The 57,671-nt window shown below is 44.2% G+C and carries 55 protein-coding genes and 3 pseudogenes (2 of these 58 cut by a window edge); 18 read left to right on the forward strand and 40 right to left on the reverse strand.

The window, feature by feature from the left end; translation table 11 throughout:
* The 3 genes in view from IR173_RS08905 to IR173_RS08915 are tightly spaced (at most 20 nt apart) and all read right to left on the reverse strand, a layout consistent with a single transcriptional unit that may run on beyond the window.
* On the reverse strand, positions 1–541 hold the 5' portion of the coding sequence (locus IR173_RS08905) for an MBL fold metallo-hydrolase (protein WP_237039300.1). It extends 98 nt beyond the left edge of the window; 541 of the gene's 639 nt are visible here — the first part of the coding sequence; the start codon lies at positions 539–541; the stop codon falls past the left edge of the window.
* Between the two features lie 20 nt (positions 542–561).
* Positions 562–1,188: a 16S rRNA (guanine(527)-N(7))-methyltransferase RsmG gene (gene rsmG / locus IR173_RS08910; RefSeq protein WP_237039301.1), complete on the reverse strand. Its 627-nt coding sequence runs from the start codon at positions 1,186–1,188 to the stop codon at positions 562–564.
* 8 nt (positions 1,189–1,196) lie between these two features.
* Positions 1,197–2,057: an RsiV family protein gene (locus tag IR173_RS08915; protein ID WP_237039302.1), complete on the reverse strand. Its 861-nt coding sequence runs from the start codon at positions 2,055–2,057 to the stop codon at positions 1,197–1,199.
* Positions 2,058–2,235: 178 nt separating this feature from the next.
* On the opposite strand from IR173_RS08915, the gene IR173_RS08920 reads away from it, so the two are divergent.
* Positions 2,236–4,449, forward strand: a complete 2,214-nt coding sequence (locus IR173_RS08920; RefSeq protein WP_237039303.1) for a heavy metal translocating P-type ATPase — start codon at positions 2,236–2,238, stop codon at positions 4,447–4,449.
* Between the two features lie 58 nt (positions 4,450–4,507).
* Here the strand turns inward: IR173_RS08920 and IR173_RS08925 are convergent, their stop codons facing one another.
* From IR173_RS08925 to IR173_RS08945, 5 genes and pseudogenes are all read right to left on the reverse strand, one after another.
* Positions 4,508–5,065, reverse strand: a complete 558-nt coding sequence (locus IR173_RS08925; RefSeq protein WP_237039304.1) for a hypothetical protein — start codon at positions 5,063–5,065, stop codon at positions 4,508–4,510.
* A gap of 90 nt (positions 5,066–5,155) precedes the next feature.
* On the reverse strand, positions 5,156–5,806 hold the full coding sequence (locus IR173_RS08930; protein ID WP_237039305.1) for an HD domain-containing protein: 651 nt from the start codon (positions 5,804–5,806) through the stop codon (positions 5,156–5,158).
* 46 nt (positions 5,807–5,852) lie between these two features.
* Entirely contained in the window at positions 5,853–6,041 is a 189-nt protein-coding gene (locus IR173_RS08935; protein ID WP_237039306.1) for a hypothetical protein, read from the reverse strand.
* Between the two features lie 173 nt (positions 6,042–6,214).
* Complete coding sequence (locus IR173_RS08940) at positions 6,215–6,760, reverse strand: flavodoxin (protein WP_237039307.1); 546 nt, start codon at positions 6,758–6,760, stop codon at positions 6,215–6,217.
* Positions 6,761–6,868: 108 nt separating this feature from the next.
* Positions 6,869–7,698, reverse strand: a pseudogene (locus IR173_RS08945) (SDR family oxidoreductase).
* 176 nt (positions 7,699–7,874) lie between these two features.
* Here IR173_RS08945 and IR173_RS08950 point away from each other — a divergent pair.
* Both IR173_RS08950 and IR173_RS08955 read left to right on the forward strand, forming a co-directional pair.
* Entirely contained in the window at positions 7,875–8,783 is a 909-nt protein-coding gene (locus IR173_RS08950; protein WP_237039308.1) for a helix-turn-helix domain-containing protein, read from the forward strand.
* 8 nt (positions 8,784–8,791) lie between these two features.
* On the forward strand, positions 8,792–9,316 hold the full coding sequence (locus tag IR173_RS08955) for an acyltransferase (RefSeq protein WP_237039309.1): 525 nt from the start codon (positions 8,792–8,794) through the stop codon (positions 9,314–9,316).
* Between the two features lie 101 nt (positions 9,317–9,417).
* On the opposite strand, the gene IR173_RS08960 is transcribed toward IR173_RS08955, so the two are convergent.
* The 5 genes from IR173_RS08960 to IR173_RS08980 are packed head-to-tail and all read right to left on the reverse strand — an operon-like array spanning position 9,418 to position 12,713.
* The gene (locus tag IR173_RS08960) at positions 9,418–9,993 is read right to left on the reverse strand and encodes an NAD(P)H-dependent oxidoreductase (protein WP_237039396.1); all 576 of its coding nucleotides are present in this window, start codon (positions 9,991–9,993) and stop codon (positions 9,418–9,420) included.
* Between the two features lie 21 nt (positions 9,994–10,014).
* Positions 10,015–10,662 carry an NADPH-dependent F420 reductase gene (locus IR173_RS08965; protein WP_237039310.1) on the reverse strand — a complete coding sequence of 216 codons (648 nt, stop codon included), beginning with the start codon at positions 10,660–10,662 and terminating at the stop codon, positions 10,015–10,017.
* Between the two features lie 4 nt (positions 10,663–10,666).
* On the reverse strand, positions 10,667–11,533 hold the full coding sequence (locus tag IR173_RS08970) for an aldo/keto reductase (protein ID WP_237039311.1): 867 nt from the start codon (positions 11,531–11,533) through the stop codon (positions 10,667–10,669).
* An 18-nt stretch (positions 11,534–11,551) separates the two neighbouring features.
* Positions 11,552–11,848, reverse strand: coding sequence for a hypothetical protein (locus tag IR173_RS08975; protein WP_237039312.1), 297 nt, complete (start codon positions 11,846–11,848; stop codon positions 11,552–11,554).
* A 16-nt stretch (positions 11,849–11,864) separates the two neighbouring features.
* Positions 11,865–12,713: an aldo/keto reductase gene (locus tag IR173_RS08980; RefSeq protein ID WP_237039313.1), complete on the reverse strand. Its 849-nt coding sequence runs from the start codon at positions 12,711–12,713 to the stop codon at positions 11,865–11,867.
* Between the two features lie 126 nt (positions 12,714–12,839).
* Here IR173_RS08980 and IR173_RS08985 point away from each other — a divergent pair, with 126 nt between their 5' ends.
* Positions 12,840–13,169: a hypothetical protein gene (locus IR173_RS08985; RefSeq protein WP_237039314.1), complete on the forward strand. Its 330-nt coding sequence runs from the start codon at positions 12,840–12,842 to the stop codon at positions 13,167–13,169.
* A 25-nt stretch (positions 13,170–13,194) separates the two neighbouring features.
* A complete protein-coding gene (locus tag IR173_RS08990) occupies positions 13,195–13,608 on the forward strand; it encodes a helix-turn-helix domain-containing protein (protein ID WP_237039315.1) in 414 nt (137 codons plus the stop codon).
* 61 nt (positions 13,609–13,669) lie between these two features.
* Here IR173_RS08990 and IR173_RS08995 read toward each other — a convergent pair whose 3' ends face one another.
* The 6 genes and pseudogenes from IR173_RS08995 to IR173_RS09015 all read right to left on the reverse strand — a co-directional run bounded on the left by IR173_RS08995 (position 13,670) and on the right by IR173_RS09015 (position 17,348).
* Complete coding sequence (locus tag IR173_RS08995; protein WP_237039316.1) at positions 13,670–13,873, reverse strand: hypothetical protein; 204 nt, start codon at positions 13,871–13,873, stop codon at positions 13,670–13,672.
* A 225-nt stretch (positions 13,874–14,098) separates the two neighbouring features.
* Positions 14,099–14,327: pseudogene (locus tag IR173_RS18220) on the reverse strand (aldo/keto reductase); the annotation flags it as partial.
* Positions 14,328–14,351: 24 nt separating this feature from the next.
* Positions 14,352–15,092, reverse strand: a complete 741-nt coding sequence (locus IR173_RS09000; RefSeq protein ID WP_237039317.1) for a sulfite exporter TauE/SafE family protein — start codon at positions 15,090–15,092, stop codon at positions 14,352–14,354.
* 30 nt (positions 15,093–15,122) lie between these two features.
* Positions 15,123–16,133 carry a 3,4-dihydroxy-2-butanone-4-phosphate synthase gene (locus IR173_RS09005; protein ID WP_237039318.1) on the reverse strand — a complete coding sequence of 337 codons (1,011 nt, stop codon included), beginning with the start codon at positions 16,131–16,133 and terminating at the stop codon, positions 15,123–15,125.
* A 6-nt stretch (positions 16,134–16,139) separates the two neighbouring features.
* A complete protein-coding gene (locus IR173_RS09010) occupies positions 16,140–16,538 on the reverse strand; it encodes a VOC family protein (protein WP_237039319.1) in 399 nt (132 codons plus the stop codon).
* Between the two features lie 3 nt (positions 16,539–16,541).
* Complete coding sequence (locus tag IR173_RS09015; protein ID WP_237039320.1) at positions 16,542–17,348, reverse strand: Cof-type HAD-IIB family hydrolase; 807 nt, start codon at positions 17,346–17,348, stop codon at positions 16,542–16,544.
* Between the two features lie 115 nt (positions 17,349–17,463).
* Between IR173_RS09015 and IR173_RS09020 the strand changes: the two genes are divergently transcribed.
* The 3 genes and pseudogenes from IR173_RS09020 to lipB all read left to right on the forward strand — a co-directional run bounded on the left by IR173_RS09020 (position 17,464) and on the right by lipB (position 19,770).
* A complete protein-coding gene (locus tag IR173_RS09020) occupies positions 17,464–18,333 on the forward strand; it encodes an AraC family transcriptional regulator (protein ID WP_237039321.1) in 870 nt (289 codons plus the stop codon).
* A 492-nt stretch (positions 18,334–18,825) separates the two neighbouring features.
* Positions 18,826–19,047 (forward strand): annotated as a pseudogene (locus IR173_RS18140) (GNAT family N-acetyltransferase); the annotation flags it as partial.
* A gap of 69 nt (positions 19,048–19,116) precedes the next feature.
* The gene (gene lipB / locus IR173_RS18145) at positions 19,117–19,770 is read left to right on the forward strand and encodes a lipoyl(octanoyl) transferase LipB (RefSeq protein WP_317207937.1); all 654 of its coding nucleotides are present in this window, start codon (positions 19,117–19,119) and stop codon (positions 19,768–19,770) included.
* A gap of 23 nt (positions 19,771–19,793) precedes the next feature.
* Here the strand turns inward: lipB and IR173_RS09030 are convergent, their stop codons facing one another.
* The 3 genes from IR173_RS09030 to IR173_RS09040 form a co-directional block, all read right to left on the reverse strand.
* Positions 19,794–21,098 carry a Na+/H+ antiporter NhaC family protein gene (locus IR173_RS09030; RefSeq protein WP_237039323.1) on the reverse strand — a complete coding sequence of 435 codons (1,305 nt, stop codon included), beginning with the start codon at positions 21,096–21,098 and terminating at the stop codon, positions 19,794–19,796.
* 249 nt (positions 21,099–21,347) lie between these two features.
* Positions 21,348–22,838 (reverse strand): UxaA family hydrolase, encoded by a 1,491-nt coding sequence (locus IR173_RS09035; protein ID WP_237039324.1) that lies wholly within the window; start codon positions 22,836–22,838, stop codon positions 21,348–21,350.
* 12 nt (positions 22,839–22,850) lie between these two features.
* Positions 22,851–23,930, reverse strand: a complete 1,080-nt coding sequence (locus IR173_RS09040) for a LacI family DNA-binding transcriptional regulator (protein WP_237039325.1) — start codon at positions 23,928–23,930, stop codon at positions 22,851–22,853.
* Positions 23,931–24,174: 244 nt separating this feature from the next.
* Between IR173_RS09040 and IR173_RS09045 the strand changes: the two genes are divergently transcribed.
* From IR173_RS09045 to IR173_RS09055, 3 genes are all read left to right on the forward strand, one after another.
* Positions 24,175–25,197 (forward strand): sugar kinase, encoded by a 1,023-nt coding sequence (locus tag IR173_RS09045; RefSeq protein ID WP_237039326.1) that lies wholly within the window; start codon positions 24,175–24,177, stop codon positions 25,195–25,197.
* A gap of 31 nt (positions 25,198–25,228) precedes the next feature.
* The gene (locus IR173_RS09050; protein ID WP_237039327.1) at positions 25,229–25,903 is read left to right on the forward strand and encodes a bifunctional 4-hydroxy-2-oxoglutarate aldolase/2-dehydro-3-deoxy-phosphogluconate aldolase; all 675 of its coding nucleotides are present in this window, start codon (positions 25,229–25,231) and stop codon (positions 25,901–25,903) included.
* Between the two features lie 219 nt (positions 25,904–26,122).
* Positions 26,123–26,941 carry a M48 family metallopeptidase gene (locus IR173_RS09055; RefSeq protein ID WP_237039328.1) on the forward strand — a complete coding sequence of 273 codons (819 nt, stop codon included), beginning with the start codon at positions 26,123–26,125 and terminating at the stop codon, positions 26,939–26,941.
* 160 nt (positions 26,942–27,101) lie between these two features.
* Here IR173_RS09055 and IR173_RS09060 read toward each other — a convergent pair whose 3' ends face one another.
* The 4 genes from IR173_RS09060 to IR173_RS09075 form a co-directional block, all read right to left on the reverse strand.
* Positions 27,102–29,282 carry a S9 family peptidase gene (locus IR173_RS09060; RefSeq protein WP_237039329.1) on the reverse strand — a complete coding sequence of 727 codons (2,181 nt, stop codon included), beginning with the start codon at positions 29,280–29,282 and terminating at the stop codon, positions 27,102–27,104.
* 140 nt (positions 29,283–29,422) lie between these two features.
* Positions 29,423–30,055, reverse strand: a complete 633-nt coding sequence (locus IR173_RS09065; RefSeq protein ID WP_237039330.1) for an HU family DNA-binding protein — start codon at positions 30,053–30,055, stop codon at positions 29,423–29,425.
* Between the two features lie 392 nt (positions 30,056–30,447).
* On the reverse strand, positions 30,448–32,313 hold the full coding sequence (yidC, locus tag IR173_RS09070) for a membrane protein insertase YidC (protein ID WP_237039331.1): 1,866 nt from the start codon (positions 32,311–32,313) through the stop codon (positions 30,448–30,450).
* 38 nt (positions 32,314–32,351) lie between these two features.
* Positions 32,352–33,953: a CTP synthase gene (locus IR173_RS09075; RefSeq protein ID WP_237039332.1), complete on the reverse strand. Its 1,602-nt coding sequence runs from the start codon at positions 33,951–33,953 to the stop codon at positions 32,352–32,354.
* 261 nt (positions 33,954–34,214) lie between these two features.
* Between IR173_RS09075 and IR173_RS09080 the strand changes: the two genes are divergently transcribed.
* The gene (locus IR173_RS09080; protein ID WP_237039333.1) at positions 34,215–35,603 is read left to right on the forward strand and encodes a DUF3078 domain-containing protein; all 1,389 of its coding nucleotides are present in this window, start codon (positions 34,215–34,217) and stop codon (positions 35,601–35,603) included.
* Positions 35,604–35,740: 137 nt separating this feature from the next.
* On the opposite strand, the gene IR173_RS09085 is transcribed toward IR173_RS09080, so the two are convergent.
* A complete protein-coding gene (locus tag IR173_RS09085) occupies positions 35,741–36,829 on the reverse strand; it encodes a UDP-N-acetyl glucosamine 2-epimerase (RefSeq protein ID WP_237039334.1) in 1,089 nt (362 codons plus the stop codon).
* A gap of 82 nt (positions 36,830–36,911) precedes the next feature.
* Between IR173_RS09085 and IR173_RS09090 the strand changes: the two genes are divergently transcribed.
* The 4 genes from IR173_RS09090 to IR173_RS09105 all read left to right on the forward strand — a co-directional run bounded on the left by IR173_RS09090 (position 36,912) and on the right by IR173_RS09105 (position 41,093).
* Complete coding sequence (locus tag IR173_RS09090; protein WP_237039335.1) at positions 36,912–37,520, forward strand: trimeric intracellular cation channel family protein; 609 nt, start codon at positions 36,912–36,914, stop codon at positions 37,518–37,520.
* A gap of 164 nt (positions 37,521–37,684) precedes the next feature.
* The gene (locus tag IR173_RS09095; protein ID WP_005938855.1) at positions 37,685–38,188 is read left to right on the forward strand and encodes an RNA polymerase sigma factor; all 504 of its coding nucleotides are present in this window, start codon (positions 37,685–37,687) and stop codon (positions 38,186–38,188) included.
* Between the two features lie 189 nt (positions 38,189–38,377).
* Complete coding sequence (locus IR173_RS09100) at positions 38,378–40,153, forward strand: biotin/lipoyl-binding protein (RefSeq protein WP_237039336.1); 1,776 nt, start codon at positions 38,378–38,380, stop codon at positions 40,151–40,153.
* Positions 40,154–40,262: 109 nt separating this feature from the next.
* Positions 40,263–41,093 (forward strand): N-acetylmuramoyl-L-alanine amidase-like domain-containing protein, encoded by an 831-nt coding sequence (locus IR173_RS09105; protein WP_237039337.1) that lies wholly within the window; start codon positions 40,263–40,265, stop codon positions 41,091–41,093.
* 8 nt (positions 41,094–41,101) lie between these two features.
* Here IR173_RS09105 and mtgA read toward each other — a convergent pair whose 3' ends face one another.
* From mtgA to pyrB, 8 genes are all read right to left on the reverse strand, one after another.
* Positions 41,102–41,812 carry a monofunctional biosynthetic peptidoglycan transglycosylase gene (gene mtgA, locus IR173_RS09110; RefSeq protein WP_237039338.1) on the reverse strand — a complete coding sequence of 237 codons (711 nt, stop codon included), beginning with the start codon at positions 41,810–41,812 and terminating at the stop codon, positions 41,102–41,104.
* A gap of 80 nt (positions 41,813–41,892) precedes the next feature.
* Entirely contained in the window at positions 41,893–42,612 is a 720-nt protein-coding gene (locus IR173_RS09115) for an OmpA family protein (protein WP_237039339.1), read from the reverse strand.
* A 49-nt stretch (positions 42,613–42,661) separates the two neighbouring features.
* A complete protein-coding gene (locus IR173_RS09120) occupies positions 42,662–44,005 on the reverse strand; it encodes an MATE family efflux transporter (RefSeq protein ID WP_237039340.1) in 1,344 nt (447 codons plus the stop codon).
* A 366-nt stretch (positions 44,006–44,371) separates the two neighbouring features.
* Complete coding sequence (gene glyA, locus IR173_RS09125) at positions 44,372–45,652, reverse strand: serine hydroxymethyltransferase (protein ID WP_237039341.1); 1,281 nt, start codon at positions 45,650–45,652, stop codon at positions 44,372–44,374.
* Between the two features lie 110 nt (positions 45,653–45,762).
* Positions 45,763–46,485: a porin family protein gene (locus IR173_RS09130; RefSeq protein WP_237039342.1), complete on the reverse strand. Its 723-nt coding sequence runs from the start codon at positions 46,483–46,485 to the stop codon at positions 45,763–45,765.
* On the reverse strand, positions 46,482–47,051 hold the full coding sequence (locus tag IR173_RS09135; protein ID WP_237039343.1) for a flavin reductase family protein: 570 nt from the start codon (positions 47,049–47,051) through the stop codon (positions 46,482–46,484). Before IR173_RS09135 ends, IR173_RS09130 begins: the two co-directional genes overlap by 4 nt.
* A complete protein-coding gene (pyrI, locus tag IR173_RS09140; protein WP_005938833.1) occupies positions 47,048–47,512 on the reverse strand; it encodes an aspartate carbamoyltransferase regulatory subunit in 465 nt (154 codons plus the stop codon). Before pyrI ends, IR173_RS09135 begins: the two co-directional genes overlap by 4 nt.
* A gap of 13 nt (positions 47,513–47,525) precedes the next feature.
* Positions 47,526–48,467, reverse strand: coding sequence for an aspartate carbamoyltransferase (gene pyrB, locus IR173_RS09145; protein ID WP_237039344.1), 942 nt, complete (start codon positions 48,465–48,467; stop codon positions 47,526–47,528).
* Between the two features lie 158 nt (positions 48,468–48,625).
* Here pyrB and IR173_RS09150 point away from each other — a divergent pair, with 158 nt between their 5' ends.
* Both IR173_RS09150 and IR173_RS09155 read left to right on the forward strand, forming a co-directional pair.
* Positions 48,626–50,956: a transglycosylase domain-containing protein gene (locus IR173_RS09150; protein ID WP_237039345.1), complete on the forward strand. Its 2,331-nt coding sequence runs from the start codon at positions 48,626–48,628 to the stop codon at positions 50,954–50,956.
* A 197-nt stretch (positions 50,957–51,153) separates the two neighbouring features.
* Complete coding sequence (locus IR173_RS09155; protein WP_237039346.1) at positions 51,154–51,981, forward strand: exodeoxyribonuclease X C-terminal domain-containing protein; 828 nt, start codon at positions 51,154–51,156, stop codon at positions 51,979–51,981.
* 50 nt (positions 51,982–52,031) lie between these two features.
* On the opposite strand, the gene IR173_RS09160 is transcribed toward IR173_RS09155, so the two are convergent.
* The 5 genes in view from IR173_RS09160 to IR173_RS09180 are tightly spaced (at most 41 nt apart) and all read right to left on the reverse strand, a layout consistent with a single transcriptional unit that may run on beyond the window.
* A complete protein-coding gene (locus IR173_RS09160) occupies positions 52,032–53,135 on the reverse strand; it encodes an ABC transporter permease (protein WP_237039347.1) in 1,104 nt (367 codons plus the stop codon).
* Positions 53,136–53,156: 21 nt separating this feature from the next.
* Positions 53,157–54,260: an ABC transporter permease gene (locus IR173_RS09165; RefSeq protein ID WP_237039348.1), complete on the reverse strand. Its 1,104-nt coding sequence runs from the start codon at positions 54,258–54,260 to the stop codon at positions 53,157–53,159.
* Between the two features lie 41 nt (positions 54,261–54,301).
* Positions 54,302–55,756 (reverse strand): ATP-binding cassette domain-containing protein, encoded by a 1,455-nt coding sequence (locus IR173_RS09170; protein ID WP_237039349.1) that lies wholly within the window; start codon positions 55,754–55,756, stop codon positions 54,302–54,304.
* 1 nt (position 55,757) lies between these two features.
* Entirely contained in the window at positions 55,758–56,660 is a 903-nt protein-coding gene (locus IR173_RS09175; protein ID WP_117462819.1) for an HlyD family secretion protein, read from the reverse strand.
* Positions 56,647–57,671 carry the 3' portion of a TolC family protein gene (locus IR173_RS09180; protein WP_237039350.1) on the reverse strand. It continues 274 nt past the right edge of the window, so only the last 1,025 of its 1,299 coding nucleotides appear in the window; its start codon lies beyond the right edge, outside the window; it ends in the stop codon at positions 56,647–56,649. The genes IR173_RS09175 and IR173_RS09180 overlap by 14 nt, the downstream gene beginning before the upstream one ends.

Consider the following 57,671-nt stretch of genomic DNA (forward strand, 5'->3'; position numbering starts at 1 on the left):
GGCTGCAAATATGTTCGCGCAGTTCGTCGAAGTTTCCTCCTGTGAGGTCTGCGCGGCCGATACTTCCCTGAAACAAAACATCACCGCTAAACAGGCAGCTTTCTTCTTTGCAATAATAAACAATACTACCGGGAGAGTGTCCGGGAACATGAATTGCTTCCAATTTGGTGTTTCCGAAGGTAATGATATCTCCGTCGCATACATATTTTCCCAGCGGAACGGCTGGCTCGGGCAATTGGAAGCCGAACATCCGCGCCTGTGCCTCTGCTTGGTTCAGCCAAAATTCGTCTGCTTGGTTGGCTTCCGCTTTTAAACCATATTCTTTCAGCAGAAAAGGATTACCGAAAATGTGGTCCAGATGCAGATGTGTGTTCAGCAGATGTTTCACGTTCAGTCCGTTGTCATCGATATATCTCTTTAAAGCCTGCTTTTCTTCTTCATAAAAACAGCCGGCATCGATGATTACCGCTTCTTTGGTTTCGTCCGATAATACGTAGCAGTTTACCGGAAACATGTTGAACTCGAATCTTTTTATTTTCATGGTGCTTCAATCTATATAATTTAGCCGTTGATGGTTACGTAAACTACTTTCTTTGTTTCAAAAAAGTCCTCGCTGAACTCATCTTTCAAGTCGTAAATAACTGTCTTATGCTTTACAGGCATTGTTTCCTGTCCCAATTCTCCTCCTTTCAGGCAAATCAGTCCGTTGGGGAGGGCATTGTGTTGCTCTTGCGAGATGTTCTTGCGAATTATTTTTATCAAGTCTCCTAAAGGCATGACGGCGCGGCTTACGACGAAATCGAATTTCTCTTTTTCTTCTTCGGCACGGCAATGACGGAAAGTGACATTGGCCAGTCCGATGGCGTCGGCTACTTCGGCCGCTACTTTTACTTTTTTTCCAATACTGTCTATTAAGTGGAATTTAGTTTCGGGAAAGAGAATTGCCAAAGGAATGCCCGGAAAGCCACCACCCGTCCCGAGGTCCATGATGCGGGTACCGGGAGTGAAATTTATCACTTTGGCGATGCCTAACGAATGGAGCACGTGGTGTTCGTAAAGGTTAGTAATGTCTTTACGTGAAATCACGTTGATTTTACTGTTCCAGTCAGTATATAAATCATACAGGGCGGCAAACTGTTCTTTTTGCTTCTCTGTGAGATGGGGAAAGTATTTTAAAATTAATTCCATTCTGTTTCTTAGTTGTTGGGTTGATGTATCATGTACTTTTCTATTTCTGTATAGGGCAGTGAAAGGACGATGGTTCCCACTGCATACGGGGCAATATCATATTTGTTGTATAAGAACGATGCTTCGTCTTTCTCCAATAAGAAATTATCGGGTACATATATATTGGTTGAGTTCAGTATTCCTTCATTTTGTAAATCTTCCAAGGATTGGATTTTGTTATTATCCAGTCTTGTTGCCATTTCTTCAATCAGTTTTTCCAGCAACATTTTGCTCATCGGAACTTCTGAACCTGCCATGAATACGTCTTTCAGTGTCAGTCGTTTGCCGGTATTCTTGTCAAAGTTCAGCCAGTTTTCCCATTGGTTGGGGTGTGCGCCTCCTGAATATTCGAAAGTAACAGCGGTATAATTCAGGATGCCCTCTTTGCCGTCTTTGAATTGAGTGGTCAGGCTGTATTCATAATTGTACCATGAAGGGAGTTCATCTTTCGAAGTACCGTTTTTGATATCTTCCTCATATAAATCCGCTACACCGTTACGGTATTCGCGTACATAAACATTCTTAAAAGAGTCTACAGCAGCCTGCGGTTCCATTTCGGCATACTTCTTTCCTAAAATTGTGGACTGAACAGTATGGTTAATTCTGTGTGCAATGGTGTCATTGCTATTGTCTTCTGCTAAATAAGCGTAATCAATAGTCATTTTACAGGCAGGAGAGGTTGTATTATCTTCCAAATGCACATCCTCTTTCAAATTTATATATTCCACTGTATTACTATCCATTTGTTTTTGTCCGTTACATCCTGACAATAAAAAGCAGGAGACAAGATAGGTTGCCATAACAGACGTCATTATATTTCGTCTTTTCATGTCTTTTTGTTAATTAATTCGAGTTCTATATCCAAACTTTCTCCACAAATATAGGATAACTTCGCGAATTGTCCTCTTAAAAAACGAAAATATATTCGTCTTTTAGCAACTGAGTTGCATGAACTTTTTCCTAAATTTGTCCGTTAAATAATAGATAAGCAAATAAAGAAAAAGATATATGAGCAAGATTACTAAAAAAGTATATCCCGTCACGGGGATGCATTGTGCGGCGTGTGCTAATAATGTAGAGAAAATAGTAAAGAAACAAGAAGGAGTGGAAGAGGCATCAGTCAATCTGGCTGCTGCTTCTCTGACTGTGGGTTTCAATTCTGATGTCGTTTCGCCGGAACAGTTGAAAGATGCTGTGATGAAGATAGGTTTCGATTTGATAATTGATGAAGACAACTCTGTGGAGGAACAGGAAGAAGCGGAGCATTCCTATTATGCGCAACTAAAGCGAAAAACTCTAGTGGCATGGATATTTGCTCTGCCGGTGGCTTTTATGGGAATGTTTTTTATGGATGCTCCGGGCATAAATTGGTGGATGCTTGTGTTATCGTTGCCTGTATTACTTTATTCCGGACGTACTTTCTATGTTAATGCATGGAAGCAGGCTAAACAGTTTACCAGTAATATGGATACTTTAGTGGCACTGAGTACTTCCATTGCCTTTTTGTTTAGTTTATTCAATACAATTTATCCTGAGTTCTGGTTTGAACGAGGACTGGAGCCTCACGTATATTATGAAGCAGCAACGGTGATTATTGCCTTTGTACTTGTAGGGAAGTTGATGGAGGAAAAAGCAAAAGGAAAAACTTCTACGGCGATTCGTAAATTAATGGGCCTGCAACCGAAGACGGCCCGCATTTTGCGCGATGGCAAAGAGGAGGATATTCTTATTTCCGAATTAAAGAAGGGCGATAAAGTAAGTGTACGTCCGGGAGAATGTGTTCCGGTGGACGGACTTATTGTAGAAGGAGATACTTTTATAGATGAGAGTATGATAAGCGGTGAACCTATTCCAGTAGAGAAAAAGTTGAATGATAAAGTGCTTGCCGGTACGATAAATCAAAATGGTGCTTTTGTCATGAGTGCAGAGAAGGTGGGAAGAGAAACGGTATTGGCACAGATTATCCGTATGGTGCAGGAAGCACAAGGTTCAAAGGCTCCCGTACAGCGCATTGTAGATAAGGTTACGGCTGTTTTCGTGCCGACGGTGTTGGCTATAGCCATTCTTACTTTTTCCGTTTGGATGATAGTGGGTGGTGTGGATGATTTCTCTTATGCAATGCTTTCAGCCGTCTCTGTATTGGTTATTGCCTGTCCGTGTGCTTTGGGATTAGCTACACCTACTGCTTTGATGGTTGGTATAGGTAAAGGAGCCGAAGCTCATATTCTGATTAAAGATGCTGTGGCACTGGAGCAGATGCGAAAGGTGGATACGGTGGTACTTGACAAGACCGGAACTGTAACAGAAGGCCGTCCGGCAGTGACCGGTTGGTTACATGATGCCGGTTGGGTAAACGAACATAAAGGTATTTTGTATGCAGCGGAATTGAAATCCGAACATCCGTTGGCACTTGCCATTGTAGAGGAATTGAAGAAGGATGGTAATAAGCCCGCTATTATAGATTCTTTCGAAAGCCGTACAGGGCGTGGCATTGTTGTGACTCGAGGAGGTAAAACATACTGGGCAGGTAGTCATCGTTTGTTAAATGATTTCGGTGCGGAAGTGTCCGACCTGCTTAAAGGTATGGTGGAGGAATACGAGCGTAGTGGTAAAAGTCTGGTTTACTTTGGCGAGGGGGACACATTATTGGCTGTCATTGCTATAAGTGATAAGGTGAAGCCGACATCTATCCAGGCAGTGAAGCAGATGCAGGCAGAAGGCAAATATGTTGTATTGCTGACAGGTGACGGACATCTGACTGCACAAAATGTGGCAGGAGAAATTAATGCCAACCTTTTCATAGCCGAAGCTTTGCCGGATGATAAAGAAAATGTGATTAAAGAATTGCAGCGTGAGGGTAGGGTAGTTGCCATGGTCGGTGATGGTATCAATGATTCGCAGGCGTTGGCCCGTGCCGACGTGAGCATTGCGATGGGTAAGGGTACGGATATTGCAATGGATGTGGCAATGGTTACATTGATGACCTCAGATTTGCTGTTGCTCCCAAAGGCGTTTAAATTATCTCGTAAAACGGTAAGACTGATACATCAGAATCTTTTCTGGGCATTTATATACAATTTGATTGGTATTCCTATTGCAGCAGGTATCCTGTTTCCGATGTATGGCATTTTATTGAATCCGATGATTGCCAGTGCTGCCATGGCTTGCAGCTCGGTTAGTGTGGTGCTAAATAGCTTAAGCCTCAATTGGCGAAGACTGTAAACTGTTTTTTATTATAGGGGATGAGCTCGTTTCTCCCCTATAATAAAACGGCAAATAATTAGTAGGGTGTCGTTCTTCCTCTTTGTACTTCTATGCGGATACCGAAATTACCATTCTCCGATTTCATCTCGAAAGCACCGTTAAAGTTATTCTTTTCCCATGGCAACGCACTTGGGTTTCTAACCTTATTACCATCCGCATCATATTCTCCGTAGGTCGTTATTTTCCATCCGTTTTTGAGCTTGAAGGTAGCACTTTGCAGAGTAGGAGGCATAGCGCCGAAACCATAAGCGCCAAAGCCATACATCCCGAATCCGGAATATCCGCGTGAGAATATGGTCGCGTTTTCTTTTCCGTAAGTGATATCCGGATTAAGCTGAAACAGTTTATAATAATCTTTGGTGTTTCCCATACTGTAGACGTCATAAGTAAGTTGTGGAGGAACCAGGCGCATGGGAGTTGCTATCTTCATCCCCATATCCAGAATAAAGCCGTCATCATATACTTTGTAATTATCCATAGATATGCCGTGGATGGTGTCGGTGGGCACTTCCGACTGTGCATAAGCTGCCAAGGACAGCAAATACAATGAAACGGATAATATAAACTTTTTCATAATTCGTAAACATTCTGTTGTGACAAAGATAACTCTTCTTTCTATAACCCTGCAGATGCTTTCGCAATTTTTAGGAATAAACAAGTCGTGTTATCCTCTTTGTTGTATCTCTTCTTTGTATAGCTTTTCAAAGATACTTCTCAGCCTCTCCTCATCTGCCAAAATAGCACGTAACTCTTCCAACTGATGGGCATTGGAAGACTGGGGTATCCATAACTTTAGATATCCTCCGTAGGCATATTTGTTCCGCAGGTGGGCGACGGCACGCTCATATTGCGCCTCTTTTTCCAGCTTGGGATAATTGGATAAACCATATTGAACGGCACGGCGCAGGCTCACTTCGGGGTTGATAATCCGGTCGGCTTCTGCTACAATTTTCCCATAAATACTTCGGGGAGCCTGTTTGTTTGATGCACGATGGTCTTCCACGGCTTCTTTCATGGTTTGCAGTTGTGCTTCACTGAACCATTCCCGTAGTTTTTCATCGGCTGCCAGAATCTTTCCCGAAACCAAATGATGAAATTCCCGTCCTTCGCATAACCCCAAATCATGGTAAGCTGCAATGGCATATACCATTGCGGTTTCCACTTCGTAATATTGTGCCAGCTTCATACTTTCTTCCATTACCTTTTCGACATGATCCAGACGGTGAGCTTTGTCAAAAGCCTCATATCGGGGAAGAATGTTTTTTGCGATATGCTCACGTAGGTCAATCGGTATTTCTTTATTGGATAGTGCCATATTCTTTAGCTTGTTTTGAGTTGCAAATATACGATAAATATCTTTTCTATGCAGGGGATAAGAAACTTTTATGTATCAGACATTCGCGCAATTTATCGAGCAAATAGGTACAGCTCTCGCCCTTGCGACGTCTGATGCCGATATAAGCGTCATAGAAACTTTGCACATTGAGACGAATACCAAACCACTCTTGCCGAAGAATCCGGTCACTTCGTTCATGGCATCTTCCCGTCATCGATACGTTTCATTTCGTGCAAGGCACATATCAATTCGACCAGTTCGATAACGGCTCTCGTCCAACGTCGTTTGCATACATGAGGTCTTGGCGGATAAGTATCTTCGTAGCGATATCTCCAATTTCTATTACAGTTAAATATTTGTTATTCTGAATCATATAAGAATCATAAATCATCTAATAACAGATTTATCAAAACTCATTTTTAGCAACCACGTCTGTACTGTTTTCTGTGCTTGTAGCTGCGAATTTTGCGCGGTTGTGCCTTTTATGGCAAGCCCTTCACTTACCGTAGCTCCTTTGCAGGCATCTTTCAGTTTACGTTCCGTACCCGACAGCCCGCTACCCTCGTGCGTACAGAACGGAACGACAGTTTTCCCGTTCCAATTATGCTTCTCGATAAAGGTATAGACCGCCATCGGCATATCTCCCCACCAGTTGGGATACCCCAAGAAGATAATATCGTAATCCTCGACTTTTGCATCACCTTTTACTTCCGGGCGTGCATTGCTTTCTTTCTCCGTTTTCGCAACCTCTACGCAAGCCTTGTATTCATCCGGGTAAGGTTTGACCGTTTCTATTTGGAACAACTTGCCTCCGGTCTCTTTCGCAATCATTTCGGCAATGATATGGGTATTTCCCTTTTCGATATTTCCCACCGCATAGTTCTCACCCGTCCGGGAGAAGAAAACCACAAGTACTTTCTTACTATTTTTCATATCTGTTGTTTGAGACGTATTACCCTGCGCATGAACGGTAAATGCACACGCGCAAAGCATCATTAAAATTGATATTATATTTTTCATAACTCCATTGATTTGATTGTTTCATTTTTCGGGCTTCAACGCTCCATAAAAGTAGGATGCCGTAGCGCCGCCATCAATGAGGAAATCGGCTCCCGTGATAAACGCTCCCCGGTCACTCATCAGCAACTCGGCTACGTTAGCAATCTCGTCCGCCGTACCGGGACGCCCTGCCGGACACTTGGCGAACATATTCTTGTAAAAATCGCCTCTCGGCCCGTTGAACTCATCCAATGCCAGCGGGGTTACGACAATCCCCGGAGAGATGGAGTTGATACGGGCATCCCGTTCACCCCATTTCACGGCCTCGGCCATTACACGTTTCACGTTGCAGCGTTTGGCCATCTGGTAAGCGTGCAGCGTATCCCGGATATTTTGAGGTTGAAGAATATCGAGCGCGAGCAATTCCTCTGTCGGTGTGCAGGCCAGTTGTTCGTCCTCATCGGCAGTGAGTGCAGGCATTCGGTATCCCGGCTGGAAATCGTAATGCCGACACCACCTTCTTTGATAACTTTACCGACTTCTTCAAGCAAAACGGCAGTTCCGTATAAATCCACTTTCAATATGGTTTCTATCGAAGCCTGCGACGGCGATACGCCCGCCGCATTAACAAGCATCGAAAACTCACCGTATTTCCGGGCCTCGGCAATCAGGCTCAATATGGATGCTCTGGATGAAAGATCCATTTCAACGGGTATTGCATCGAACTCGGCATTATTCATGATTCGGGCAACATCTTCCGCATTTTCCATCTTCTTATCACCCACAACTATTTTCTTTCCATAGCCCATGCGACGGGCTATTGCCATACCAATCTGACCGGCTCCGGTCAATATCATTACATCTAGTTTCATTTTCTAAATCTATTACTTTAATTATTATTCTTAGTAGTTTCAAAATTACGGTATTGCCGATTGCCCGACCTTAACCCGATTACGGATTCTCTTACCGAAATTACGGATTCTGGCCTTCTTATGATATTGATAAATGGGGTAATTCTTATATTTGCCGTCAGAAAAACAACAAAGCAATGAATAAAGAACTATTGAATATTACAACCGTTACAGAATATAATGATATGCTGGGTGTGGAGACCTTGCATCCGTTGGTGAGTGTAATCGACTTGTCGAAAGCGAAGCCGATGAAACATATGAAACACACTTTCAGTTTTTATGTCGTATTTCTGAAAGACGAGAAGAATTGCGAGTTGGTTTACGGACGCCAGCGTTACGATTATCAGAAAGGTTCTGTCGTGTGTCTTGCACCCGGACAGGTAATCGGGGTGGAAGACACGGGAGAGACTTTCCAGCCTCAAGGGTGGGCACTCTGCTTCGATCCGGAACTGATACGAGGGACATCGCTCGGTCGCAACATCCGGGAGTATTCCTATTTCTCATACAAGGTGAATGAAGCCCTGCATCTGTCGGAACGGGAACGAAAATTGTTTATTGACTGTCTGGAGAAGATTCGGAACGAGTTGGAACACACTATCGACCGTCTTAGCAAACGACTGATCGCGACCAATATCGAACTGTTGCTGGATTACTGCCTGCGTTTTTATGAACGACAGTTTATTACACGGGAGCCGGCTAATCACGATGCACTGACCCGCTTTGAAACGTTACTCGACGATTATTTCCAGTCGGGAAAAGCGCAACAGAACGGTCTGCCGACAGTCAAATATTGTGCCGGCGAGCTATGCTTGTCGCCCAATTACTTCGGTGACCTGATAAAAAAAGAAACCGGAAAATCAGCCCAAGAATACATACAATTCAAGGTTATGGATATAGCCAAAGAACGTATCTTGAATCCGGAAAAGTCCATCAGCCAGATTGCCTATGAATTGGGCTTTCAATACCCGCAACATTTCACACGGTTGTTCAAGAAAGTGGTGGGACAAACCCCGAATGATTATAAAGGGCAGGCAATAACAGCGTAAATACGGATATGGAAGAATTTAGAATCGACATGCGCAAGCCTGAAGAGGCCGACCCCGCCGAAGGGATTCGTTGTATGCAGCTTTGCTTTAAGATTAACCACACCATGCCTATGACCGAAGAGTACAACCGGCTTGTGTCGGAGCTTTTTATGGGGAACATAGGCGAGGGAAGTCGTGTTATGCCTCCTCTGACAGTGGTACGAGGCAATAGCGTAAAAATAGGTCGGAATGTGGTAGTGATGAATAATTCGCTCTTCATGGCTGCCGGAGGTATTACCATCGAAGATGATGTGATGATAGCCGCCAATGCGCAACTTATCTCAAACAATCACGATTTATACAATCACCAGATTTTGACCTGCAAACCCGTCAGGCTGAAACGTAACTGCTGGATCGGTGCAGGAGCTACCATTCTCCCCGGCATTACGGTCGGAGAAAATGCGGTAGTAGCCGCTGGTGCGGTTGTTACCCACGATGTCGAGGATAATACGGTAGTGGGCGGCAATCCGGCTAAAGTGATTAAACGAATATAATCCCACCAGTCTATTTAAAAAGGGAACAAGATACTACCACAGGCAATGGCATCTTGTTCCCTTTACTTTTTATCGAGATTATATATTCTATCTTCAAAGTATCAGAGCGTTTCGAGTAATTCGATAAGACGTTCAGCGTGCGCCACCGATACATTTTTTTGTTGCTCGATAAGTTCCGGTGTGGTACGGTTGCCATAACTTACACCACAGGTATAAACACTGCCGCTATACTCCATTTGAGTCAGTCGGCAGGTTGCTTTGTAGCAAGCCAAAAATTCGTCGATTATGTAGCCCATCGCCCCCTCATGGCTATATAGTGTTTCGGGAGCTCCCGTTGTGAAAGAGAGAACGAGTTTCTTGCCTTTGAGCTTGTCTCCGGTACTTCCGTGCGAGAATCCGTGACGGAAAGTCTCTTCCATCCAACGTTCCAATATGGAGGGTGCGGAGTACCAAAATAGGGGGAACTGCAACACGATGATGTCTGCCCGGAGCAATTTCTGCTGTTCGGCTTCCACATCGATTTTGAAGTCGGGATAGAGTTCGTCCAGCTTTACGATTTCGGCTTCCGGCAGCCGTTCATTCAAGGTCTCGAGAATCGTTTTATTGGCCACGGATGCGGCGAGGTCTGTATGGCCGCTGATAATCAATACCAATGTCCCGGATTTTCTTGTTTTCATCATTCTGTATCTTTTACTTGTTTATCTTACTAGTTTTATTCCCCAATCCATATTCCCGGTAGCACTAAGTGCGGCTACCCAGAACGAACCGAGCATTTCAGTGTAGCGGGACATACTGATATTTCCTAAATCAAGGGTATCCTCCCAGCCGAAATCCTTTAATAAAACCGCTACTTCGGCTTTTGCGTCAGCATCGTTACCGCAATAGAAGCCCGTAATGGCTTCCGGTAGTAGCCTCGGATGAACCATCAATTGATTGCAGAGATAGTTCAGCGTTTTTACGACTTTTGTGTCCGGCAGAAATTTTTGGGCTTCTTCTCCCAAACTGGTTGTTCCGCTCCACTTCGAATCGAGTGAAATATGCCCGTCCTTGTAGATGTACGGATTTGCCAAGTCGATTAACAGTTTCCCGTTCAGATTTTCTTTTCCGGCAGCATTCAGAGCTTCGAGCGAGTGAATGCCCTGGACACAGTTGAATACTTTTTCACCGAATCGGGCAGCATCGGCAAAAGTGCCGTGAGAAGCCCGCTCACCATTGTTTTTTGCCCAGCATGCAGCTTTCTCATTGGTAGCACTGCGTGCCCCCATCATGACTTCATGACCGAGTTCGGTCAATTTCGTGGCGATGGCGTGAGCCACATCGCCTGTTCCCAATATTCCGTATTTCATACTTTTATTTCTTATTGTGAGGGTTAAATTGCTTGTCGTAATTCAGAAGGAATTTTACGAGTTCGGGATTACGGTGCGACCAACGGAAGTCGGCAGGTTTGTCGAGCGGACGGATACTTTCCATATCTTCCGATGTAAGCGCAAAATCGAATACATCCAGATTTTGTTTCATACGTTCGATGTGCGTGCTTTTCGGAATAGCGATGATGCCGCGTTGCACCAAGTAACGCAGGGCGACTTGTTGCACCGTTTTATCGTATCGTTCGGCCAAAGTCGTTAGTACAGGATTGGTCAGAAGGTCGGGATCGCCTTGTGCCAGCGGCGCCCAAGCCATAATCCGTGTATCATAGGAGTTCATTTCGGCTTCAGCGTCCCACTGCTGACTGAATACATTGGTTTTTAATTGGTTTACGGCAGGTTTTATTTCGGCACATTCGGCCATATCCACGAAGCGGTCGGGATAGAAGTTCGAGAGTCCGATGGCACGGACTTTTCCGGCCTTTACCGCTTTTTCCATCGCCCGCCATGTTCCCGGATAGTCGCTGAACGGCTGGTGGATAAGTAGCAGGTCGATGTAATCGGTGCGCAACTTACGTAGCGATTCGTCGATGCTGCGGGTTGCCTTTTCCTCTCCGGCATTGGTAATCCAGACTTTGGTGGTGAGAAAAAGTTCATCACGGGACACGCCGCATTTGGCAACGGCATTACCCACGCCCTCTTCGTTATAATAAGCCTGCGCCGTTTCTATCAACCGATAACCTGCGCCGATGGCATCGAGCACGCAACGCTCACACTCTTCGGGCGATACTTGAAATACACCATATCCTACTATCGGCATTTCGATGCCGTTGTTTAATTTTACAGTCTGCATATCATTCTGTTTTAAGGGTTAATATTCTATTTGAGCAATATCGGCGCTCTGCATATCGAAAGCCTCTTCTGCTTTTTCCGCCATGTCGATATGTGTCCGGCTCCGGATCAACACATCGAAAGCGGCCTTGTCTTTAAGGTCGACGACCATCATCACGGCATCGGGACGTCCGAACAGTCCGCGTGTACGACCTACCATGATCTCTTCAATAACCGTTTCTTTTTCTTTCATGGCACGCATTTCAGCCATCTTTTGTTCTACCACGTCATCGGAAATTCCTTCCTTGACATTGATGATGAATACATGACGTAACATATTTCTTTTTTATAAATTATTCGTGTATGCGATGTAACCCGATACCTTTTACCGTAGGCAAGTCCATGTCATCGTAGAGAGGACTTTTCCCTGTCTCCAGCAGGGCAATGGCATCTATTTCCTCTTTGGACAGCGTGAAATCGAGGATATTGAAGTTCTCGATCATCCGCTCCTTGTGTACGGATTTCGGGATAACCACGATATTACGCTGATTCAGCCAGCGGAGAATCACGGCTCCGACGCCCTTACCGTGCCGCTCTGCTATCGCTTTCAATGTAGGATGATTGAATATGTCATTCTGCCCTTCGGCAAAAGGTGCCCATGCTTCGTGCTGGATGCCTTCCTGCTGTAAGAAAATATTAGCAGCCTGCTGCTGGAAAAACGGATGGGTTTCAAGTTGGTTTACGACAGGTCTTATTTCGTTATGCAAGAAAAGGTCTTGCAGGCGTTCGTTGGAAAAACTCGTGACCCCGATAGCCCGGATACGTCCCTCTTTATAGAGCCGTTCCATCGCCCGCCATGCGGCATAGTAATTTCCGTAGGGTTTGTGCATCAAATAGAGGTCGAGGTAGTCCAATCCGAGCTTTTTCATTGAGAGGTCGAAAGCCCGCAACGCATCGTCGTACTCGTAGTCCTGCACCCACAATTTGGTGGTTATGAAAAACTCTTCACGTTTGATGCCGCTTTGCCGGATGGCATTTCCCAACTGTTCTTCATTGAAATAGGCCGCAGCCGTATCGAATTTCCGATAACCGATCTCGATAGCATCATTCACGGCTCGTTCCGTTTCATTTTCAGGAATCTGAAAGACACCGAACCCGATGGCAGGCATCATTACTCCATTGTTTAATCTTACATTTTTCATATCCTTTATGGTTTTTAATTCTGATGCAAAATTACAGAGTACCTATTATTTTATCGTTGCATTATTCGGGGAAGAATTTTCACTATTCGTGGTTTTTTGTTATTTTCGCAGGAGATGAAAGAAAGAATGAGACATACAGACTTCGACGGGATTATTTTTGCTGATACATTGCAGGAATTTAATGCCTTACGATATGCAGGAAGAGTAATCCATATTCTTTGCAGCGAAGGAAATATGGGTTTCACGTTTCAGGATACCCGTTATAACATCGCGGCCGGGGATTATGTAATTCTGCCCAACGCCACACTCGTATCGGAATTTTCGGATTCCGAAGACTTTCAAGGTATCCTGATGAATCTTTCGGATGCGTTCGTTTCCTCGATTGCTATTCGCAGCAATTACGGCATTATTGGGTATCTGTCACTCTTGCAGAATCCGGCAACGTCTGAAAGATAAAGAGCATCTGTTTTGGGAAGAATTGATGGGAAGCCTGCTCACAGCACACATCCTCGACCTCTATGATATTCATGCACGCAGTCAGAATAACGTGGATGTGTCGGAACATATAACCTCGTTGCTTCGGAAATTCATAGAGCTGTTATATAACGGCGAATATATCCGAAACCGGGATCTCGATTTTTACGCTTCCCGACTTTGCATTACTCCTCATTACCTATCGGAGATATGTAAAAAGGTAAGTGGTAAACCTGCCACGTATTGGATTGACCGCTTTACTCTTCAAGAGATTACCCGTTTGCTGCGACAAAAAGAATTGTCTTTAACTACGATTGCCGAGCGAATGAATTTCTCATCTGTTTCTTATTTTAGTCGATATGTACAGAAGAGAATGAAAATAACTCCGTCGGAGTATAGAAAGGATACGTATATTCGTTAATTTCTATGGCATTTAATGTAAAACAAACGAAATAAGGATAGCCGTTTTTGTACGACCGTCCTTAATTTAAATCTTCATTATTCTTCCATTTGTAGAAAAGGAAGTTTATTGAATATCTAACCCTTTCCGCCAGACTGTTTTCTCCGTTCAGGCAACAAGTCGGACGGTTGAACAGAATCACATATATTACTCTAAATTCCGCCTGCTCCAGCATACTGGTATATTCACCAATTGAAGGGAAATAGAAAGAAAAGGCATAATCCATATCTTTTTTCAAAACTTATCCTCAAAGAGGCATGTACCATTGCCACATACCCTTTTCCTCCAAATTCACAGACAAGTTGCTCATGTAGTTTCAATGTCCGGTTGACCTGCCTTAATAACAGAGGCTGTTTCTCTTTATCAATCCAATGAAACAGTTTATAGAGTACGATATTATCACGGACAGGTACGCCTCCGTTAGTCATGTGCCTGTCTGTCGGTATAGGAGTATTCCGGCAATGGCCTTTCCCAATATTTCTTCCACCAACCCACGGGGGTACATATCAGCCGTATCGAACCTATTCAGACCGGCATCTGCACATATCCACCATACGTGTAGCCTCAGACATCTCTGTGTGGCCTTATCCTTCAAACCCGTGTGTACCACCGAAAGTGGCGGTTCCCAAAGTCAATGTCCGAACAAAAAGTCCGGTTCCATTTAGATTTCTATATTCCATTGAGTATAAAATTAAAAATGATTATTAAACTAATAATAGCAATACCGACAAGCAGGTGACAGCAGTTGTGAAATAGCGGAATCCCTTCTCCGGCAGTTTTTTAACTAATGCAATTCCCAACACACCGCCTATAATAATAAAAGGAATGGTATAGGCATCTAATATCAGTGAGGAGGTGGTGATATTGCCCCATGCAAATATCTGCACGGGAATCTTCAGGTAGTTGATGACCAAAAAGAACCAAGCATTCGTCCCTACAAAACTATATTTGGGCATCTTGACCGATAGCAGGTAAATGGCCATCACAGGCCCCGCCGCATTGCCTATCATTGTGGTGAAGCCGCCCATCAGTCCGAATAAAGGTCCGTACCACCAGTGGGAGGAAAGCGTATTTTCCTTACCTTTCCAGTCTGACCAGAACATCACAAGCAGTACCACTAAAAGACAGCCACCCATTAGGTGCTTGAACTCGGCGGGAGGAATTAGCTTGTCAACAAACAGCGCGACGGCAAACCCTACTAAAGCAGAAGGTAATAATTTCAGTATATACCTCCATTCAGCAATCCTGCGATAATATAGGACAGCTATCAAATCAGCCACACATAAGATGGGCAATATCAACCCGGTAGAAGGTTTGGCTCCGAAAGTCATTGCCATCATTGGCACAGCAAGCAAGCTGATACCTTGAATACCGGTTTTAGACATACCGATAAGCAGAGCAGACAAAAACAGCATCCCCCAGTCGGAAGGTGACTGTATCCACATCGAAAAGTCCATTATCTTAATATACAGCCGTTATAATCCAAGTACCTTTTTGAGCTCGTTACGCATAACTTCAGCATCCACATCCACACCTGTCCAGTATTTCACGGCAATCACAGCCTGATTGACAAGCATGTTCATACCCGGAAGTACGTGTTGGCATCCGCGTGCCATCGCATCCTTGACAAAATGGGTGTACACCGGATTAGGAATGCAGTCGGCTACGACCATGTTAGGTAACAAGGTGTCGGAATCCATGTTCAGACGCTGGTTCACATTCGGATAAAGTCCTACGGAAGTGGCATTAATCACGATGTCCGTATCGGCCGGAATCCGGTAAGAATGATTCCATAAGACAAAGTCTGCTTTGGCGGGTGTCTTGCCATTCAGCAAATCGGCCAGTTCCCGTCCTGCGTTATCGATATTCAAAATAGTAATGGATGCAGCTTCCGCCAAAGCCATTTCTACACCAATGGCACGTGCAGCACCACCAGCTCCGAACAGAACCACCTTCTTGCCTTGGATGGAGGTCACTTCCGAAATGGCTTTCACAAAGCCTTTCCCATCCGTATTCTCACCTCTGGTCCTTTTGTCTTTCCCGATGATGACCGTATTGACAGCCCCTATAATTTTAGCAGAGTCTCCCAACTCGTCCAGATATTGTATAACCTTGATTTTGTTGGGAATGGAACAGTTGAATCCTCTCCAGCCCATGGCCTTAGCTCCGTTTACGGCAGCTTCCAAATTATCCGGTCCTACCTCACAGTTGATATATCTGTAGTGCATACCGTGATGCTTGAAAGCGGCTTCCATGATAGCCACAGTAGGATTTTCGGACGCGGGTTTTGCAAATGAACCGACTAACCCCGGCAAAAAATCGGGAGCCGGAGTGTAATTTTTTAAATCATTGATACTCATAATCGGATAATTATATTGGTTACTAAATTCTACAATTTCAGGAAGGCGGAACACTGTGCCGTCATCGTTGGCCAACTCGCACAATACGGCACAAGGTATTTTCGATAATAAATCCTCCTTGCTCACCTCATTCTATTCAGTCAGTTTTTCACAGTATTCTATTTTCTCTTTATTGGGACCGAGTATTGTAAAGAACTTTACCCCATGTTCCCAAAAAGGCAGGTATTGCACCTTTTCATCCAACATCTTGTGTCCGGTCTCTTTCATACTCTCAAATAGCAGGTCGATACCAGTAACATTCAACGCTATGTGGTCTATCGCTCCGGATTTATCTGCTACCTGTGTACTCTCGTAAATCTCCATTACCAGATTTCCCAGTTGCAGGAAAACCACGGTTTTTCCATTGTTCGGATTAACTGTTTGCCAGACCGGTTCAAAACCGAGGCTCCGGTAGAATTGCATACTCTTTCCAATGTCGTTTGTCGGAATACCGACATGCTGTATTCCTGTAATCTTTGCCTTTATCTCCATAGTTTATTTCTTATTAAAAATAGATTCTTTGATGACTGACAGTACCCCTCCGGCATCGTTGGACGGGGCTGTATAACGTGCGTAACGCTTCAATTCCTCCGAAGCATTTTCCATTGCATAGCTGTAAACCACGGACTGAAGCATTTCAGCATCGTTCATCTGATCACCGAAAGCCATACACTCGTCCGGCGTTACGGAAAAATACGACTGAATTAGCTTCAAGGCATTGCCCTTATTCGCATCCCGATGGCTTACGTCCAACCAGTTCGATCCGGAAACAACCACTTTCAGGCTATTATTGAAATGCTCCATGATGGGATAGCTGTTTATAGCAGAACCTCGGAAATCGTAAACAGCTATTTTCAGAAATCTGTCATCGGTGACATTCATCAAATCCGGTACGACATTACATTTCTCATAATAAGTATATGCCTGTTTTACAAAATCTGGGTGGTAGTCTTCTATATATGCCTTGTTCTTTCCGCATAAAACAGGATAAGCTCCCTCTATTTTCCGAACTTCACGTATGACCTCACGGGCTTTTTCTATGGGAACATCCACTATTAGCAACTCTTGGGAATTAAAAAGGACATAAGTTCCGTTTTCTGCTATAAATATGATTTTATCTTTTATGGGGTTGAAAAGTTTCAGTAAGTTGTAGTATTGTCTACCACTTGCGGCAACAAACATTATATCTTTATTACTTAAATCTTCAAACATAGTGAAAAACTCCGGATTCAATATTCCATTTGAATCCAAAAGTGTACCGTCCATATCGGATGCTATTAGTTTTATGGGATTATTTTTCATGCCTCTCTCTATTAATCTTTTGACTTTGCAAAGGTAGGGTATGTTTTTAACATGTAATTCTATTATATTTGCTAATTACTTTCTTATATTTGCGAAAACAAAAAAAGAAGGAAATATGGGTATACTGGAACGTAAAATCATTCACGAACGGACAACATTATGCAGTCATATTCTTTACCCTCAATTCGTATTGCCCCGTCATAAGCATGTAGAATACGAAATTATGCTGTTTACCCGTGGAAGTGGAAAACAGTTTGTTGGGGAAGGGGTTCTTGACTATCAAAAGGGAGACATCGCATTAATCGGCAGTAATGTTCCTCATTTGCATCTTTGTAATACCAAATTGAATTCTACGATAAACTTTGAATCAAGTGCAGGAGAGGCTTTGCAGTTCCATCCAATAATATTTCCTTTCAAGTTGGAGGATATACCTGATTATCAACTTATTTATCAGTTGCTTCAAAAGAGTCAATATGGGATACGTTTTTATGATAAAGAGTTATTCGAGGAATTAGGACAACGGTTTCAAGAAATTGATCATTATGAATATACCCATCGGATAATAGCTCTCTTTCAAATTTTGGAGCGGCTGTCTGCATGTAAAAACATAAAACTTCTGTCCAGTACGGCATATAGCAATACGAATTTTGCCGTAGAAGTCAATGAGCCCGTCAGTAAAGTATATACCTATTTATTCAACCATTATAAGGAGAAAATCACATTACAGGAAATCGCCGATTACGTCAAGCAAAATCCATCGGCACTATGCCGTTATTTTCGGCAACGGACAGATAAAAGTATTTTCCAATGTCTTGCGGAAATTAGGGTGGAACATGCTTGTAAGTTACTATCATATTCCAATTTGAGCGTCTCTCAAATAGCCTACGAGTCAGGGTATGGTAATGTCCCATATTTTATCAAACAATTTGAAAGCATAACTCAACGGACTCCTAAAGAATATCGTAATCAAATAGAAAAAATATAGAATGAAATACCCTTGGAAGTTATTGTCTAACTTTTTGAAGGCATTTCATTTAGGATAGATAGAACAACGCTGGACAACAAACAGGAAGCGTATGGACTGAAATATTGATTTCAGCAACAATAAGCTGATAATTTATTGAATTTGGCTATCTGTGAATGTGTATTTCTCAAAAATAATGCTGCTGTAATCGTTACCTATTTAACGATGTCTTCCCATGTGCCATGTTACGTTTTCGGCTTCGACATCGTAGTCAGGTTCTCTCTAAACCCCTTGTTTACAACCTTCTTGCTCCAATCCGCTCTAACTCTCGGTTTTTATCCTTATCTTTGCCAGAAATAATGAATGCTTATGTGTGTTACTTTGTCTACTGCTGATGATTTTGAGGAACTGACCGAGCTGTGGGAAGCGTCGGTGCGTGCTACTCATCATTTTATTCCCGAACAATATATTCTGAAACTCAGACCGTTGGTGTGGAGTGTTTATCTTCATAGCATGCCTGTCTACATAGTGCGAGGGCCGGAACGGATAGAAGGCTTTATGGGGATAAACGGTGATATGTTGGAGATGCTTTTTGTGCACCCCCAAAGCATGGGAAAAGGAATAGGGAAGAAATTACTGCAGTATGCCATCAACTATTGTCATGTTCATTATGTTGATGTAAATGAACAGAATGAGCAGGCTTATGGTTTTTACCGTCACTTAGGATTTGAGGTGATAGGCAGAGATGCTACTGATGCATCAGGTGAACCGTATCCTATATTACATTTAAAATTAAAGGAAAACATGAAAATAGAAAATTGGGGAATAGTTCCTTACTCCGAAGCTTGGGAAAGACAAACCGTGCTTTTCAATGCACTGGTGGAAGCAAAGCAGGAAAGAAAGCCTTATGAGAACAGAATTATTTTTGTAGAACACCCTCACGTCTATACGTTGGGAAAGAGTGGAAAAGATGTAAATATGTTGTTGGGTGAGGCACAGTTGCAAGCTATCGGTGCAACGCTCTATCATATTGATAGAGGGGGAGATATTACATATCACGGTCCCGGACAGTTGGTTTGCTATCCCATTCTGAATTTGGAAGACTATCATTTGGGTTTGAAAGACTACATTCATCTATTGGAGGAAGCGGTGATTAAGGTATGTGCTTCGTATGGTATAGAAGCTGGCAGGGTAAAAGGGGCAACAGGCGTATGGCTTGCTATCGGAACTTCTCAGGAACGGAAGATTTGTGCTATGGGGGTGCGTAGTAGTCATTTCGTTACGATGCATGGGCTGGCATTGAATGTCAATACGGATTTGCGTTATTTTGGATATATCAATCCATGTGGATTTATAGATAAAGGAGTGACTTCTTTGCAGAAGGAATTGGGCAAAGAAGTTCCGATGGAAGAAGTCATAGCACGTTTGCAACAGGCATTGTGCGGGCTGTTGTCATAAATGTATCAAAAATAACATTTATCTCATGAGTAGCGCTTCGGATAGCGGAGTATGATACTCAACAGTGCAAATATCCCGATGGTAACCGGATAGTATAAATACTCGATTACACTCAGTGGTGACAATGCAGCTAGTTTGGAAGCAATTAACATCTGTGCTCCGTAAGGGATTATTCCTTGGATGACACAGGAGAAAGTATCCAGAATGCTTGCACTCTTGCGCTTGTCCACTCTGTAGCGGGTAGCTATGTCGTTTGCCAACGGGCCTACGGTGATGATGGCTATCGTATTGTTTGCCGTGCAAAAGTTGGCAATGCTCACCAATGCTGCAATGCATAATTCGGCACCTCGTTTGCTGTTTACGTGTTTGGTTAGTTTTTGAATAATATAATCCACTCCACCGTTAAAACGAATCAGTTCCAACATTCCGCCTGCCATGAGTGTGATGATAATTAAATCACCCATTCCCGTGATGCCTGTTCCCATAGAGCCAAACCAGTCGAAGAAGCTGATACTTCCGGTCAATATTCCGATGATTCCTGTGCTGGCAATTCCCAAGATGAGCACTAAGGCTACATTCATACCGGCAATGGCTGTTCCCAGCACCACCAGGTAAGGAATAACTTTCACCCATTCTACTGAATGTACTTCGGGAGTAGTCATAATATCCATTCCCCTGAAAATATAATAACCGAACACTATCAATGCCGCCGGCAAAGCAATCATAAAGTTTACCCGAAACTTATCACGCATGGCACATCCTTGGGTACGCGTGGCTGCGATGGTAGTATCCGAAATAAAGGAAAGATTATCACCGAAAAAGGCGCCTCCCACCACAATACCTACCATGAATGCCAGATTCATGTCTGTTTTCTCGGCAATACCTGCCACTACCGGCACTAATGCTACAATTGTTCCTACCGAGGTTCCAATGGAGATGGATATGAAACAGGCAGCTAGAAAGACACCTGCCAATAAGAGGTTGTCAGGCAATAAATGGAGCGTCATATTAACGGTTGCATCGATGGCGCCGATATCTTTTGCACTTTGGGCAAAAGCACCTGCCAAAATAAAAATCCATATCATCAACATGATGTTCTTATTGGCTGCACCGATGGAGTATTGCAACATTCGTTCATTCAGGCTCAGTCCTTTGGTGATGCAGACAGCATATACCGAAGAAACCATGAATGCAACGGTTATGGGGACTTTATAAAAATCATCTACTATGAGAGATGTTACCAAATAAAGACACAGAAATACCAGTAACGGACTAAGTGCCCATAGACTGGGTTTATTGGTTATAGGAGTTAATTTTTCACCGTTCATGAATTTCTATTTTTATGAAATGGGGTGCAAAGTTACAAAAAAGACTGCTTGATACCTCGTTAGCAGAATTAATTTATCCTTTTTTGGGTTACTAAGCGTGAGTTCGGTATTAAGAATACCGGGTTGTGGATTGGGTTTAGTGATAGAAGGATATTATGAATAGAAGAACAAAAGAACAAATCCAAACACCCTATTTAGAATTTGTCCTTTTGTTCTTCTCCTAAAGGAATAATGTGGCGAATATAGGTATCAGAGGGTTACTCCTGTTTTAAAGATGGCTATTTCGCGGTAATTCTTCTTTTCATTATTTACGAATTCGCCGCTTGCCACTTTGATGACATAATCAATGAATCTTTCGCATGTCTTTTCCATCGGTTCATGCTCTACGATAACACCCGCATTGAAGTCTATCCATCCCGGCTTGTTTTTTGCCAGTGCGGAGTTGGTTGAAATCTTCATGGTGGGGACATAAGTGCCGAAAGGAGTACCGCGACCGGTAGTGAAAAGCACCATGTGGCAACCGCAAGAGGCGAGGGCAGTAGCTGCCACTAAGTCGTTGCCCGGCGCCGAAAGCAGATTCAGTCCTTTCACTTTTAGGCGTTCGCCATAAGGCAATACCCCGTCAACGTAAGATTTGCCGCACTTTTGTGTACAGCCTAATGCCTTGTCTTCCAGTGTAGAGATACCGCCCGCCTTGTTTCCCGGTGACGGATTTTCGCCTACCGGTTCCCCATGAGACAAGAAGTATTCCTTAAAGTTATTGATGAGCCGGACAGTCTGCTCAAACAATTCTTTGTTACGGCAACGGTTCATCAAGATAGTTTCCGCACCAAACATTTCCGGCACTTCCGTCAAGACTGAGGTACCTCCTTGGGCAATAAGAAAATCGGAGAACATTCCCAGCAAGGGATTGGCTGTGATGCCCGAAAAACCGTCCGATCCGCCACACTTCAGACCTACTCTCAGTTCGGATAAAGGAACTTCCACCCGCACATCTTCTTTTGCCTTGGCATAAAGTTCGTGCAATATTTTCATTCCTTCTTCAAATTCATCGCCCACTTTTTGAGTAACCATAAATTTCACACGGTCGGTGTCATACTCTCCAAGGAACTCACGAAATATATCAGGCTGGTTGTTTTCGCATCCCAGACTGACAATCAATACGGCTCCCGCATTGGGATGCAGTACCATGTCACGCAGAATTTTCTTAGTGTTTTCATGGTCGTCACCCAGTTGGGAACAGCCATAATTATGAGGAAATGCCATGATAGCATCTACTCCTTCGCCGTTGGTTTCGCGTCTCAATGCCTCTGCCAGTTGGTTGATTATGCCATTAACGCATCCCACAGTTGGGATAATCCATATCTCATTGCGGATGCCCACTTCTCCGTTCTTACGGCGGTATCCTTTAAAAGTCAAATCCTTTTTGGGAATGTCCAGTGAGACTTCCACCGGATTATAAGTATATTCCAGCAATCCGGCAAGGTTGGTCTGGATTTGCTTTTCATTCATCCAGCTTCCCTGTTTCACAGCCATGCGCGCATGTCCGATGGGGTAACCGTATTTAATGATATCCTCTCCTTCAGAAAAGTCTTTTAAAGCCACTTTATGCCCGGCGGGTATGTTCTCTTTCAGAACGATTGAAACACCATCCACAGTAATTGTTTCACCGGATTTAAGTTCTGAGATAGCGACAGCAACATTGTCGGCCGGATTGATTTTTAAATACTTTGTTTCCATTTATGTCAGTTATTAGATTTGTTTTTTGTGGGCATCCAGATAGAAATCTATATTCTCTACTGTCAGCAAGGTAATGGGCATATAGTTGCACTGCTTCACTTCTTTTTTGAAAATGAGATGATTGCAAAGACTTTCCACACCGCAGTATCCCTGAACGGACGGTTGCTGTGCAATCAAAAAATCTACAGTTCCTTCTTTCAGGCAGTGTACATTGCGGCTCAGCAGGTCATACCCCATCAGCTTGAAGTCCTTTTTGTTATGCTTTAGCAAATACTCTCCCACAATATATACTTTGGAATTGAACGTGATACCGCAATTAATTTGAGGATGTTCGATAAAGAAGCGTTGTAGCAGTATCTCATCCTCGTCGGGACGCTTGGCGTAGAGGTTTAGTTCTACAATCCGACAGTCGGGGAAATGTTCCTGCATGTATTTTCTGAAACCTTTCTCCCGGTTCTCCTGTTGGTTGGACCCCAATCGCCCTTCATTAATTTGACGGAACACGACAATTTCTTTCGGTCTCTCTCCCAGCATCATTGCCATGCGTGCGGCAAAATAACCGCTTTGTTCGGATTTCTGTCCAAAGAATGCCAAAGGACGAAGACTGGGTACATTGGAGTCGATAAAGATGTAAGGGATTTCCTTCTTTTGCAATTGTTCGATAAACTGTGAAGTGATTTCGGGAACGGTGGGAGCCACCAAAACTCCGTCCACTTCCCGGGCCAATATCTCTTTGCCGGAATTTGTGAAAGAAGCATATTCATATTGGTCGTAATAGGAGATGGAGAGCGTGATATGGAAATCAGAAAATGTTTCCACAGCACGTTTTATGCCGGCTTCCACATCAGTCCAATAGTCTCCTTCTTTGTGCTGGGGAAGCAGACAGACAAACAGATACTTTTTGTTTGAGGCCAATGCACTGGCATACATATTGGGCTGGTAATCCAGTTGCTTTAAGATTTCTTCCACTCTCTTTCGGCTGGCTTCCGAAACTCCGGTGCGGCCATGCAATACGCGGTCTACTGTGCCAACCGATACGTCCGCTAAGCGGGCAATATCTTTAATTCTGATTCTTTCGGGCAGTTTATTCATATACCTTATTATATATAGCGTGCTCGGACACACTAATAAATTATTTTTTTCACCCACAAATATATAACAATTTTTGGTATTAAAAAAATAAATAGTACCTTTGTGCACGTACACGGATGAAATATCCGAGTAGGGGACTGGGCGAAGATGTTAAAGCCTTAACAACTATCGGCTTGCAGACCAGTGCTTTAGTAAAGTGTAAAGTGAAACGAACAGATAAATAACAATTTAAAATCACGTAATTATGGGAAAAATAGTAACCTTAGGTGAAATCATGTTGAGACTCTCAACTCCGGGAAACACACGGTTTGTACAGTCAGACTCATTTGACGTAGTTTATGGCGGTGGTGAGGCAAATGTGGCAGTGAGCTGCGCCAATTATGGTCATGAAGCTTATTTTGTAACAAAACTACCGAAGCACGAAATCGGCCAGTCTGCTGTCAATGCTTTGCGCAAATATGGTGTGAAGACTGATTTCATTACTCGTGGTGGTGACCGCGTGGGTATCTATTATTTGGAAACGGGAGCGTCAATGCGTCCTAGCAAGGTTATTTATGACCGTGCACACTCGGCTATCTCAGAGGCCGACCCCACTGATTTTGATTTCGATGCCATTATGGAAGGGGCCGACTGGTTCCATTGGTCAGGTATTACTCCTGCCATTTCCGACAAGGCTGCCGAGTTGACCCGATTGGCTTGTGAAGCCGCCAAACGTCATGGTGTGACGGTTTCTGTAGACCTCAACTTCCGTAAAAAGCTGTGGACAAAAGAAAAGGCACAGTCTATCATGAAACCGTTGATGAAGTATGTGGATGTATGCATTGGTAATGAGGAAGATGCGGAACTTTGCCTTGGGTTCAAACCGGAAGCAAATGTGGAAGCCGGCGAAACAAATGCCGAAGGCTACAAAGGCATTTTCAAGGCAATGGCTCAGGAGTTCGGATTCAAATATGTTATTTCAACTTTGCGTGAATCGTTCTCGGCTTCTCACAACGGCTGGAAGGCAATGATTTATAACGGTGAGGAATTCTATGAATCAAAGCGTTATGATATCAATCCTATTATTGACCGTGTAGGTGGCGGCGACTCATTCTCAGGAGGTATTATTCATGGATTGCTGACAAAACCCAATCAGGGTGTGGCTTTGGAATTTGCTGTTGCAGCTTCTGCCTTGAAGCACACCATCAATGGTGACTTCAATCTGGTTTCTGCTGAGGAAGTGGAAGCATTGGCAGGCGGCGATGCCAGCGGACGTGTTCAGAGATAAGAATTCAGACATATTTTTGTAAAACAGTAAAATGGCAAAATTTGATAAAATAGCTGTGTTGAACAAGATTGGTTCTACCGGCATGGTTCCTGTGTTCTACCATAAAGATGCAGAAGTGGCAAAGAAAGTGGTAAAAGCCTGTTATGAAGGCGGTGTTCGTGCGTTTGAATTCACTAATCGTGGTGATTTTGCTCACGAAGTATTTGCCGAGGTAGTGAAATATGCAGCTAAGGAGTGTCCTGAAATGGCAATGGGAGTTGGCTCGGTTGTTGATCCGGCTACCGCTGCACTGTATCTTCAGTTAGGGGCAAATTTCGTTGTCGGCCCATTGTTTAATCCTGAAATAGCCAAGATTTGCAACCGTCGTCTGGTGGCTTATACTCCGGGATGCGGAAGCGTGTCTGAGGTAGGTTTTGCACAAGAAGTGGGCTGTGACCTTTGCAAGTTGTTCCCCGGTGATGTACTCGGTCCGAAGTTGGTAAAAGGTTTGCTGGCACCGATGCCTTGGTCAAAACTGATGGTGACCGGTGGGGTAGAGCCTACTCAGGAAAATCTTACTTCATGGATTAAAGCAGGTGTTTTCTGCGTAGGTATGGGCTCTAAGCTTTTCCCGAAAGATAAAGTGGAAGCGGAAGACTGGGCTTATGTTACTGCAAAATGTAAAGAGGCTTTAGGCTACATTGCGGAGGCTCGCGCAAATAAATAAAGAGCAGGCTCCCCTCGTTGTGTGTAGGGGAGATGCTAAGGCAAGATTATCATTTTGTTTAAAGGTGTGTATAAAAAAGGGTGAAAGCCGTCGCAAACTGAATTTGCGGCGGCTTTTCGTTTAAAATATTAGTGAAAAGATTGGTGGATAAACGATAATTTTGTTCTTTTGTGTCATATTTAGAAATAGAATTAAAAACCATTAACAACTTACACGAAAATGAAAAAGACTTTGATGAAACTGGCAGTTGTACTGTTGTGTATGACGTGTTCTGTACCGGTAATGGCACAGTTCAATCTGAAAAAGGCCGTAGGTGGCGCTGTGAAAGCTGCAAAGGCAGTTACGCTGACCGATGAGCAGATGAGGGAATATGTAAAAGAATATATTGACTGGATGGACAAACACAATCAGGTATGTGCCGATGATGATCCATACACAGTTCGTTTGAAAAAGCTGACCGAAGGTTTGAATGAAGTGGAAGGCATTCCTTTGAATTTCAAGGTGTACTATGTGATTGATGTGAATGCGTTTGCTTGTGCCGATGGCAGTGTCCGTGTCTTTTCTTCTTTGATGGACATTATGAGTGATGAAGAATTGCTGGGCGTAATTGGCCACGAGGTAGGTCATGTAGCCCATAAGGATTCTAAGAACGGTTTCCGCACGGCATTGCTGACTTCAGCTTTGAAAGACGGTATTTCTTCGCAAGGCGGCAAAGCTGCTGCACTTACAGAATCTCAGTTGGGCGATTTGGGAGAAGCGTTGGTTAATGCCACTTACTCACAAAAACAGGAGCGTGAGGCGGATGACTACGGTTACGAGTTTCTGAAGAAAGCAGGGAAAAATCCGTGGGCAATGGCTCTGTCTTTCCAAAAACTGAAACAGTTGCAGGAAGAAGCCGGTGCACAGAAGAGCAGTAAACTGAATCAGTTATTCTCTACTCACCCCGATCTTGATGTCCGCATCAAGCGTATGGAGGAAAGAGCTACCGGCGAAGGTATCGAAAAGCCGGAGAATAAAACACCGGAGGCTGCCCAATAAGACATAAGAACATCCGTGTTGTTTGTTAAAACAGACAATGACAGCTTAAGGAAGTTGTAAATCATAAAAAGAGTCATATTCTTACTCAGGATTGAGTTTGATATGACTCTTTTTTGTGGTTATGTTTTATATAATGTTCGGACAGAATGTTTCCGCTGAATTATTTCTTCAGCCACTTGTCCAGCCAGCTAAAGAAGGTGCGTTGCCATAACACTCCGTTCTGGGGCTTCAATACCCAATGGTTTTCGTCCGGGTAAAGCAATAGCTCGGCAGGAACTCCGCGAAGCACGGCTGCATTAAAGGCAGACATACCCTGTGAGGCCAGGATGCGATAGTCCTTTTCACCGTGGATACACAGGATGGGGGTATCCCATTTGTCTACAAAACGGTGGGGCGAATTGGCAAACGTGCGTTGTGCCGTTGCATTATTCTTATCCCAGTATGCGCCGCCCATATCCCAATTGGCAAACCACATTTCTTCCGTTTCCAGATATTGCTGTTCTATATTGAAGATACCATCGTGTGCGATGAAGGCTTTGAAGCGCTTGTCATGGTGACCGGCCAGCCAATAGACCGAATATCCGCCGAAGCTGGCACCCACACATCCCAGACGGTCTGTGTCCACATAAGGCTCCTTAGAAATATCATCGATGGCCGACAGATAGTCTTTCATACACTGACCTCCGTAATCGCCACTGATTTGTTCCAGCCATTCCATGCCGAAGCCGGGCAGACCGCGACGGTTGGGGGCAATGATGATGTAGTCGTTGGCCGCCATTATCTGGAAGTTCCAACGGTAGCTCCAGAACTGGCTGACAGGACTTTGCGGGCCGCCTTCGCAGAATAGCAGAGTGGGGTATTTCTTGTTCGGGTCAAAGTTGGTGGGATAGATTACCCATGAAAGCATTTGTTTGCCATCGGTGGTCTTGGTCCATCTTTCTTCCACTTTGCCCAATTTCAGCTGATTGAAGATGTGGTCATTCTCATGTGAGATTTGAGCCAACTGGCCGTCGGCAGGAGTGAGGGTATAGATTTCATCGGCTGCACTGATGGAATGGCGTTTGGTAACCAACTTATCGCCTGCCATCGCCACCGAACCGTAGTCGTACATACCGTCGGTCAGTTTCTTCACTTCGCCGTTCAGGTTAGTACTGTATATCATGCTGGTACCATGCCATACACCGACAAAGTACAGGCTTTGGGAGTCATTGTTCCAGCAATAGTCGTCTACACCCGATTCGAAACTCTCGGTGATATAAGTCTTCTTTTTGCTGCCCAAATCCATTACACACAGGCGGTTGCGGTCACTCTCATATCCGTCGCGTTCCATGCTTTGCCATGCGATGTACTTGCCGTCGGGCGAGAATTTGGGGTTGATGTCATACCCTTTGTTCTCGTCTTTTACAGTCAGTTTGACTGCTTGTGGGGTAGCGCCGTCCATTGCATTGGTCATGGTAGCAGGTATGCTGCTTTCAGTATAGTCCTTGCATAGATTCTCGGTCTTTTTGCTTTCCAAATCATAAAGGTAGATATCCGAATCGGTAGAGATGGCGTAAGCCAGCCCTTGCTTCTTGCGGCTGGTATAGGCTATTTGTTTAGAGTCGCTGCTCCATGCCAGTTGCTCGATGCCGCCGAACGGTTTCATCGGAGCTTCAAATGGTTCGCCCTCCATAATGTCGGTGGCCGCTCCCATCATGTTGCCGTCAAAGTCGGCTACAAAGGGATGCGGAGTCGTTTCCACCCATTCGTCCCAATGCTTGTACATCAGGTCGTTTACAATGATACCGCTGGCTTTGGGCAGGTCAGGATAGAGGTCTACGGTGCGCTGACCATATTTTACCTGCGAAATGAAAAGAATTTTTCTGCCATCCGGTGAGAACGAGAATCCTTCTATGTCTCCTTTGAAGTCGGAGATGATGCGGCGTTCCGAACCGTCAGGGTTCATTTCCCAAATCTGGCTGCCGCCACTTTCATTGCACAGGAATGCAATCTTGGTTCCTCCCTTTATCCATTGGGGCTCTCCTTCGTTCCAGGCTGTTTGGGTAAGCAGGGTATTGTTTTGCCCGTCGGCATCCATTACATAAATCACACGGTGGCTTTTGTTTTCGGGAACACTGTAGTATACTACGGTGTAGGCTATTTTCTTGCCGTCGGGTGATACACTCAAGCTGCCTATACGTCCCATTGCCCAGAGGGTTTCGGGGGTGAGGCGGCCGTCTTTGATGGAAATCTCTTGCTTACCGATGATGGGCTCGTAGCCCTGTCCTTCCTGCTTTATCTCAGTGCAGGAAGAAGCTAGCATAAGTGCTGCTGCCATGATGGTTGCGCTTGATTTATTCATACTTAAAAGCTATTTTTTGATGATTAAATGATTGCAAAAATACACATAAAAGCCGGTGAAGTGAAATGTTCTTGCATATTTGTTCTTTTCTTTGTCCGCTTCAGGGAATGCTGTTGGTGTATTGGGTGTGTGTGGTATGGTCATTCGTCTTTTCGTCTCACATAAATCATTCCGTTTCTTTTTCCTTCCGTTGTGATTCCGCTGGCCGGGTCTTCTCTCAATCGTTTCAGTTCCAGGGTGGCGCTTGTCTTGCGCAGCTCGGTCAGCTTCATATAATCGGCTACGCGCATAAAATGATGTTCATCCAGATATTTCAAGGCGAGTGCGATACGCTCTTCGGGTGAGTAGGGCGAATGGTGGATGCGGCTCACCCCCGCACGCTTCAAGTCACAATGTCGGGCGGTTTCTTTTATCAGCTCCTTGCTGGCGCGGAAGTTTACCCCGTTCACCATGATGCTCCGCGCGTTTCGTTTTTGTTCGTCACCGTCCAGTGTGTCCGTTTCTTTGCCTTCAGCTATTCCCAAAGTGGGTTTGAAGGTTCCCACACCGTCGATGCTCACGCTGTATCCCTGTGCCATATAATAAGCCAGTTCGTCGGCAAGAGTGGTAAGTACGTGCAATACATTTCCTTCGCTCAGCCCTGAACCCGGACGTGCCAGCTTGCTGACGAATTCCCGGGCATTGATATTGTGATAGGTTTTCATGCGGTAGAACACCCGCTGTTCACCTGAGCCGTCCAGGTCACTCATTTCCTGTTTGATGTATTCAGCCATAATTGTCTGTCTGTATAAAGTTGATATTCATAGTATCCAAAGTCTTTGGAATCCCTATACAAAGGTACTATATGCCTGATGTATATCCTAATTTTTACCATTGATTTACAGGTTGATGGCATTGGTTTATGGATTAGTGCTTGTGATTTACGGATTAGTGGCTGTAATCCGGTTGTGCAGCAGGAAGCTTTGGGGTTTGTGATGGCATGAGGGAGGCTTTGTAAGGGGAAGGAAAAGAGTATGAGACGGTGTGGCGGGGGATTTCAATCAGTCCGCAATCCCCTCATCGGGTTGGTGCATCGGAAGAAAAGGCGGGGGCGGCCAAATCTCATTGAGAAATGGTCGCCCCCTTGATAATTATTAATTCAAAAAAAATGTAATGTTGCGGAGTTTTATTTTTTTCCTTTGTTCATTCTTTCCTGCTGCAGACGCTCCTGTTCTTTCTGCAGTGCTTCCAGCTTGGCCATCAGGCCACCGCCAGCTTTACCGCCGTTTTTCTGTTTCTTCTTTTCCTTGTTGGCTTCCAACTGTGCTAGAAGTTTCTTTTCATCGGTTGTCTTGCGCAGGATTACCATAGTCAGGATACCTATCAGACCGGAAATGAAGTAATAATAGTTCAGACCGGAAGAGTAACCGTTGAAAATGAAGATAAACATCACAGGCATGATATACATCATCAGTTTCATGCCCGGCATTTGCTGTTGGCCGGTGTCCTGTTGCTTCATGGTGTACACTGTATTCAGTATGTTGGTGATGCTGAACAGCAGACAGAACAGGCTCAAGTGGTTGCCCAGTAAAGGAATAGTGGTGCTCCAATGAATGATATCATCGTAAGTAGACATATCGGGAGCCCATAAGAAACTCTGTTGGCGCAGCTCGATGGCGTTTGGCACAAAGAAGAACAAGGCCATGAATACCGGCATTTGAATCAGCATAGGCAGACAGCCGCCCATCGGACTGACACCGTATTTGCTGTAAAGTGCCATTGTTTCCTGTTGCTTCTTCAGCGCATCCTCCTTTTTGGGATATTTGGCATTGATTTCGTTGATATAAGGCTTCAATACGCGCATCTTGGCAGACGACATATATGACTTGTGGGTAGCCGGATATACCAGTGCTTTTACGATAATGGTCATCAACAACAACACTATACCCATGCTCAGTCCCCAACCAGACAGCCAGTCGAACAAGGGGATGGTAAACCAGCGGTTAATCCATCGGATAATCGGCCAGCCCAAATATACCAGGTCTTCCAGTTCCAGGTCTTTTTGTGAAAGGCTCAAGTCATTGCTTGCCAGCAGTGTCTTGAAACGGTTGGGGCCGAAATAGAACTGCATATTGGTAGCCTGTTTTCCCGTGGGGTCAAAGAATGTGGTCATGTCTGCGGTATAGTTCTTCATATATCCGCTTCCCTCTTTTTGGGGAGTAGAGACCAGCGAAGCCTTGTCGAAGTCCTGATCGGCAATCAGCACGCTTGAGAAGAACTGGTTCTTGAACGCAATCCAGTCCAAGCGGTCGGTTACTTCTTCTTTGGCGTCTTTCATTTCGCTCAGGTAGTCGGAGCCTTTGTTTACCGGCTTGTAAGTGAGTGAAGTATAGCGTTGCTCAAAGCTGAATCCCTTTTCCAATTGGCGTGCACGCTGATGCCAGTTGATGTTGACAGTGTTGGCTGCTGCGGGGAAGAAATTCTGCATTCCGTTGGCACGGATGGAGAAATTCACCACATAGGTGTTGGGCAACAGCTTGTAATCGAAATCAATATAGCCTGCACCGTTGGTGGTCAGTCGCATCGTCACTGTAGTGTCTGTCACATTGGTCGGCTGGAAATAGAGGTCTTCGGTCAAGATGTTTTCGTTTTTTCCTTCGAAAGCGAAGTTCATGCCCGAGTCCTTTTCGTCGAACAGCTCCAATGGCTTGCCGTCCTGACCGTTATAATCTTTCAGCATGGCAGCGCACACACGTCCGCCTTTATTAGTAAATGTTACTTTTACCAAATCGTTTTCCAGCGTTGTCAACTGCTCCGTACCCTGGCTCGCGCCATAAAGGAGTGAAGTGGAGTCTGCCTGTATTGTATGGGCCGGGCTCTGCTGTGCTGCTGCCTGTTCTTGCATGGCAGCTTCTTTTTGGGCGATAGCCTGAATGGAATCCTGGTAGTGTTTTGCACGTGCCATCTCTTCCTGGCTGGGACGGTTGTAGATGCTGAAGCCTATTACAACTGCACCAATCAGGGCGAATCCCACTAAAGTGTTTTTGTCCATTTTTTCTTGTTTACCTTATTTATATTATAATTCTCGTTTTATCCTTTGTTAATGGCTGCCTTGATGAATGACAGGAATAACGGATGCGGTTTCAGTACGGTACTGCTGTATTCGGGATGGAACTGCACTCCGATGAACCATCTCAGGGTAGGAATCTCAACAATCTCCACCAAGTCCGATTCGGGGTTGATACCGACACACTTCATACCAGCTTTCTCAAATTCCTGTTTGTAGTCATTGTTGAATTCATAGCGATGGCGGTGACGTTCCTGAATGTGCTCGCTCTTATAGGCTTCGAAAGTCTTGGAATTCTGGTCGAGCACACATTCGTAAGCTCCCAGACGCATTGTGCCGCCCATGTTGGTGATGGCCTTCTGTTCTTCCATGATATCGATAACATTGTGCGGAGTCTTTTCATCCATCTCGCGGCTGTTGGCATCAGCATAGCCCAATACATTGCGGGCAAATTCGATGGCGATGCACTGCATGCCCAGACAGATACCGAATGTGGGAACATTGTGTGTACGAGCGTACTTGATAGCTACAAACTTACCTTCGATACCACGCTGTCCGAAGCCCGGGCAGATAATGATACCGTCCATGTCTTTGATTTGCTCTTCCACATTTTCATCAGTCAGTTTCTCGCTGTTGATGAAGTGGATGTCGGCCTTGCGGTCGTTGTATGTTGCTGCCTGTGACAATGCTTCGAGGATAGATTTATAAGCATCCTGCAAATCATATTTTCCCACTAAGCCTATTTTTACTTTTTCGGTAGCTTTGTGACGACGGTCGAGGAAGTCTCTCCACGGGCCGAGGGTAGGAGTCTCGCCTACGGGTAAGCCCATTTTCTGAAGGATGGTGACGTCCAGACCTTGTTCCTGCATGCGTACGGGAACCTCATAAATAGTCGGCATATCCATGGACTGTACCACTGCATTTTCGTCTACATTGCAGAATAGAGCGACTTTCTTCTTCAGGTTAGTGCTCAATTCGTGTTCTGTGCGCAGTACCAAAATATCCGGCTGGATACCTACGGATTGCAGCTCTTTTACAGAATGTTGTGTCGGCTTTGTTTTCAGTTCGCCGGCAGCAGCCAAATAGGGTACATAAGTAAGATGTACGCACAAAGCGTTGCGTCCCATTTCCCATTTCAACTGACGGATACTTTCCAAGTAAGGCAATGACTCGATATCACCTACCGTGCCTCCGATTTCGGTGATTACGAAGTCAAATTTATTTTTAGTGCCTAATAATTTTACGTTGCGCTTAATTTCGTCGGTGATATGAGGAATAACCTGAATGGTTTTTCCCAAATAGTCGCCACGGCGTTCTTTGTCGATAACACTCTTATAAATACGACCGGTTGTAATGTTGTTGGCTTTAGTTGTCTGGATGCCTAAGAAACGTTCATAGTGCCCTAGGTCAAGATCGGCTTCGTGACCGTCTACAGTCACATAACATTCACCGTGTTCATAGGGATTCAGAGTTCCCGGGTCGATGTTGATATACGGATCAAACTTTTGAATGGTAACATTGTAGCCTCTTGCTTGCAGCAATTTACCTATTGATGATGAAATAATACCTTTGCCCAATGAAGAGGCAACACCACCAGTTACGAAGATATACTTAGTTTCTCCCACTACTTAATATTTTTAATTGTTATTCTCTTAAATTATCGAAGCTGCAAAATTACAAAATCTTTTTCTGAATTCCCCGGTTGCACAACAAAAAATCATAATAGAACGTTTAAAAAGTAATCGGTGATGCTTTTTAAAAACTTCTTTCAGTTTTAAAAAGTCACTGATATGGTTTTTAAAAATACTTTTGTCTTTTGATAAAAGGAAAATTAAGTGTACTTTTGCACCATTTAAGTGTCTTTTTACGCAAAAACGATAAGGAATATGAAAAGAAAACTAGCTTTGCCCTTGATTTTAGCTTTGCTTTGTTCTGCGGCACCGGCACAGAAGATAACCAAAACGAAGGAAAGTCCAGCTGTAGCGGCATTTGCCGATTCTTTGGCTAATCTGAGAGCCGCTTATTATGCTTATTTTAGAATGTGGGATGACTTGGATGCTCCGGCTCCGCGTGTCCACCGTAATCCGGCTTATTATAAACTGTTTGTTCCGCCTACTTATTATACAGCACCGGTGGAGCAAGCTTTCGAATTGAAGTGGTCGCCCGAAGAATATAATACTAAACACACAGCAGCAGACTCTGTTTACCGTGCCAAACAGGATTCCATACAGTTGTTTACTGTACCCGATTTGGAACGCTCGGCCAAGGTAGACCGTTGGGTGAATAAGATTCTTCTTAATTATTATATGCAGCACCCTGAAAAAGTGTTGGGTAACGAACTTTATCTGGCAGACTTGAAGCCTTTGGAGGATAGCCAGATAGTGAAAAATCCGCGCAAAGAGCATATTAAGAGTTTCTTGCAACCGGAAAATCCGGTGGAGAGTGTGGATACGGAAAGTGATTTGGTGATTGTCCGCCCCAACTTTTGGAAATATAAAGGAAACGGATATGCTCAATTCACGCAGCACTATATTTCGGATAACTGGTATAAAGGTGGTGAAAGTACCAATTCATTGCTGTCGGGCTTAGTGCTTGAAGCTAATTTTGACGATCGACAGCGACTGGAATTTGAGAATAAACTGGAAATGAAGTTGGGATTCGTTACTGCCCCTTCTGACACGGTTCATAAGTATAAGACAAACGCCGATTTGTTTCGGTTGAACAGTAAACTTGGTGTGAAAGCGTTCAAGAATTGGTATTATACATTGGCTGCCGAGTTCAAGACTCAATTCTTTGCTAATTACAAGACCAATACGAACGACATGATTTCTAACTTCATGTCTCCGGCACAGCTTGATATAACCCTCGGTATGGACTTTAAGCAAAACAAGAAGAATTATACTTTGTCTTTGCTGACCTCTCCGTTTGCATATACCTTTATATATATCAGTAATGATAAAATAGCCGACCCTGCTGCTTTTAATGTGGAGCCGGGGCACAGCACTGCTAACCTAATCGGTTCTAAATTCACAGGAAACCTTACTTGGAAGATTATTCCAAGCATCGTGTGGGAGTCTAAATTGGAATACTTTACTACTTATGATAAAGTAATTGCCAGTTGGGAAAATACATTCAACTTCGTATTAAACCGTTATTTGTCAACGAAGTTATTCGTTCATGCCCGCTATGATGATGGTGTGAAGCTGACGGATGATAATAAAAGCTACTTCCAGTTGCAGGAATTGCTGAGTTTCGGTTTGAACTATACTTGGTAAATTCTTCCAGCCTGTTGTGCTGTAGGAAAAAATATCAAAACTCCAATGTTACTTGAATAGATAAAGCAAGTCATTGGAGTTTTGACATTTTCGGATATGGGAAAGATTCCTCTCTTATTATAATATTGTTTTTTTCCTTATAATTTTTCTTCGAGCAAGGTTTGCACAATTCTTTCGGCGGCACGACCGTCCCAGCGTTCCGGCAGATGTCCTTCCTGCCATTCGCCTTTACTCAGTCTGTCAAGTGCGGCAGCCAAAGCTTCAGGTTCTTCACCCACCAGACAATTCGTACCGATACTTACGGTTTCAGGATGCTCGGCATAAGTGTTCAGTGTGATGCATGGAATTCCGAGGAAGGTAGCTTCTTCGGCCACATTACCCGAGTCCGTGATAATGGTCTGTGCCTGATTCACCATATATCCGAAAGCCAGATAGGGCTGGGGAGGAAGAATGTGCAGTCGCTCGGAATGAACGCCCAGAGAGCTCAGCTTGTTCTTTACATAATTATGTAAAGGAGCGACAATCGGTTTGTCTGTCTTCTCCAATATGGTCTGGAAAAGATTCTTCAGAACAGTATCATTATTAATTAATGCATGCCGGTTTAAAGTAAGCAGGACGTATTCTTTCTCCTTCACTCCTATAATGGAAAAAGCCACAGGGCGTTGTAATCGTGTGCGGTTATATCGTAAGGTGTCGATTAAGATATTTCCAACAAAATGCACATGGGCCTGTTCTGTTCCTGTCTGGTTCAGGTTTCGGTTTGCAACCATTCCGGCAGTAAATAGAATGTCCGATAGTCCATCGGTAATCATTCGGTTGACCTCTTTCGGCATATCCATATCGAAAGAGCGTATTCCTGCTACCAGGTGCGCTACTTTCAGCCCTTTCTTTTTAGCTACGATAGAGCAGGCCATGGTGGGGGTAAGGTCGTCTACCACAATGACAATTTGTGCAGGGTGCTTTTCCAGTTCACGGGCAAAAGCGACTACGATGCCTGCCATTCGTTGAAAGAAATCAGTATCATCCACTCTTAAATAAGCATCGGGGCGGGGCATGTCAAGGTCGGTGAACAAAGAAGGTTCCAGACTCTTGTCTTCGTCCGAACCTGTATATACCAGGCGGGCACTGATGTTCTTACCTGCTGCTTTGGCAGCGTTAATAGCACGCATTAAGGGGGCAATTTTCATGAAATTGGGGCGTGCGCCTGCGATAATTGTTATTTTCATTTCATTTTAGCTATTTTCAAAAGACAAAAATACGTTTTCTTATCGAAATTATTCGTTACTTTGCAGCCAAATAATTTTATTTATGATAACATTTGTACAAGTTTTAGATTTTATAGGAACGTTTGCCTTTGCCATTAGCGGCATCCGGCTTGCTTCGGCTAAACAATTTGACTGGTTTGGAGCTTATGTAGTAGGAATGGCAACGGCTATCGGCGGAGGTACAATTCGCGATGTATTGTTGGATGTGACGCCGGGATGGATGACCGACCCCATTTATTTGATATGTACGGGGCTTGCCTTATTTTGGGTGATTGCCTTTGGAAAGTATCTGATTCACATGCATAATACATTCTTCTTGTTTGACAGCATCGGTTTGGCACTGTTCACCGTTGTAGGTGTGGGCAAGAGTATTGCATTGGGGTATCCTTATTGGGTGGCCATCATCATGGGTAGTATTACGGGAGCTGCCGGAGGTGTAATCCGTGATGTGTTTATTAATGAGATTCCGTTAATCTTTCGTAAGGAAATTTATGCAATGGCGTGTGTCGTGGGCGGACTGGCTTATTGGCTATGCGACTTTGCCGGTATGGAAGCTTATGGATGTCAGGTAGTGGGAGGAGTAACCGTGTTTTTTACTCGTATTCTAGCTGTTAAATATAGTATTTGTTTACCAACTTTAAAAGGAGAATAGCTCCGAGAATCACCTGTTAATTGATAAAATAGGGGGTAAAAACTGATAATTGGCGGTTTTTACCCCCTATTTTGATAGTTTTTTCTTGTCCGCCCCTTAAAAAAGCCTTATCCTTGCAGCACGAGAGCATGAACAAAGAGTTATAAACCTAAACTTAAAAACTTATGAATAGTATTAGTTTTAAGAAAAACCTGCTTAGTGTGCAAGAAGAATTACTTCGATTTGCCTATAAACTGACAGCCGACCGTGAGGAAGCTAACGACCTATTGCAGGAAACATCACTGAAAGCCTTGGATAATGAGGATAAGTATATCCCCGATACTAACTTTAAGGGATGGATGTACACAATCATGCGTAACATCTTTATTAATAATTACAGAAAAATTGTACGTGACCAAACATTTGTCGACCACACCGATAATTTATATCACTTGAACTTGCCGCAGGACTCCGGTTTTGACAGCACAGAAGGTGCTTATGACATTAAGGAAATACACCGGGTAGTGAATCTCTTGCCGAATGAATACCGTATTCCGTTTGCCATGCACGTGTCGGGCTTTAAATATCGTGAGATAGCCGAAAAATTATCTTTGCCGCTTGGAACAGTAAAAAGTCGTATCTTCTTTACCCGTCAACGCTTGCAGGGACAGCTCCGTGATTTTGTATAATTAGTGTTTGTGAATAGCAAAAAGGCAGGATAGGTTGGTGTAATTCGACCTTTTCTGCCTTTTGTGGTTAACAATATGATATTAAACATGTTTTTAGAGAGCAAAAAATCCACTTGAATCTTAACTTTCTTTTTATTCATTTGTTATATTTGCAGAAGGACAAAAACACCTTTAAATCGAAATATAATTATGAAAAAAGAAATCAAATTCAGCTTGGTCTACCGCGATATGTGGCAGTCATCAGGAAAGTATCAACCCAGAGCAGACCAGTTGGCACGGATAGCTCCTCTTATCATTGAAATGGGCTGCTTTGCCCGTGTGGAGACTAATGGAGGTGCTTTTGAACAAGTGAACTTACTTTATGGGGAGAACCCGAATAAAGCAGTCCGTACGTTTACCAAACCTTTGCATGAAGCAGGCATTCAGACTCACATGCTCGATCGTGGCCTGAATGCATTGAGAATGTATCCCGTTCCCGCTGATGTGCGACGGTTGATGTATAAGGTGAAACATGCCCAAGGAGTAGATATCACCCGTATTTTCTGTGGGTTGAATGAAGTGCGCAATATTATCCCTTCTATAAAATATGCCAAGGAAGCCGGAATGATTCCGCAGGCTACCTTGTGTATAACTTATTCTCCGGTTCACACCGTAGAGTACTATTCACGTATAGCCGACCAGTTGATAGAGGCGGGAGCTCCCGAAATCTGCCTGAAGGATATGGCAGGTATCGGACGTCCCGAGATGCTGGGGCAGCTGGTGAAAAATATCAAGGAAAAACATCCCGAAGTGATTGTTCAATATCACGGACACACGGGACCGGGGTTGTCGATGGCATCTATTTTGGAAGTTTGTGAAAATGGTGCCGATATTATTGATGTTGCAATGGAACCCTTGTCATGGGGAAAAGTGCATCCCGATGTCATCTCTGTTCAGGCTATGCTGAAGAATGCCGGTTTCCGGGTGCCTGAAATCAATATGAAGGCTTACATGAAGGCACGCAGCATGACGCAGGAGTTTATAGATGATTTCTTGGGTTACTTTATTGATCCTACCAACAAGCACATGTCTTCACTGTTGCTTGGTTGCGGGCTTCCGGGGGGCATGATGGGTTCTATGATGGCCGATTTGAAGGGGGTGCATTCGGGCATCAACTTGATATTGAAAGGGCAGGGCAAAGAGCCGATGAGTTTGGATGACCTGGTAGTGATGCTGTTTGAGGAAGTGGAATATGTATGGCCGAAATTGGGCTATCCTCCGTTGGTGACCCCATTTAGTCAATATGTGAAGAATGTGGCGCTGATGAACGTAATGCAGTTGATAAAAGGGGAAGGACGCTGGACGATGATAGACAACCATACCTGGGATATGATATTGGGAAAGAGCGGCAAGCTGCCTGGTGAATTGGCTCCCGAAATTATAGAACTGGCAAAGAGTAAAGGACTGGAATTTACGGATGAAGACCCGCAACTAAACTATCCTGATGAGTTGGATAAATACCGCAAAGAAATGGATGATAATGGTTGGGACTATGGAGAAGATGATGAAGAACTCTTTGAACTGGCCATGCACGACCGTCAATACCGTGATTATAAATCAGGGATTGCCAAGAAGCGTTTCTTGGATGACCTGCAACGTGCCAAAGATGCGGCAATGGCAAAAAGTGGTTTTAATGAAGAAGAAATAAAGAAGTATAAACGTGCCAAGGCCGATCCGATTATTGCACCCGACAAGGGACAGATATTATGGGAAGTGTCGGTGGAAGGCCCGTCGACGGCTCCTTTTATCGGTCGCAAGTATCAGCATGACGAAGTGTTCTGCTACATCTCCACTCCGTGGGGAGAATATGAAAAGATAATGGCCAACTTCACCGGAAGGATAGTGGAAGTATGCGCTGCACAGGGGGCGGTTGTCAACAAAGGTGATGTGATTGCCTATTTGGAACGAACAGAGTTTTCTGCTTGATTTATAATGTAGCAACAAGGGATGGGCGTTTGTTTTTCTAAAAAACAGGCGCCTGTTTTTCTTCTTATCTATTTAATTACTATCTTTACTCCTTCAGAAAATCAACAGGATGAAACGAACGGCTTTATTATTCTTTTTGGCAGGGATGCTGATGCTTCCTGCGGCAGCTCAGGAGAAGGACAGTATAAAAGTGGAAGCTTTATTGCAGAAAGCGTCGGAATTACCCGCCGATAGTAGCAGAACAATGTTTTTTGCCCAACAGCTGTTGGGCGTACCTTATGTGGCGGGAACCTTGGATGAAGGCAAAGAGGAAAAACTGATAGTCCATTTGGACAAGGTGGATTGTACGACCTTTGTCGAAACGGTTTTAGCTTTGGCTTTAGCAGATAAAGAAAAGAAAAGGAACTTTGGCAGTTTTAAAAAGGCGTTGCAACATATTCGTTATAGGGGCGGAATATTGGATGGCTATCCATCACGTCTGCATTATTTCAGCGAGTGGATAAAAGATAATGAGCGGAAAGGCATTGTAAAGGAACGGACAGATGAGTTCAGTACTCAGCAAGAAGAACTTCATCTCAACTTTATGTCTACCCATCCCGATAGTTATAAGCAGTTGAAGGATAATCCTCATTTAGTAGCTGAGATAGTGAGGCAGGAACAGATGTTGAATGGGAATGTGGTTACTTATTTCCCGAAAGATCAATTGAGTTATCCTCCTTATAAGTTGAATATTAAGAACGGTGATATATTGGCAATCACAACGAACATTGCCGGGCTTGACGTGGTACATGTCGGTTTTGTTTGTTGGGTGGGTGATACCCTTCACTTATTGCATGCTTCCTCTGTGGCAAAGCAGGTTATTTTGGATCCGCAGCCGATGTACGACTATTCTAAGAATAAAAGGACTCATACAGGGGTGCGGATAATCTCCGTATTGTAAAGACAGAGCTAGGTGTTCTTCGTCTTCTTCTTTTCTTTGGGAGGAAAAGCGGGGACACATTTCATCAGATAAAGGATTTTCTTTTGCCTCTTAAACATATAATTGCTTGGCTTGCCGGAGTTAAACTTGCGGGGATTGGGCAGGCTGGCTGCTATCAAGGCACATTCGCCCGGAGTCAAGTTACCTGCCTTCTTATGAAAATGTTCCTTGGCGACGGCTTCTGCTCCATAGATTCCTTTTCCCATTTCGATGGAGTTGAGATAAACTTCCATAATTCTTTCCTTACTCCAACACAGTTCTATGAGGGTAGTGAAATACACTTCCAACCCTTTTCTCAGCCAAGAGGAGGCCGGCCATAAAAACACGTTCTTGGCAGTCTGTTGGCTGATAGTGCTTGCGCCGCGAGGACGTTTTCTGGTCTTGTTTTCCTCCATGGCCTTTTCTATTTCTTTAAAATCGAATCCATTATGTTCGGCAAACCGGTTGTCTTCCGAGGCGATGACAGCCATGGGCAGGTGTCGGGAAATCTTCTCTTTCGACACCCAAGTATGTTTCCATTTAATATCTTCGCCATGAATCACCTGCTGTGTGGTTCGGATGAACATTAGGGGAGTAAAATAAACGGGAATAAAACGCAAGGCTATGACTGACAGAATAGATGAGCCAAAGAATACAATCAATAGATTGCGGATAAATTTAAAAATCTTCTTTTTCTTCATGTTTGTGTAGCGGAAAAAAGTAAAATCACGCTTTCATCTACTCCTGTGAGTGGATTGAAAGCGTGATTTTGCCGTATAATTTATTTCAATGTACCGGCTTCTGCCTGCTGAATCATTTGCTGGCTGGCATACATGTATACTTCCACGCGACGGTTCTGTTGACGTCCTTCGGCAGTATCATTGTTTGCTATAGGATCAGCCTGGCCCATACCTTCAACCGATTTGATTTGAGAACTGCTGGCACCGCAACTCAACAAGTAACTAGCTACACTCTGTGCACGTTCTTGAGACAAATTGAGGTTCTTCTGGATGCTTTGCTCAGCAGTGCTGTTTCTCCAACCTTGGTTGTCGGTGTAACCATATATGGATACATCCATATCTCTGTTCTGGTTCAATACATTGTTGGCAAATTTGCTCAATGCAGATTTAGCCTGAGGACTTAAGGCAGCATTTCCGGTATTAAAGAGAATGCCCGAGTCGAAAGTCACTTTTACAGCCTGAAGGCCGTTGTTGTCGGTCACTTGCTCTACCTGGGCACCTTGAATTTGAGCAGCTTCGGCAGCCGCCTTATCCATTTTCTTACCAATCAAAACGCCGGCTCCCGTACCAACGGCAGCACCGATAGCAGCACCGATAGCGGCACCTTTACCGTGTCCGGCAATACCTCCGATAATAGCACCCAAGGCAGCACCGCCACCACCGCCGATTAATCCGCCTTTGGTTGTATTATTCATGTTACCACATCCACTGAATACTAATGTTGCACTCAGCAAAAAAGCAATAAATTTAGTCTTTCTCATAATCTCATTTGTTTTTAATTATATAATGACTTAATGCAAAAATTGTTCATTAATTAACCTGATAACTTAATGCCTTTTTCTTGATAGCCATAAACCATATCAGGCAAATAATCCCTTTCATTGTACTGGTAATGGTCACGCTCCACCAAATGCCCGGCAATCCCCATCCCCATGAAACAAACAGAAGTGCCATCGGGATGCGCAGATAATTGCAACTGACACTTATCACGGCAGGCGGCATGGTGCGCCCTATTCCGTAGAACACCCCCTGAATGGTGATTTCAAGCATCATAAATATTTGGGAGTATCCGTCAATGCGTAAAAATACACCGCCGGTCTCGTAGGCCGCTTTTTCTGGTACAAAGATAGAAAATATTTCATTACCATAGCATATAAAAATGAAGGTACAGAAGGTGCCGAAGATAAAAGTCATCCACAGTGTGGTGTGGTAGGCTTTCAGTACACGTGTTACTTGGCGTGCTGCGTAGTTTTGAGCTACAAAAGCACTGAGGGCAGTGGCAAAACCTTGTGAGGTGTTCCAGGTTATGGCTTCAATCTGTCCGCCTGTAGTGAGGGCCATCAGTCCCAAATGTCCACCTTGTTCGGAAGCGGTTCGTCCGAGAAACATATTGACGAATGCAAACAGGGTATTGAATGTTGCTACAGGGAGTCCTATCTTGATGATGCGTACTGCGTATTGTTTTTTAAGGCGCGTAAAGAAAATAAAGTTGTCCCACAGAATCTTTTTTTTCTTTAGTTCGTAGACAAAAAGAAAACATACGATGGCTTCTGCCAGCCATGTGGCAATGGCAGCGCCGGTAGTTCCCCATTCTAAACCAAAGATGAAGAGAGGGTCGAGTATAATATTAGTTATCAGGCCAATACCATTGATAGAAAAAGGAATCTTGCTTCTTCCTGCAGCATTGAATGTTCCGGTAAAAGCGGTGGACAGGAATACGAATGGTAATGCTGTAGATACAATGCGCAGATATTCTACTGCCATGTCTTCGATGTGTGGTTGCAGTTCGTAGATGCCGATGATAGGGCGTGCAAAGATAAACAGCAAGGCGCCCCAAAGCACGGAAATCAACAGTGCCAAAGTAATATTATTGGAAGCAAAACTGCGTGCGGCTTGTTCGTCCTGAGCACCGATTGCTTGTCCCACATTCACTTCGGCACCTACTTTATTGAGTAGGGCAATGGCAGTGGACATCCATGTGAGAATTCCTACGGAGCCCACTGCGGCAATGGCTTCGCTTCCCAATCTTCCTACCCATGCCATATCTGTCAGGCTATATGCCATTTGGATAAAAGAAGTAGCCATGATGGGCATTGCTAAAGTAAAAAGCTGGCGTAGAATGGGACCTTGAGTTAGATTCTTTGTTCCTTTCATCAGTCGTTAATGTAAAATGTGTGCAAAGGTATAAAAATAAAGGAGGATTTCCAGTAGAGATGAAAAACATTTAGGCTTTTTCAAAAAAGCCGGAAAGTGTTTCTTTAAAAAGACCTTGATGTTTTCTTTAAAGCTGGAAGAGCTTTGAAAAAAGACCTTGCTCTTTTGCGAGGAGGTTGTTGTACGACGTATCATCAGTTTAATACATTCTTCTATGTTTTACTGCAATTGCTTCGAACAGGCACCTCCTGCTCCTACGCTTGGCGATGTTAATGTATTACTTTTCCCTGTAGTTAAAAGAAATGAGGTTGTCCCATTTTGGACAACCTCATTTCTTTGATGGTAAATATAAGCGTTTTCCAGTTTTTAATAAGCAAAAATAGGATATTGCTTCATTGTTTCATTCACACGGGCGCGAACCTGTGCAATGACTTCCTCATTGTCCACGTTAGAAAGAACAGTTTCAATCATTTCGGCAATTTCAATCATTAAATCTTCTTTTGCACCACGAGTGGTAATGGCAGGAGTACCCAGACGGATGCCCGAAGTCTGGAATGCTGAACGGCTGTCGAACGGTACCATATTCTTGTTTACGGTGATATCTGCGGAAACCAATGCTTTCTCAGCCACTTTACCTGTTAGTTCAGGATATTTGCTGCGTAAGTCTACCAGCATGGAGTGGTTGTCGGTGCCACCGGATACAATGGTGAACCCACGATCTATCAAAGCCTGTGCCAATACCTTGGCATTCTTCTGCACTTGTTTTTGATATTCCTTATATTCGGGTTGTAAACATTCGCCAAAGGCAACGGCTTTGGCAGCGATAACGTGTTCCAACGGTCCGCCCTGAATGCCCGGGAATACGGCAGAGTCCAGCAGTTGTGACATCATTTTGATTTCACCCTTTGGAGTTTTCTTTCCCCATGGGTTAGGGAAGTCTTTGCCCATCATGATGACACCGCCACGAGGTCCGCGAAGTGTCTTGTGAGTGGTGGAAGTAACGATATGAGCATATTTTACAGGGTTGTCCAGCAGGCCTGCAGCGATGAGTCCGGCCGGATGTGCCATATCAATCATCAGGATGGCGCCCACTTTGTCGGCTATTTCACGCATGCGTTTGTAGTCCCATTCGCGAGAGTATGCAGAGCCGCCGCCGATAATCATTTTCGGTTTTTCACGCAATGCTACTTCTTCCATCTGGTCGTAGTCCACGCGTCCTGTTTCTTTGTTCAGATTGTATTCGCACGGAGTGTAGATAATGCCCGATGTATTCACCAGAGAACCATGTGACAGGTGACCGCCGTGAGCCAGATTCAATCCCATAAATTTATCACCCGGATTCAGGACTGCCAAGAAAACGGCAGCATTGGCCTGTGCACCGGAGTGAGGCTGGACATTGGCCCATTCTGCACCAAAGATTTGTTTCAGTCTGTCGATAGCGATTTGTTCGCTTTGGTCTACCACTTCACAACCACCGTAATAGCGTTTGCCCGGATAACCTTCGGCATACTTGTTGGTAAGGCAAGACCCCATAGCCTGCATTACTTGGTCACTGACAAAGTTTTCGGATGCAATCAGCTCGATACCTTTGAGCTGGCGTTGATGCTCTTTTTCGATGATATCGAAAATCAAATCGTCTCTTTTCATTTCTTTTTATAATAAGTTTATGTACGATATTCGATTTAGAGTTTACAAAGTTAAGAAATTTTAGATTAGGAGGAAATAAATTCGGGAAAATCTTTCGATACTGTGATAATTTAAAAAATAACTCCCAATGAGAAACTGAGCACGTTTTTATGACGGTTGATAACGATGCCTTTTTCGTGAGATATTTCTCCGTTGATGTTCTTTTCGTAAGTAATTTCTTTCGATATGTTAGTCAGGCCTATCTCGTAACGGAAATCGAAAAAGATATTAGAGATATTCACACCCAAACCAATGACACTGCTCATATTGATGGGGTGTAATTTCTCTTGGATATTGTCATGCCCAAAGTTGGAGAACTCTTCTTTCGTTTTCTTCTTCCAGATATATTCCAGTTTGGGACCGATGAAGAGTGCCATGCCGTATGGATGGCTTTTGACGAAACTGTATCCGTACAGCAGGGGGACTTCCAAAGAATGAATGGTGGAACGAATGGTGGCAAAATCGGGTGGGAAAGTTTCGTCATTTTGATTCTTGTTGAAGGTGATGTCTCCTTTGTTTACGTTATAAGTAAACTCAGGCTGAATGAAATGGCGTTTCATATTAAAACGGAAAAACAAGGCGGCAAAGTAGCCCACCTTGTAATTGTTTTGTATGTCTTCAAAACGTTGATTGTCCAGTTGCAGGCGGCTGGTGAAATACATGGAAGAGTTAAATCCTACCTTCAGACCTACATTGACTTTAGGTTCCGTTTGGGAGTTCTGCTTCTGTTCCTCTGCTTTCAGGGCGGATGTACAAAGAAGCAATATTGGTATGAACAGGAAATGCTTCTTCATCTATTCTTTTTTTCTACTGACCAGCCGAATTTTCCGATCTTGGTCCCCAAATCAAAATATCCGCCGTGAACATATACCAATGGGTTGCTCTCGGCCAGCTCGAACTTCCCTGTTTCTTTGTTAAGATATTTGTCGTCAGCCTTTACGTTCACTACATCTGCAATGAACATATCGTGCGAGCCCAGCGAAATGATTTCCTTCACACGGCATTCGATACAGAGGGGGGATTCTTCAATGATAGGTGCACTCACCATTTTAGCCTTTCCGGGGGTTAGCTTCATTTCCTGAAACTTATTATAGTCTCGTCCCGAGCGCACGCCGCACCAGTCGGTGGCAAAAGCCATATCCTTGGTGGTGAGATTGATGACAAACTCCATATTGTGCTTCAGTATGGGGTAAGAGTGGCGTTCGGGGCGTACGGATATATAACACATGGGTGGGTTGGTACATATTGTACCTGCCCACGCCACTGTAATGATATTATATTCTTCTTCCGTACTTCCACAACTCACCAGAACAGCCGGTAGCGGATAAATCATAGTTCCCGGTTTCCAGTCTTGTTTCATAATAACTTAATTGCTTCTTTGCTTTGTTCTTTTTCGCAATAGTGGCATTTCAAAATGCCGTGTTCCTTGTCGATAACATGGAACAGGGTTGCCATTGGTTCGTTATTGGTGATACATTTGGGGTTGGCACATTTCACGATGCCGCGTAACTCTTCGGGCATTAATACCTGTTTCTTTTCCACCACCTCGTAGTCACGGATAATATTCAGTTTCACGTTGGGGGCAACTACTGACAGACGGCTGATTTCTTCATCCGTAAAGAAGCGGTCGGCTACCTTAATGATACCCTTCTTGCCCAGTTTCTTGCTCTCGAAGTTGTTTCCGATAGTAATGTTAGAGTCGGAATTCTGCAATCCGAGCAGTGCAACTACGGTGAACAGCTTGTCGGAAGGTATATGGTCTATAACAGTTCCGTTCTTTAAAGCGGCAACTTGTAATTCTTGTTTGTTCTTTTCGCTCATAGTCTTTTCGTTTTTACTTATTACCATCTTCTATTACATCATCCAGTGTAATGCCCAATACATCGCAGAGGATGGCTTGTCGTGCGTACAGTCCGTTTTGTGCCTGCTGGAAATAATATGCTTTTGGATTTTCGTCCACGTCATAAGCAATTTCGTTTACGCGGGGCAGCGGGTGGAGGATACGCAGGTTGGGGCGGGTGTGTCTCAACATTTCATTCCTTAATATATATACGTCTTTCACGCGCTCATACTCCATCAAATCGGTGAAGCGTTCGCGCTGTACGCGTGTCATATACAGGATGTCGGCTTCGGCAATAGTGTCTTCGTCGAAGTCTGTATATTCTTTATACTTAATGCCGTGTTCGCGACAATATAGCTTATATTCTTCGGGCATCTTCAGCTCTTCGGGAGCAATAAAGTGGAAAGTCGGGTTGAAGTGGCGCATGGCCATCAATAGAGAGTGAACGGTTCGTCCATATTTCAGGTCGCCTACCAGATAGATATTCAGATTTTCGAGAGTGCCTTGTGTCTTGTATATGGAATAGAGGTCTAGCATGGTTTGTGAAGGATGCTGGTTGGCTCCGTCTCCGGCATTTACGATAGGCACCGGGGCAACTTCGCTGGCATAGCGTGCAGCTCCTTCCAGATAATGTCTCATTACGATGATGTCGGCATAGTTGCTTACCATCATAATCGTGTCTTTTAATGTTTCGCCTTTTGAAGAACTGGTAACTTTAGGGTCGGTGAACCCGATTACCCGTGCGCCCAGGCGGTTGGCTGCTGTTTCAAAACTGAGTCGTGTTCGGGTAGATGGCTCGAAAAAGAGGGTGGCTACCACCTTGCCGTCCAGTAATTTACGGTTAGGTTTCTTTTCAAACTCTTTTGCCATTTCCAACAAATAGAGAATCTTCTCTTTGGAGTGTTCGGCAATAGTGACTAAACTTCTATTTTCCATACCTATTTGTATTTATAATTACAATTATACGGAGCGTAAAGGTATGAAAAAAAAATAAAATGGCGAAGCTTCTAAAGATATTTAGTTGAACTTTGTTAGAAACGCCTTCTATCTCAAAGTTTTTCCTTACTTTTGCAGTGTAATTACTAGAAACAGACATGAGGAAGAAGTTTATTTATGTACTTTGGGCATTGGTAGCCTGTGTAATATTAGCTATAGCCTTCATTTTTACCGCAATAGCCAAGGGATGGATTGGTTATGTTCCCCCTATCGAGGAGTTGGAGAACCCGAACTTGAAGTTTGCAACCGAGATTATATCCGATGACGGCAAAATGCTGGGCACTTGGTCGCTCAGTAAGGAAAACCGTGTCTTTGTGGGGTATGATCAGTTGTCGCCTAATTTGATTCATGCCTTGATTGCCACCGAGGACGAACGTTTCTCTGAACACTCGGGCATTGATGCACGTGCGTTTATCCGCGCATTGGTGAAACGCGGTATTTTGATGCAGAAAAATGCGGGAGGCGGCAGCACCATTACACAGCAGTTGGCCAAGCAGTTTTATTCTCCTACGGCAGACAATGTGATGGAGCGTCTGTTGCAGAAGCCTATCGAGTGGGTGATTGCCGTGCAGTTGGAGCGTTATTATACCAAGGAAGAAATTCTGACCATGTATCTCAATAAGTTCGATTTCCTCAACAATGCTGTGGGAATCAAGACGGCTGCGAACACTTATTTCTCCAAAGAACCGAAAGACTTGAAAATAGAAGAGGCGGCAACGCTGGTGGGGATGTGTAAAAACCCTTCGTTGTATAATCCGAAACGTTTTAACGAGCGTGCCCGCGGCCGTCGGAATGTGGTGCTTGACCAGATGCGCAAAGCCGGCTATCTGAGTGACGCTGAAGCAGACTCATTGAAGAAATTACCGTTGGTGCTGAAGTATCGTCGTGTGGACCACAAGGAAGGATTGGCAACTTACTTCCGTGAATATCTGCGTGGCGTAATGACTGCTAAGGAGCCGAAGAAGAGTGAATATCGCGGTTGGCAGATGCAGAAATATTACGAGGACTCGTTGGCGTGGAAAAATAATCCGCTGTTTGGCTGGTGTGCCAAGAATAAGAAGAAAGACGGAACGAACTACAATATCTATACAGACGGACTGAAAATTTATACCACGCTCGACTCGCGTATGCAGCGCTATGCCGAAGAAGCTGTGAGCGAACATGTGGCTCAATATCTGCAACCGCGTTTCTTCAAAGAAAAGTCGAAGAAGAAAACGGCTCCGTTCACTCGAAATCTGACTCAGGAAGAGGTGAATGCCATCATGACCAGAGCCATGAAACAAACCGACCGTTACCGCATTATGAAAGAAGCCGGACATTCGGAAGCTGAAATCCGTAAGGCGTTTGATACGAAGTATGAGATGTCTGTATTCTCATACGAGGGAGAGAAAGATACTATTATGACACCGATGGATTCCATTAGGTATTACAAGCACTTCCTGCGTGCCGGATTCATGTCGATGGATCCTACTACCGGATATGTGAAAGCATATGTGGGCGGCCCTAATTATAACTATTTCCAGTATGATATGGCTATGACAGGACGTCGTCAGGTGGGGTCTACCATCAAGCCTTATCTATATACGCTGGCGATGGAAAATGGTTTTTCTCCCTGTGATGAAGTGCGCCATGTAGAACAAACGTTGATAGATGAAAACGGACGTCCCTGGACTCCGCGCAATGCCAATAAGAAACGCTATGGTGAAATGGTAACAATCAAATGGGGATTGGCCAATTCCGATAACTGGGTAACGGCATATCTGATGAGCAAGTTAAATCCTTACCAGTTGGTGCGTCTGATTCATTCATTTGGTGTGCTGAATAAGCAAATAGATCCGGTGGTGTCATTGAGCCTCGGCCCTTGCGAAATATCGGTAGGCGAGATGGTCAGTGCGTACACAGCATTTGCCAATAGAGGTATCCGTACGGCACCCTTGTTTGTCACTCGGATAGAGGATAATGAGGGAAATGTACTTGCCAACTTTACTCCTCAGATGGATGAAGTTATCAGTGAATCGAGTGCATATAAGATGTTGGTAATGCTGCGTGCCGTTATCAATGAAGGTACGGGTGGACGTGTTCGTCGTTTGTACGGCATTACTGCCGATATGGGCGGTAAGACGGGTACCACCAACAATAATTCCGACGGTTGGTTTATGGGCTTCACGCCTTCACTGGTTTCCGGTGTATGGGTGGGAGGTGAAGACCGCGATATTCATTTCGATACGATGGTCAACGGTCAGGGAGCTGCCATGGCGTTGCCGGTATGGGGGCTCTATATGCAGAAAGTATATAAGGATAAGAGCTTGGGGTACTCACAGGAGGAACATTTCAATATACCCGAAGATTTCGACCCTTGCAAGGATACACTGATGGACAGTTCTTCGAGCAGCGAAGACAATACCGGTCTGGATGCTATCTTTGAATAAATGATAAAGCCCGTGTGGATTGTGATAAAGCCCGCGGGCTTTCTTGTGCCTGCCCATATGGATATTTTCTTTTTCGCGACACACAGCCGAAGCTTGGTTTCAAAGGGAAAAAAGACGAGTCTTCTTTTGGAATATTCCTCGTAAATCCTTATATTTACGAGAAAGAAAACCTTAACCGAATGTGAGAGGAGGAGACGATGGATAAAAATATAACTCTGTATCAGATAACCAATGAGATGGCTGAGAAAGTCTTTCAGAAAATAGACCGTTTCAATAAGGGCCGCAGGGAAGATATGGGATATTATGCGATTAGCGTTTCCACTCCCTACCGTTCTTATTATGCCTTGTGGCGCATTTTCCCTGACAATAGTCATTCTCCCTTGTTTGTATGCACGCTGGCTGTCACTTTTGATGATGCTGCCGAGCGTGCGTTTTTGTATTTGCAGAACTGCAATATCATGTTGAAGGTGAAGGATAACAGTTTCTTTGAGCCTTATTACGGTTCTTCCGAAGACATTGTGGCTTTCGGCAAATACAGAGGCAAGCGGTTGGCGGAGGTGTATTACGTCGACCCTAATTACGTGTTATGGCTGGCGCATAAGTTTGAAGCGCGAAATCCCCGCGACAGAAAACTGGCTGTGATTGCCAAAGACTTTGCAGTGGTACATTATGACACTGTGATTAGAAAGCACCACTTGTCCGGCGGAAGCCGTTTTATAGGCGAGAAGGGGGAGAAACTGACCGATTTGCATTTGGAAGTGTTAGGGGTAAGACTGCAATTGGATGTCTACAAAACTCATGACTATTATGTGGATCAAAGTGTGTTGGCGGCAGATGCGGACGGCAATCGCTTTTCCTTTGTTATAAAAGCGGCAGCCCCCAGTCCGACGCCGGATACGCTGAACTGCTATACCAAGAAGATTAACCCAAAGGACACATTATATATTAAGTCGGCCAAGGTGCTGTCACATTATGAAAGCAGAGGAGTTAAATGTACCCGCATCGGTTATCTTAAGTTTAAATAGCCGGAAAATGATAACCAAACTTAATGCCGTCATTGCAAATATTGGGTTGGCTATGAATTCTTTTTGTAACTAAATACAGCCCAAGTGTTCAAGGTGGCCGCCATTATGAGCAGCGCTGTAAACTGTGCAGTCAGGTCGCCCCAACTGCTTCCCTTCAGATATACGGCTCTGGTGACTTGGATAAAATATTTTAAAGGGTTTAAGATGGTGATGGTTTGTGCCCATTGGGGCATACTGTTGATAGGTGTAAACAAACCACTCATCAGCATAATGATAATAAGGAAAAAAAACATCACAAACATGGCTTGCTGCATGGTCTGCGAATAGTTTGACACCACCAGTCCCATTCCTGATATAACAACGATGAACAATAGCGCAAAGAAATAGAGCAACCATAAAGGGCCTGCGGGCGAAAGACCATACACCACTCGTGCCAAAAGGATGCCTATGGTGAGGATAATAAGTCCGGCAATCCAGTAAGGAATGAGTTTGGCAAGAATAAAGGTAAACTTGCTCACCGGGGTAACGTTTATCTGTTCGATAGTGCCGAATTCTTTCTCGCTTACGATATTAAGTGCAGGGAGAAAGCCACAAAGCATCATCAGCAATTGAGCCATCAATGCGGGAACCATAAATATTTTATAGTCAAGGTGCGGATTGAATCGCCCCTGTGTATCTATCTCAATCTTAGGCTCAGAAATGATACTGTTGTCTGACGGTTTGATTTCGCCGGCATAATCATGGATGATGTTGCTAAGATATGAACTGCCCAGCCCTCCTTTGGTCCCATTCACGGTATTAGCGGATATGAGGACTCTGGCAGTTCCGCTTTTTAGTATATCCCGTTCAAAATGGGGCGGTATTTCGAGGATGATGTCGGCTTTCCCTTCTTCAATGCTTTCCATGGCTTCCTTATAGCTGTCGGACACATCCACTATCCGGAAATATTCCGAAGCTCCGGCTTTCTGAATCAGACGAGTGGAATAGGGACTATGGTCATTGTCTACTACACTTAGGTTTATGTTCTTTATCTCAAAATTAGCAGCCCAAGGGAGTACCAGCAAGATGATGCAGGGAAATACGAGAAGCATTCTGGGCAACATCGGGTTGCGGAGCATTTGTTTGAACTCTTTTTCTAATAAATATTTAATCATATCTCTTTGTTTGTTTTGAGCTTATTCTAAACGTTTATTGAATTTCTTCAGACTGATAATGACTAATATGACGGCCATCAAAGTCAGTACACTGATATTGTTCATGGTATAACTGATACTCAGGCCCTCTATCATAATCTTTTTTACACCGATGATATACCATTTGGCCGGAATGACATTAGAGATAATCTGTAGCGGCAGCGGCATATTCTCGACAGGAAATATCATGCCCGAAAGTAAGACTGTAGGCATCATCAGTACCATACCCGAGAACAGCATGGCTTCTACTTGTGTCTTGGCGATGGTGGATACCAGCAACCCTAATAATAAAGATACAATAATGAATATCCATGAAAGGAAAGCCAGCGAAAGCAGATTTCCTTCTACCGGGACATGAAGCACATATACAGACAGCAGCAGAATGGTTATCAGATTGATGCAGGACAGAAAAAAATAGGGCACCATTTTGGCGATAATCATCATTAGCGGGCGTACAGGTGAGACGAGAAGTACTTCCATCGTGCCTGTCTCTTTTTCGCGGACAATGGAGATGGAGGTCATCATGGCACATATCAGCATCAGAATCAATCCCATAACCCCGGGGACGAAGTTGTAGGCACTCTGCATGCCGGGGTTGTAAAGTAGCTTCACTTGAGGGATAATCTGTATGGAAATGGGATGTGCTGCCAGGCTTTGTTGATAGTCGGTAATGATGCTGGTGGCATATCCGGTCAGGATAGTGGCATTATTGGGATCGGTGGCATCGGCTATCAATTGTATTTTGGCTTGCCCCGTGTGGCGCAGGTTATTCTCAAAATTCGGTTCGAAGACGACTATAAGGTCGGCTTCTCCTCTTTTGAATGTTTCTTCGGTCTCGTTGCTGTTTTGTAATATCCGTCGAACATCGAAGTATTCACTGGCATCCAGTTTGTCGATAATCTGTCGGGTTGAAATATCTTTTGAATAATCCAATATTGCCACTTTTACATTCTTTACCTCGGTGGTGATGGCAAAGCCGAAGAGGATGATTTGCACGATAGGCATCCCCAGCAGTATGAGCATCGTCCGGCGGTCGCGGAAGATGTGATGGAATTCTTTCTGTACAAAAGATAAAAATTGCTTCATAATCTTTCTTTTACTATTTTTCGTTTGGGGTGGAGCTTGGTTCAGTTTCTTACCGCTTTGCGTGCCAGCCGTCTGAACACTTCATCCATGTCTTTTGCCCCGAACTGCTCTTTTAAATGGTCCGGTGTATCCAATGCTTCTATTTTTCCGTCTACCATCATAGATATCCGGTTGCAATACTCTGCTTCGTCCATATAATGGGTGGTGACAAATATGGTAATCCCTCTTTCGGCAGCTTCATAAATCAGTTTCCAGAACTGACGGCGGGTGGCGGGGTCTACACCTCCGGTGGGTTCGTCCAAAAAGACAATTTTAGGATTGTGAAAGATGGCTACGGAAAAGGCAAGTTTCTGCTTCCAACCCAATGGAAGCGAACGAACCAATGTGTTCTTTTCATGTAGAAAGCCTAACTGTTCCAGCACTTTATCGGTCTTGACAGCAATTTCTTCATCGCTCATGCCATAGATGCCGGCATACAGGCGTATGTTTTCCCACACTTTCAGGTCCTCATACAAGGAGAACTTCTGGCTCATATATCCTATATTCTTTTTTACCAATTCATATTGCGTGGAGATATCAAATCCCGCCACGCTGCCTTTTCCGCTTGTTGGTCGGGAAAGCCCGCACAACATGCGCATAGCAGTAGTCTTTCCTGCACCATTGGCACCGAGAAAACCAAAAATCTCTCCGCGCTTCACTTGGAAAGAGATATGGTCTACAGCGGTGAAGTCACCAAACTTTTTAGTCAGGTTTTCTACTTGGATGGCATACTCGTCCGATGTCTTTTGTCCTTTGTGCTTCAATCCTTCGGGCGAAAGAATATGGCTGAACTGCTGCAAGATACGTTCGGGAGTATCGATTCCCTGTATCTCTCCTTCCCGGATAAAAGCGATGCGGTCACAGCATTTCATCTCATTCAGATAAGGAGTGGAAGCGATGATGGTAATTCCTTCTTTTTTCAGTTTCAGCAACATATCCCAAAACTCTTTTCGCGAGACGGGGTCTACGCCGGTGGTCGGTTCGTCTAAAAACAAAATAGAGGGTTTATGAATCAGGGCACAACTTAAGGCTAATTTCTGTTTCATACCTCCCGATAACTTTCCGGCACGCCGATGCTTGAACGGTTCTATTTGTCGATAGATGTCTTCCACAAGGGCATAGTTATCCCGGATGGTGGTATTGAAAAGAGTGGCAAAGAAAGTGAGGTTTTCTTCTACAGACAAGTCTTGGTATAAGGAAAAGTGTCCCGGCATATAGCCGGCCAGTCTACGGATGTCCTTATATTCCTTCATCACTTCATACCCGCACACGCGGGCTTCTCCTTTGTCGGCAAGTACAAGTGTGGTGAGGATGCGGAACAGAGTTGTCTTTCCCGAACCGTCCGGTCCGATTAATCCGAAGATTTCTCCCGGCTTTACATCAAAGCTGATATCTTTCAAAGCCTGTACCGAACCATAGCTTTTGCTTATCTGCCTGACAGAAACGATATTCTCCATTTTACTCTTTTTTTATTTCTCCATACATACCGATTTTTAGATAACCGTCATTCTTGACTGCTATCTTGATAGCATAAACCAAGTTGGCACGTTCATCTCTGGTCTGAATGGTTTTTGGGGTAAACTCCGATTTGTCCGAAATCCAGGTAATGACTCCCTCGTATTCACGTCGGTCGTCGTCACCCAAGTCGGAGAATACTTTCACTTTGTCGCCCAGCTTCAGTTGTGAGAGCTGGTCGGCGGTGATGTAGGCACGTAGAAACATATTCTGTATGTCGGCTACTTTAAAAAGAGGTTTGCCTGATATGGCGAGTTCTCCGGTTTCGGCATATTTAGCCAATACGGTTCCGTTAATGGGACTGCTGATACGGCATTTGTTCAATTGGTCCTCCAGTTGTGCCACTTGGATTTCATAAGCAGAACTCTCTTCCGTGACACTGGCGTTTCCCCGTTGGAGCGTAGAAATCTGTGCTTCCAGTTGCTTTTGCAGAACAGCTATCTGGGAGTCGATATCATCTATCTGCTTTTGTGTGGCGGCATTCTCTTTCAGCAAGTTTTCCGTACGCTTTTTCTCATATTCCGCTTTGCTGATTTGCTCTCTGGTAGCAGCAATCTGCTTATTGATATCCATACTTTTATGGGCAACGGCCTTACCGCTTGCCAGCAATTGCAATTTTTTCAGGTAAAGTTGTAAAGTGTCGATATATCCTACCTCTTTTCCGGCTTTCAGTCGCATGCCTTCTTCCACATTGAATTGCAGCAATTTTCCATTGCCTTCGGCCGACACAATGACTTCGGTAGCCTCAAAGGTACCGGATGCATCATAGTCTCCTTTACCGTTTCCGCAGGATGTCAATACAAGGAGAGTGGCTGCGAATAAAAGATAATATTTATTTGTTTTCATATTGGTTGGTTGTATTTTTAAGTTCGTAAATAGCCGATAACAGTTGTATCTCATGCAATACCTTTTCCTGCTTGGCCGAGTCTTCGGCGGTTACCTCGCGCAGCATTTCGGTGACGGTCAGTGTGCCGTTTGCTACCTTTGCCTGTGCCGATTTCTTTATGTTGTTTCGTAAGGCAATGATTTCATCATCGTTTTTCATCAACTCGCGGAGCTTTCTGATTTCGCTGTTGTTCTGAGTGACCTCAAGATGAGTGTTGAATAAGAAAGTTTCTTTCTGTACGTTCACATTTTCTTGGTCGAGGGCGATTTGATGGAATTCATTGCGACGGGTATATAGATTGCCGAAATTCCACGAAAGACGGACACCGGCCACGTAGTAGGCTGAAAATTCATTTTTCAGCATATTCAGTCCCGGATTACCATAAGCACCTTGTACGAACAAGCCCAGCCGGGGAAGATTTTTGGCAGAAAGTAATTTGCGGCGGGCTTCCAACTGATTGTTTTGTGCGGCAAAGAGGTTCAGTTCGGGCCGTCGTATTAACTCCGGAGTATAAGGTTCACCTCTATATAATAAGGTATCAACCCTCGGCTTTTTCAACGTGTTTCGGGTGAGGGGGGCACGATGGTTCATCATTGTCTGTAACATATCGCAATAAGCGCGATGGGAGGCTTCGAGGGCGTGGCGTTGTTGGATGGTATTCAGTTGTTCCACTTTAACGGCATCCAAATCAGCTTGGTTGGCTATTCCGTTTGCCATATATGCTTTTACATTATCGTAATTCCGTTGCAACTCTTCTTGCATGGATTGATTTTGATTCAGCTGTTCTTCCAAAAGCAGAATACCGAAAAACAATTGATTGACCCTTTCGTTGATAGCATACATATCTACTTCCAACTTCTGCTTGTCTGCCTCGGATGCAGCGCGGGTGACAGCTTTTTGTGCATGTATATTCCCTCCGTCCCACACTACTTGGTCCAGTTGGAGCATGGCTTGATACTGGTCTTTACGCA

Origin of the sequence: Phocaeicola faecalis, from assembly GCF_021730445.1 — a bacterium.
GTDB lineage: Bacteria > Bacteroidota > Bacteroidia > Bacteroidales > Bacteroidaceae > Phocaeicola > Phocaeicola faecalis.

Bases quoted from the DNA above. Each gene is read 5' to 3' on its own strand.
- IR173_RS09120 (WP_237039340.1), bottom strand. From the start codon at position 44,005: ATGAAAGGAACAAAGAATCTAACTCAAGGTCCCATTCTACGCCAGCTT.
- IR173_RS09150 (WP_237039345.1), top strand. From the start codon at position 48,626: ATGAGGAAGAAGTTTATTTATGTACTTTGGGCATTGGTAGCCTGTGTA.
- IR173_RS09165 (WP_237039348.1), bottom strand. From the start codon at position 54,260: ATGAAGCAATTTTTATCTTTTGTACAGAAAGAATTCCATCACATCTTC.
- IR173_RS08995 (WP_237039316.1), bottom strand. From the start codon at position 13,873: ATGGATTATGCCTTTTCTTTCTATTTCCCTTCAATTGGTGAATATACC.
- IR173_RS09095 (WP_005938855.1), top strand. From the start codon at position 37,685: ATGAATAGTATTAGTTTTAAGAAAAACCTGCTTAGTGTGCAAGAAGAA.
- IR173_RS09085 (WP_237039334.1), bottom strand. From the start codon at position 36,829: ATGAAAATAACAATTATCGCAGGCGCACGCCCCAATTTCATGAAAATT.
- IR173_RS09020 (WP_237039321.1), top strand. From the start codon at position 17,464: ATGGGTATACTGGAACGTAAAATCATTCACGAACGGACAACATTATGC.
- IR173_RS09050 (WP_237039327.1), top strand. From the start codon at position 25,229: ATGGCAAAATTTGATAAAATAGCTGTGTTGAACAAGATTGGTTCTACC.
- IR173_RS08975 (WP_237039312.1), bottom strand. From the start codon at position 11,848: ATGTTACGTCATGTATTCATCATCAATGTCAAGGAAGGAATTTCCGAT.
- IR173_RS09010 (WP_237039319.1), bottom strand. From the start codon at position 16,538: ATGGAGATAAAGGCAAAGATTACAGGAATACAGCATGTCGGTATTCCG.
- IR173_RS08965 (WP_237039310.1), bottom strand. From the start codon at position 10,662: ATGAAATACGGAATATTGGGAACAGGCGATGTGGCTCACGCCATCGCC.
- IR173_RS08985 (WP_237039314.1), top strand. From the start codon at position 12,840: ATGAGACATACAGACTTCGACGGGATTATTTTTGCTGATACATTGCAG.
- IR173_RS09170 (WP_237039349.1), bottom strand. From the start codon at position 55,756: ATGGAGAATATCGTTTCTGTCAGGCAGATAAGCAAAAGCTATGGTTCG.
- IR173_RS08940 (WP_237039307.1), bottom strand. From the start codon at position 6,760: ATGAAAAATAGTAAGAAAGTACTTGTGGTTTTCTTCTCCCGGACGGGT.
- IR173_RS08930 (WP_237039305.1), bottom strand. From the start codon at position 5,806: ATGGCACTATCCAATAAAGAAATACCGATTGACCTACGTGAGCATATC.
- lipB (WP_317207937.1), top strand. From the start codon at position 19,117: ATGAAAATAGAAAATTGGGGAATAGTTCCTTACTCCGAAGCTTGGGAA.
- IR173_RS09015 (WP_237039320.1), bottom strand. From the start codon at position 17,348: ATGAAAAATAATCCCATAAAACTAATAGCATCCGATATGGACGGTACA.
- pyrI (WP_005938833.1), bottom strand. From the start codon at position 47,512: ATGAGCGAAAAGAACAAACAAGAATTACAAGTTGCCGCTTTAAAGAAC.
- IR173_RS09135 (WP_237039343.1), bottom strand. From the start codon at position 47,051: ATGAAACAAGACTGGAAACCGGGAACTATGATTTATCCGCTACCGGCT.
- IR173_RS08980 (WP_237039313.1), bottom strand. From the start codon at position 12,713: ATGAAAAATGTAAGATTAAACAATGGAGTAATGATGCCTGCCATCGGG.
- IR173_RS08950 (WP_237039308.1), top strand. From the start codon at position 7,875: ATGAATAAAGAACTATTGAATATTACAACCGTTACAGAATATAATGAT.
- IR173_RS09060 (WP_237039329.1), bottom strand. From the start codon at position 29,282: ATGAATAAATCAAGCGCAACCATCATGGCAGCAGCACTTATGCTAGCT.
- IR173_RS08970 (WP_237039311.1), bottom strand. From the start codon at position 11,533: ATGCAGACTGTAAAATTAAACAACGGCATCGAAATGCCGATAGTAGGA.
- IR173_RS08935 (WP_237039306.1), bottom strand. From the start codon at position 6,041: ATGACGGGAAGATGCCATGAACGAAGTGACCGGATTCTTCGGCAAGAG.
- pyrB (WP_237039344.1), bottom strand. From the start codon at position 48,467: ATGGAAAATAGAAGTTTAGTCACTATTGCCGAACACTCCAAAGAGAAG.
- IR173_RS09080 (WP_237039333.1), top strand. From the start codon at position 34,215: ATGAAAAGAAAACTAGCTTTGCCCTTGATTTTAGCTTTGCTTTGTTCT.
- yidC (WP_237039331.1), bottom strand. From the start codon at position 32,313: ATGGACAAAAACACTTTAGTGGGATTCGCCCTGATTGGTGCAGTTGTA.
- IR173_RS09090 (WP_237039335.1), top strand. From the start codon at position 36,912: ATGATAACATTTGTACAAGTTTTAGATTTTATAGGAACGTTTGCCTTT.
- IR173_RS08925 (WP_237039304.1), bottom strand. From the start codon at position 5,065: ATGAAAAAGTTTATATTATCCGTTTCATTGTATTTGCTGTCCTTGGCA.
- IR173_RS09030 (WP_237039323.1), bottom strand. From the start codon at position 21,098: ATGAACGGTGAAAAATTAACTCCTATAACCAATAAACCCAGTCTATGG.
- IR173_RS09035 (WP_237039324.1), bottom strand. From the start codon at position 22,838: ATGGAAACAAAGTATTTAAAAATCAATCCGGCCGACAATGTTGCTGTC.
- glyA (WP_237039341.1), bottom strand. From the start codon at position 45,652: ATGAAAAGAGACGATTTGATTTTCGATATCATCGAAAAAGAGCATCAA.
- IR173_RS09130 (WP_237039342.1), bottom strand. From the start codon at position 46,485: ATGAAGAAGCATTTCCTGTTCATACCAATATTGCTTCTTTGTACATCC.
- IR173_RS08920 (WP_237039303.1), top strand. From the start codon at position 2,236: ATGAGCAAGATTACTAAAAAAGTATATCCCGTCACGGGGATGCATTGT.
- IR173_RS09155 (WP_237039346.1), top strand. From the start codon at position 51,154: ATGGATAAAAATATAACTCTGTATCAGATAACCAATGAGATGGCTGAG.
- IR173_RS09175 (WP_117462819.1), bottom strand. From the start codon at position 56,660: ATGAAAACAAATAAATATTATCTTTTATTCGCAGCCACTCTCCTTGTA.
- IR173_RS09100 (WP_237039336.1), top strand. From the start codon at position 38,378: ATGAAAAAAGAAATCAAATTCAGCTTGGTCTACCGCGATATGTGGCAG.
- IR173_RS09160 (WP_237039347.1), bottom strand. From the start codon at position 53,135: ATGATTAAATATTTATTAGAAAAAGAGTTCAAACAAATGCTCCGCAAC.
- IR173_RS08990 (WP_237039315.1), top strand. From the start codon at position 13,195: ATGGGAAGCCTGCTCACAGCACACATCCTCGACCTCTATGATATTCAT.
- IR173_RS08915 (WP_237039302.1), bottom strand. From the start codon at position 2,057: ATGAAAAGACGAAATATAATGACGTCTGTTATGGCAACCTATCTTGTC.
- IR173_RS09055 (WP_237039328.1), top strand. From the start codon at position 26,123: ATGAAAAAGACTTTGATGAAACTGGCAGTTGTACTGTTGTGTATGACG.
- IR173_RS09000 (WP_237039317.1), bottom strand. From the start codon at position 15,092: ATGTGGATACAGTCACCTTCCGACTGGGGGATGCTGTTTTTGTCTGCT.
- IR173_RS09105 (WP_237039337.1), top strand. From the start codon at position 40,263: ATGAAACGAACGGCTTTATTATTCTTTTTGGCAGGGATGCTGATGCTT.
- IR173_RS09045 (WP_237039326.1), top strand. From the start codon at position 24,175: ATGGGAAAAATAGTAACCTTAGGTGAAATCATGTTGAGACTCTCAACT.
- IR173_RS08960 (WP_237039396.1), bottom strand. From the start codon at position 9,993: ATGAAAACAAGAAAATCCGGGACATTGGTATTGATTATCAGCGGCCAT.
- IR173_RS09040 (WP_237039325.1), bottom strand. From the start codon at position 23,930: ATGAATAAACTGCCCGAAAGAATCAGAATTAAAGATATTGCCCGCTTA.
- rsmG (WP_237039301.1), bottom strand. From the start codon at position 1,188: ATGGAATTAATTTTAAAATACTTTCCCCATCTCACAGAGAAGCAAAAA.
- IR173_RS09115 (WP_237039339.1), bottom strand. From the start codon at position 42,612: ATGAGAAAGACTAAATTTATTGCTTTTTTGCTGAGTGCAACATTAGTA.
- IR173_RS09065 (WP_237039330.1), bottom strand. From the start codon at position 30,055: ATGGCTGAATACATCAAACAGGAAATGAGTGACCTGGACGGCTCAGGT.
- mtgA (WP_237039338.1), bottom strand. From the start codon at position 41,812: ATGAAGAAAAAGAAGATTTTTAAATTTATCCGCAATCTATTGATTGTA.
- IR173_RS08955 (WP_237039309.1), top strand. From the start codon at position 8,792: ATGGAAGAATTTAGAATCGACATGCGCAAGCCTGAAGAGGCCGACCCC.